55 protein-coding genes and 1 riboswitch (1 of these 56 cut by a window edge) are annotated in these 54,866 nt (G+C 72.1%); of the genes, 28 read left to right on the forward strand and 27 right to left on the reverse strand.

The window, feature by feature from the left end; genetic code table 11:
• The 5 genes from K7B10_RS14980 to K7B10_RS15000 all read right to left on the reverse strand — a co-directional run.
• Nucleotides 1–1,385, reverse strand: a 1,385-nt coding sequence (locus K7B10_RS14980) for an FxsB family cyclophane-forming radical SAM/SPASM peptide maturase (RefSeq protein ID WP_229336539.1), incomplete at its 3' end; no start/stop codon positions are given.
• Nucleotides 1,386–1,524: 139 nt separating this feature from the next.
• Nucleotides 1,525–1,722: an FxSxx-COOH cyclophane-containing RiPP peptide gene (gene fxsA / locus K7B10_RS14985; protein ID WP_229336540.1), complete on the reverse strand. Its 198-nt coding sequence runs from the start codon at nucleotides 1,720–1,722 to the stop codon at nucleotides 1,525–1,527.
• A 60-nt stretch (nucleotides 1,723–1,782) separates the two neighbouring features.
• The gene (locus tag K7B10_RS14990) at nucleotides 1,783–5,001 is read right to left on the reverse strand and encodes an SAV_2336 N-terminal domain-related protein (protein ID WP_229336541.1); all 3,219 of its coding nucleotides are present in this window, start codon (nucleotides 4,999–5,001) and stop codon (nucleotides 1,783–1,785) included.
• A gap of 6 nt (nucleotides 5,002–5,007) precedes the next feature.
• Nucleotides 5,008–6,072: an AAA family ATPase gene (locus K7B10_RS14995; RefSeq protein ID WP_229336542.1), complete on the reverse strand. Its 1,065-nt coding sequence runs from the start codon at nucleotides 6,070–6,072 to the stop codon at nucleotides 5,008–5,010.
• 25 nt (nucleotides 6,073–6,097) lie between these two features.
• Nucleotides 6,098–8,182 carry a VMAP-C domain-containing protein gene (locus K7B10_RS15000; RefSeq protein WP_229336543.1) on the reverse strand — a complete coding sequence of 695 codons (2,085 nt, stop codon included), beginning with the start codon at nucleotides 8,180–8,182 and terminating at the stop codon, nucleotides 6,098–6,100.
• 133 nt (nucleotides 8,183–8,315) lie between these two features.
• On the opposite strand from K7B10_RS15000, the gene K7B10_RS15005 reads away from it, so the two are divergent.
• Nucleotides 8,316–8,501, forward strand: coding sequence for a DUF6104 family protein (locus tag K7B10_RS15005; RefSeq protein WP_010061466.1), 186 nt, complete (start codon nucleotides 8,316–8,318; stop codon nucleotides 8,499–8,501).
• An 80-nt stretch (nucleotides 8,502–8,581) separates the two neighbouring features.
• Here the strand turns inward: K7B10_RS15005 and sodN are convergent, their stop codons facing one another.
• Nucleotides 8,582–8,977 (reverse strand): superoxide dismutase, Ni, encoded by a 396-nt coding sequence (gene sodN / locus K7B10_RS15010; protein WP_008741558.1) that lies wholly within the window; start codon nucleotides 8,975–8,977, stop codon nucleotides 8,582–8,584.
• A 182-nt stretch (nucleotides 8,978–9,159) separates the two neighbouring features.
• Here sodN and sodX point away from each other — a divergent pair, with 182 nt between their 5' ends.
• The gene (sodX, locus tag K7B10_RS15015) at nucleotides 9,160–9,579 is read left to right on the forward strand and encodes a nickel-type superoxide dismutase maturation protease (protein ID WP_229336544.1); all 420 of its coding nucleotides are present in this window, start codon (nucleotides 9,160–9,162) and stop codon (nucleotides 9,577–9,579) included.
• On the opposite strand, the gene K7B10_RS15020 is transcribed toward sodX, so the two are convergent.
• Nucleotides 9,483–10,112, reverse strand: coding sequence for a CGNR zinc finger domain-containing protein (locus K7B10_RS15020; protein WP_229336545.1), 630 nt, complete (start codon nucleotides 10,110–10,112; stop codon nucleotides 9,483–9,485). The two genes, sodX and K7B10_RS15020, sit on opposite strands and share 97 nt — an antisense overlap.
• An 82-nt stretch (nucleotides 10,113–10,194) precedes the next feature.
• Here K7B10_RS15020 and K7B10_RS15025 point away from each other — a divergent pair, with 82 nt between their 5' ends.
• Nucleotides 10,195–10,950 (forward strand): class I SAM-dependent methyltransferase, encoded by a 756-nt coding sequence (locus K7B10_RS15025; RefSeq protein WP_229336546.1) that lies wholly within the window; start codon nucleotides 10,195–10,197, stop codon nucleotides 10,948–10,950.
• A 102-nt stretch (nucleotides 10,951–11,052) separates the two neighbouring features.
• On the opposite strand, the gene K7B10_RS15030 is transcribed toward K7B10_RS15025, so the two are convergent.
• The 3 genes from K7B10_RS15030 to K7B10_RS15040 are packed head-to-tail and all read right to left on the reverse strand — an operon-like array spanning nucleotide 11,053 to nucleotide 13,773.
• Nucleotides 11,053–11,820, reverse strand: a complete 768-nt coding sequence (locus K7B10_RS15030) for an amino acid ABC transporter ATP-binding protein (RefSeq protein ID WP_308284581.1) — start codon at nucleotides 11,818–11,820, stop codon at nucleotides 11,053–11,055.
• The gene (locus tag K7B10_RS15035) at nucleotides 11,817–12,767 is read right to left on the reverse strand and encodes an amino acid ABC transporter permease (RefSeq protein WP_099889531.1); all 951 of its coding nucleotides are present in this window, start codon (nucleotides 12,765–12,767) and stop codon (nucleotides 11,817–11,819) included. Before K7B10_RS15035 ends, K7B10_RS15030 begins: the two co-directional genes overlap by 4 nt.
• A gap of 46 nt (nucleotides 12,768–12,813) precedes the next feature.
• On the reverse strand, nucleotides 12,814–13,773 hold the full coding sequence (locus K7B10_RS15040; protein WP_229336547.1) for an ABC transporter substrate-binding protein: 960 nt from the start codon (nucleotides 13,771–13,773) through the stop codon (nucleotides 12,814–12,816).
• Nucleotides 13,774–14,296: 523 nt separating this feature from the next.
• Here K7B10_RS15040 and K7B10_RS15045 point away from each other — a divergent pair.
• From K7B10_RS15045 to K7B10_RS15060, 4 genes are all read left to right on the forward strand, one after another.
• Nucleotides 14,297–15,499, forward strand: coding sequence for an NAD(P)-dependent malic enzyme (locus tag K7B10_RS15045; RefSeq protein WP_030859296.1), 1,203 nt, complete (start codon nucleotides 14,297–14,299; stop codon nucleotides 15,497–15,499).
• A gap of 453 nt (nucleotides 15,500–15,952) precedes the next feature.
• Entirely contained in the window at nucleotides 15,953–16,915 is a 963-nt protein-coding gene (locus K7B10_RS15050; RefSeq protein WP_229336548.1) for a zinc-binding dehydrogenase, read from the forward strand.
• A 58-nt stretch (nucleotides 16,916–16,973) separates the two neighbouring features.
• Entirely contained in the window at nucleotides 16,974–17,183 is a 210-nt protein-coding gene (locus tag K7B10_RS15055; RefSeq protein WP_008741547.1) for a helix-turn-helix domain-containing protein, read from the forward strand.
• Nucleotides 17,183–17,746, forward strand: coding sequence for a Clp protease N-terminal domain-containing protein (locus K7B10_RS15060; RefSeq protein WP_229336549.1), 564 nt, complete (start codon nucleotides 17,183–17,185; stop codon nucleotides 17,744–17,746). The genes K7B10_RS15055 and K7B10_RS15060 overlap by 1 nt, the downstream gene beginning before the upstream one ends.
• Nucleotides 17,747–17,781: 35 nt before the next feature.
• Here K7B10_RS15060 and K7B10_RS15065 read toward each other — a convergent pair whose 3' ends face one another.
• The 3 genes from K7B10_RS15065 to K7B10_RS15075 all read right to left on the reverse strand — a co-directional run bounded on the left by K7B10_RS15065 (nucleotide 17,782) and on the right by K7B10_RS15075 (nucleotide 20,754).
• Nucleotides 17,782–18,711 carry a PadR family transcriptional regulator gene (locus K7B10_RS15065; RefSeq protein ID WP_229336550.1) on the reverse strand — a complete coding sequence of 310 codons (930 nt, stop codon included), beginning with the start codon at nucleotides 18,709–18,711 and terminating at the stop codon, nucleotides 17,782–17,784.
• A gap of 1 nt (nucleotide 18,712) precedes the next feature.
• Complete coding sequence (locus tag K7B10_RS15070) at nucleotides 18,713–19,642, reverse strand: DUF4097 family beta strand repeat-containing protein (protein ID WP_229336551.1); 930 nt, start codon at nucleotides 19,640–19,642, stop codon at nucleotides 18,713–18,715.
• 179 nt (nucleotides 19,643–19,821) lie between these two features.
• A complete protein-coding gene (locus K7B10_RS15075) occupies nucleotides 19,822–20,754 on the reverse strand; it encodes a LysR family transcriptional regulator (protein WP_030859308.1) in 933 nt (310 codons plus the stop codon).
• A gap of 207 nt (nucleotides 20,755–20,961) precedes the next feature.
• On the opposite strand from K7B10_RS15075, the gene snpA reads away from it, so the two are divergent.
• Entirely contained in the window at nucleotides 20,962–21,633 is a 672-nt protein-coding gene (snpA, locus tag K7B10_RS15080; RefSeq protein WP_229336552.1) for a snapalysin, read from the forward strand.
• Here snpA and K7B10_RS15085 read toward each other — a convergent pair whose 3' ends face one another.
• The 5 genes from K7B10_RS15085 to K7B10_RS15105 form a co-directional block, all read right to left on the reverse strand.
• Nucleotides 21,634–21,870 carry a hypothetical protein gene (locus tag K7B10_RS15085; RefSeq protein ID WP_229336553.1) on the reverse strand — a complete coding sequence of 79 codons (237 nt, stop codon included), beginning with the start codon at nucleotides 21,868–21,870 and terminating at the stop codon, nucleotides 21,634–21,636.
• A 38-nt stretch (nucleotides 21,871–21,908) separates the two neighbouring features.
• Nucleotides 21,909–22,493 (reverse strand): dihydrofolate reductase family protein, encoded by a 585-nt coding sequence (locus tag K7B10_RS15090; protein ID WP_229336554.1) that lies wholly within the window; start codon nucleotides 22,491–22,493, stop codon nucleotides 21,909–21,911.
• Nucleotides 22,494–22,578: 85 nt separating this feature from the next.
• Nucleotides 22,579–23,193 (reverse strand): GNAT family N-acetyltransferase, encoded by a 615-nt coding sequence (locus tag K7B10_RS15095; RefSeq protein WP_229336555.1) that lies wholly within the window; start codon nucleotides 23,191–23,193, stop codon nucleotides 22,579–22,581.
• 152 nt (nucleotides 23,194–23,345) lie between these two features.
• On the reverse strand, nucleotides 23,346–24,401 hold the full coding sequence (locus tag K7B10_RS15100; RefSeq protein WP_229336556.1) for a family 2 encapsulin nanocompartment cargo protein polyprenyl transferase: 1,056 nt from the start codon (nucleotides 24,399–24,401) through the stop codon (nucleotides 23,346–23,348).
• 48 nt (nucleotides 24,402–24,449) lie between these two features.
• Nucleotides 24,450–25,856: a family 2B encapsulin nanocompartment shell protein gene (locus tag K7B10_RS15105; protein ID WP_229336557.1), complete on the reverse strand. Its 1,407-nt coding sequence runs from the start codon at nucleotides 25,854–25,856 to the stop codon at nucleotides 24,450–24,452.
• Nucleotides 25,857–26,112: 256 nt separating this feature from the next.
• Here K7B10_RS15105 and K7B10_RS15110 point away from each other — a divergent pair, with 256 nt between their 5' ends.
• The 5 genes from K7B10_RS15110 (at nucleotide 26,113) to K7B10_RS15130 (ending at nucleotide 30,138) form a co-directional block, all read left to right on the forward strand.
• Nucleotides 26,113–26,568 carry an RrF2 family transcriptional regulator gene (locus K7B10_RS15110; RefSeq protein ID WP_229336558.1) on the forward strand — a complete coding sequence of 152 codons (456 nt, stop codon included), beginning with the start codon at nucleotides 26,113–26,115 and terminating at the stop codon, nucleotides 26,566–26,568.
• A gap of 163 nt (nucleotides 26,569–26,731) precedes the next feature.
• Nucleotides 26,732–27,967, forward strand: a complete 1,236-nt coding sequence (locus K7B10_RS15115) for a globin domain-containing protein (protein WP_229336559.1) — start codon at nucleotides 26,732–26,734, stop codon at nucleotides 27,965–27,967.
• A 151-nt stretch (nucleotides 27,968–28,118) separates the two neighbouring features.
• Nucleotides 28,119–28,709, forward strand: coding sequence for an N-acetylmuramoyl-L-alanine amidase (locus K7B10_RS15120; RefSeq protein ID WP_229336560.1), 591 nt, complete (start codon nucleotides 28,119–28,121; stop codon nucleotides 28,707–28,709).
• 68 nt (nucleotides 28,710–28,777) lie between these two features.
• A complete protein-coding gene (locus K7B10_RS15125; RefSeq protein WP_308284582.1) occupies nucleotides 28,778–29,233 on the forward strand; it encodes a GNAT family N-acetyltransferase in 456 nt (151 codons plus the stop codon).
• Nucleotides 29,230–30,138 carry a 1-aminocyclopropane-1-carboxylate deaminase/D-cysteine desulfhydrase gene (locus K7B10_RS15130; RefSeq protein ID WP_229336562.1) on the forward strand — a complete coding sequence of 303 codons (909 nt, stop codon included), beginning with the start codon at nucleotides 29,230–29,232 and terminating at the stop codon, nucleotides 30,136–30,138. The genes K7B10_RS15125 and K7B10_RS15130 overlap by 4 nt, the downstream gene beginning before the upstream one ends.
• 65 nt (nucleotides 30,139–30,203) lie before the next feature.
• On the opposite strand, the gene K7B10_RS15135 is transcribed toward K7B10_RS15130, so the two are convergent.
• Nucleotides 30,204–31,781: a Na+/H+ antiporter gene (locus K7B10_RS15135; protein WP_229336563.1), complete on the reverse strand. Its 1,578-nt coding sequence runs from the start codon at nucleotides 31,779–31,781 to the stop codon at nucleotides 30,204–30,206.
• Nucleotides 31,782–31,857: 76 nt separating this feature from the next.
• Here K7B10_RS15135 and K7B10_RS15140 point away from each other — a divergent pair, with 76 nt between their 5' ends.
• From K7B10_RS15140 to K7B10_RS15150, 3 genes are all read left to right on the forward strand, one after another.
• Nucleotides 31,858–32,118 (forward strand): UBP-type zinc finger domain-containing protein, encoded by a 261-nt coding sequence (locus K7B10_RS15140; RefSeq protein ID WP_229336564.1) that lies wholly within the window; start codon nucleotides 31,858–31,860, stop codon nucleotides 32,116–32,118.
• Between the two features lie 204 nt (nucleotides 32,119–32,322).
• Entirely contained in the window at nucleotides 32,323–32,736 is a 414-nt protein-coding gene (locus tag K7B10_RS15145) for an ATP-binding protein (RefSeq protein WP_229336565.1), read from the forward strand.
• On the forward strand, nucleotides 32,733–33,791 hold the full coding sequence (locus tag K7B10_RS15150) for an RNA polymerase sigma factor SigF (RefSeq protein WP_229336566.1): 1,059 nt from the start codon (nucleotides 32,733–32,735) through the stop codon (nucleotides 33,789–33,791). The genes K7B10_RS15145 and K7B10_RS15150 overlap by 4 nt, the downstream gene beginning before the upstream one ends.
• A 13-nt stretch (nucleotides 33,792–33,804) precedes the next feature.
• On the opposite strand, the gene K7B10_RS15155 is transcribed toward K7B10_RS15150, so the two are convergent.
• Nucleotides 33,805–34,242, reverse strand: coding sequence for a hypothetical protein (locus K7B10_RS15155; RefSeq protein WP_229336567.1), 438 nt, complete (start codon nucleotides 34,240–34,242; stop codon nucleotides 33,805–33,807).
• Between the two features lie 84 nt (nucleotides 34,243–34,326).
• Between K7B10_RS15155 and K7B10_RS15160 the strand changes: the two genes are divergently transcribed.
• Entirely contained in the window at nucleotides 34,327–35,292 is a 966-nt protein-coding gene (locus K7B10_RS15160; protein ID WP_030859344.1) for a diacylglycerol/lipid kinase family protein, read from the forward strand.
• A gap of 322 nt (nucleotides 35,293–35,614) precedes the next feature.
• Nucleotides 35,615–35,872: a WhiB family transcriptional regulator gene (locus K7B10_RS15165; RefSeq protein ID WP_004937597.1), complete on the forward strand. Its 258-nt coding sequence runs from the start codon at nucleotides 35,615–35,617 to the stop codon at nucleotides 35,870–35,872.
• Nucleotides 35,873–36,031: 159 nt separating this feature from the next.
• On the opposite strand, the gene K7B10_RS15170 is transcribed toward K7B10_RS15165, so the two are convergent.
• Nucleotides 36,032–37,501, reverse strand: a complete 1,470-nt coding sequence (locus K7B10_RS15170; protein ID WP_229345070.1) for a sensor histidine kinase — start codon at nucleotides 37,499–37,501, stop codon at nucleotides 36,032–36,034.
• A 393-nt stretch (nucleotides 37,502–37,894) separates the two neighbouring features.
• Nucleotides 37,895–38,488, reverse strand: a complete 594-nt coding sequence (locus K7B10_RS15175) for a TetR/AcrR family transcriptional regulator (protein ID WP_229336568.1) — start codon at nucleotides 38,486–38,488, stop codon at nucleotides 37,895–37,897.
• An 85-nt stretch (nucleotides 38,489–38,573) separates the two neighbouring features.
• Here K7B10_RS15175 and K7B10_RS15180 point away from each other — a divergent pair, with 85 nt between their 5' ends.
• Both K7B10_RS15180 and nagB read left to right on the forward strand, forming a co-directional pair.
• A complete protein-coding gene (locus K7B10_RS15180) occupies nucleotides 38,574–39,335 on the forward strand; it encodes an SDR family NAD(P)-dependent oxidoreductase (RefSeq protein ID WP_229336569.1) in 762 nt (253 codons plus the stop codon).
• A gap of 229 nt (nucleotides 39,336–39,564) precedes the next feature.
• Nucleotides 39,565–40,350, forward strand: coding sequence for a glucosamine-6-phosphate deaminase (nagB, locus tag K7B10_RS15185; RefSeq protein WP_229336570.1), 786 nt, complete (start codon nucleotides 39,565–39,567; stop codon nucleotides 40,348–40,350).
• Between the two features lie 194 nt (nucleotides 40,351–40,544).
• Here the strand turns inward: nagB and K7B10_RS15190 are convergent, their stop codons facing one another.
• From K7B10_RS15190 to K7B10_RS15205, 4 genes are all read right to left on the reverse strand, one after another.
• Entirely contained in the window at nucleotides 40,545–42,035 is a 1,491-nt protein-coding gene (locus K7B10_RS15190; protein WP_229336571.1) for a glycoside hydrolase family 3 protein, read from the reverse strand.
• Between the two features lie 6 nt (nucleotides 42,036–42,041).
• Nucleotides 42,042–42,878, reverse strand: a complete 837-nt coding sequence (locus K7B10_RS15195) for a carbohydrate ABC transporter permease (RefSeq protein ID WP_229345072.1) — start codon at nucleotides 42,876–42,878, stop codon at nucleotides 42,042–42,044.
• Nucleotides 42,879–42,940: 62 nt separating this feature from the next.
• The gene (locus K7B10_RS15200; RefSeq protein ID WP_229336572.1) at nucleotides 42,941–43,957 is read right to left on the reverse strand and encodes a carbohydrate ABC transporter permease; all 1,017 of its coding nucleotides are present in this window, start codon (nucleotides 43,955–43,957) and stop codon (nucleotides 42,941–42,943) included.
• Nucleotides 43,958–44,061: 104 nt separating this feature from the next.
• The gene (locus K7B10_RS15205; protein ID WP_229336573.1) at nucleotides 44,062–45,348 is read right to left on the reverse strand and encodes an extracellular solute-binding protein; all 1,287 of its coding nucleotides are present in this window, start codon (nucleotides 45,346–45,348) and stop codon (nucleotides 44,062–44,064) included.
• A gap of 286 nt (nucleotides 45,349–45,634) precedes the next feature.
• Here K7B10_RS15205 and K7B10_RS15210 point away from each other — a divergent pair, with 286 nt between their 5' ends.
• From K7B10_RS15210 to K7B10_RS15220, 3 genes are all read left to right on the forward strand, one after another.
• Nucleotides 45,635–46,399 carry a GntR family transcriptional regulator gene (locus K7B10_RS15210; RefSeq protein ID WP_030153577.1) on the forward strand — a complete coding sequence of 255 codons (765 nt, stop codon included), beginning with the start codon at nucleotides 45,635–45,637 and terminating at the stop codon, nucleotides 46,397–46,399.
• Nucleotides 46,400–46,507: 108 nt separating this feature from the next.
• Complete coding sequence (locus K7B10_RS15215) at nucleotides 46,508–48,763, forward strand: carbon starvation CstA family protein (protein WP_267501398.1); 2,256 nt, start codon at nucleotides 46,508–46,510, stop codon at nucleotides 48,761–48,763.
• Complete coding sequence (locus K7B10_RS15220) at nucleotides 48,760–48,957, forward strand: CstA-like transporter-associated (seleno)protein (protein WP_229336575.1); 198 nt, start codon at nucleotides 48,760–48,762, stop codon at nucleotides 48,955–48,957. Before K7B10_RS15215 ends, K7B10_RS15220 begins: the two co-directional genes overlap by 4 nt.
• Nucleotides 48,958–49,011: 54 nt before the next feature.
• Here the strand turns inward: K7B10_RS15220 and K7B10_RS15225 are convergent, their stop codons facing one another.
• The gene (locus tag K7B10_RS15225) at nucleotides 49,012–49,596 is read right to left on the reverse strand and encodes a Uma2 family endonuclease (RefSeq protein ID WP_229336576.1); all 585 of its coding nucleotides are present in this window, start codon (nucleotides 49,594–49,596) and stop codon (nucleotides 49,012–49,014) included.
• 78 nt (nucleotides 49,597–49,674) lie between these two features.
• Between K7B10_RS15225 and K7B10_RS15230 the strand changes: the two genes are divergently transcribed.
• The 5 genes from K7B10_RS15230 to K7B10_RS15250 all read left to right on the forward strand — a co-directional run.
• Nucleotides 49,675–50,175: a GNAT family N-acetyltransferase gene (locus K7B10_RS15230; RefSeq protein ID WP_229336577.1), complete on the forward strand. Its 501-nt coding sequence runs from the start codon at nucleotides 49,675–49,677 to the stop codon at nucleotides 50,173–50,175.
• 51 nt (nucleotides 50,176–50,226) lie between these two features.
• A riboswitch (cobalamin riboswitch) is annotated at nucleotides 50,227–50,350 on the forward strand.
• A 140-nt stretch (nucleotides 50,351–50,490) separates the two neighbouring features.
• A complete protein-coding gene (locus K7B10_RS15235; protein WP_372481414.1) occupies nucleotides 50,491–52,899 on the forward strand; it encodes a ribonucleoside-diphosphate reductase subunit alpha in 2,409 nt (802 codons plus the stop codon).
• Nucleotides 52,899–53,915 carry a ribonucleotide-diphosphate reductase subunit beta gene (locus tag K7B10_RS15240; RefSeq protein ID WP_030859367.1) on the forward strand — a complete coding sequence of 339 codons (1,017 nt, stop codon included), beginning with the start codon at nucleotides 52,899–52,901 and terminating at the stop codon, nucleotides 53,913–53,915. The genes K7B10_RS15235 and K7B10_RS15240 overlap by 1 nt, the downstream gene beginning before the upstream one ends.
• A gap of 86 nt (nucleotides 53,916–54,001) precedes the next feature.
• Nucleotides 54,002–54,718: an AraC family transcriptional regulator gene (locus tag K7B10_RS15245; RefSeq protein WP_229336578.1), complete on the forward strand. Its 717-nt coding sequence runs from the start codon at nucleotides 54,002–54,004 to the stop codon at nucleotides 54,716–54,718.
• A 47-nt stretch (nucleotides 54,719–54,765) separates the two neighbouring features.
• A protein-coding gene (locus tag K7B10_RS15250) for a DUF3703 domain-containing protein (protein WP_229336579.1) crosses the window boundary here: on the forward strand, nucleotides 54,766–54,866 show its 5' portion. Its footprint extends 286 nt past the window's final position; the window shows 101 of its 387 coding nt (coding positions 1–101); its start codon is at nucleotides 54,766–54,768; its stop codon lies beyond the right edge, outside the window.

Here is a 54,866-nt window from a genome sequence, read left to right on the forward strand (position 1 = left end):
CGGCCGGCGGGCGGCGGGCCGGGCAGGCCGGCGCCCGGGCCGGTGGCCCGCGGCTGTCCCGGCGCAGGCTCGGGTCGGCGGCGGCCCGGCGGGGCGTCGGGCTGCCGGGGAGCCGGCCGGGGGTCGGGCCGTTCCGGGGGCGCGGGCCGGGCGGCGGCCCGGTGGAGCGCCGACGCGATGTGGCGGATGAGGACCTGGAGGTCGGCGCAGTAGACGGAGGGCCGTCGGAAGCCCTCGCCGGCGCGGTAGCGGTGCGGGTAGTGGCCGCCCCCGCAGACCTCGACGAGCTCGCAGGCCCGGCAGCCGTCGGCGAGGGCCTCCCGCCCGAGCTGGCGGGCGACGAGACCGGGGTGGTCGAGGAACGCGTCGAAGCCGTGGCTCGCCACGGTCATCCCGGTGGCGGCGGCGCCTTCGTAGGCGGATTTCAGCGAGTCGGCCTGCTCGATGCCGCCGTCGGTCTCGATCACGGCGGTGGCGGCGGGTGCGAGGCCGAGGGTCTCGGTGGCGGCGGGCAGTCCGAGCAGCAGGGCGATGATCTCCTCGAAGATCCGGATCCGGGTCCGCAGCTCCGCCTCGTGCCACCAGCGCTCGAAGACGGCGACGAGCCAGTCGGCGTACGGGGTGCGGGGCGGGTCGTGGCCGGGCGGCGGGGTGTTCCAGTTGGCCAGCGGCAGCAGCAGCCCGATGACCGGCGGGGCGAAGGCGAGCAGCGACTCGTACGTCTCCACCGGGTCCTGGGCGAGGTCGACGACGCACAGCACCCCGGCGTAGCTCTCGGGGTGCCGGGCGAGCAGGCGCAGGCCGCGGGCGGCGGCGGCGAACCCGGGGCGTCCGGTGCGGTCCACGCGGCGGGTGTTGTGCGCGGGCAGCCCCCCGTCGAGGCTGACCCCGACGCGGATCCCGGCGGCGGCGAGCGCGCCGAGCCGGCCCCGGGTGAGCAGGGTGCCGTTGGTCTGGACGGTGGCGGTGACCCGGGTCCGCGGCGAGGTCCGGGCGAGGGCGGCCCGTACGGCCTCGACGGGGGCGGCCAGTTCGGCGGGGGCGGTGAGCAGGGGTTCGCCTCCGTGCAGGACGAGGTCGACGCGGGCAAGGTCGTGGGCGGCGGCGTGCTCGGCGATGCGGGCGGCGGCGCGGGCGGCGGTGGCCCGGGACATGGCGGCGGGCTGGACGCGCCAGCCCTGGTCGGCCATCTCGTACACGTAGCAGTAGGTGCAGGCGAGGTTGCAGCGGCTGCGGGTCTTGAGGACGAACTGCCGTACCGGGTGCGGCCGGTGGCCCGCGGCGCGGAGCGCGGGCACGTCGAGCCGGGCGTACGGCCACGGCGCGTGGACCAGGTGGTTCCGTAAGGAGGGCAGCCCGGCGTCGCTCGTGTCGGTCTGACTCATCGCCTGTACCTCCCGCGCCGCGGACGGTCCATCCCTGCCCGGCGGACGGCACCGGCTAACGGCGGAAACGGGACAACCGTGCGTGCACTGCGTGGCCTTGGGACTGCGGTGCGTGAGGGTTCGCGGGTCACCGGTGCGGTCAGGCGACTCCCGAGTCGAAGGCGTTGAGGATCTCGGCGGGGTGGGTGACCCGCTCCACCATGCCCTCGATGACCCGGGCCAGCACGGGGTGGTCGATCCCGCGCAGCGCGGCCAGATCGAACCCGGAGAGGTCCGGTAACCGCCCCGGACAGGCGGAGCCGCCCGCCGTCTGCGCTTCCTGCTCCCGAGTCGCCATGGGCTGCCCGTCCCCCCGTTGAGTCGCGATGTCCGATGCTCCACTACCCGGTTGCCCGGGTTACAGCCCCGCCTCCAGGGTGCGGACCCGGGATCCCAGCGCCGCCCTCCGCTCCGCGGCCGCCGGACCCAGCCGGTTCCACAGCTCCAGCGCGGAGCGGTACGCGTCCAGCGCCGCCCGGGGCCGGGCCAGGCGCTCCAGTACCTCCCCGCGCAACTCCTGTACCCGTGCCCCCAGTTCCACCGCCACGTCCCGCCGCTCCTCGCGGTCGGCGGCGAGCGCGGAGCGCCAGGCCCGCCGGTAGGAGTCCGCCGCCCGGTCGAGGCGGTCCAGCGCCCGGGTGTGCGCGTGGATCTCCTGCTGGACGTCCCCGTGCTCGCGCCACGCGCGGGCCTGCTCCAGCGGGCCGCGGCTCTGCCGGACGGCCAGTTCCAGCAGGTACTCCGCCTCCCTCAGGTCGACCACGTCCCCCTCGTAGGCGTGCCGCAGCCGCAGCCCCTCCGCGAGCCGCACCAGGCGCTGCGCGGAGCGCGGGTCGGACTGCGGGACCGCCGTCCGGCTGTCGCGCAGCACCCGTACGGCCGTCGAGGTGAACCGCCGGCCGTCGGCGGCCCGCGCCCGGTCCAGCAGTGCGTCGCCCCACTCGGGCAGCAGCTCCGCGTAGGCCTCCGCGTCGCGCGGGATCAGCCTGCGGGCCCTGCCGTACGCCTCGGCCGCGTCCTCCAGGGCCGCCGGATCCGCGTCCCGCGCGTACCGGGCCCGGTGCACCCGCGCCAGGCACACCAGGGCGGCCAGCCGCAGCTCCGGGTCGCCGGTGGCCTCGGCCAGGGCCAGGTCCAGCTGTCCGGCCGCCTCCTCCAGCCGCCCCGGCAGGTGGCGCAGGGCCGCGGCCAGGTCCACCCGTACGCGGGCGGCCGCCGCTCCCGCGGGCCCGGCGGACTGCTGCGCGGCGGCCAGCCCGGCTTCCAGGTGCTCGGCGGCCCGGACGGCCAGCGCCGTGCGCTCCGCCGGGTCGGGGGTGCGGGGCAGCAGGGCGAGCAGGACCCGGCCGAGGGCGGGCCGCACCGCCGGGTCGGAGGCGGGGGCTCCGGTCACCGCCTCCAGCGCGGAGCGCGCTTCGTGCAGTGCGCCCGTGTCCTCGCGGAGCTCGCCGAGGCGGACCAGGGCCTGCGCCCGCCGGACCACGCAGTCCAGGCGCAGCCGCGGGTCCAGCGCCGGGTCGGGGTCGCCGCCGACGGCCGCGAACTCCCGTTCCGCCGCGGCCAGCAGCTCGGGGTCCGGCTCGGCCTCCAGGGCCCGCTCGTACAGGATCCGGCCGAGCAGGGCCCGGGCGGGCGGGGTACCGAGGCCGGCCACGGACCGCTCGGCCTCGGCGAGCAGCTCGGGGTCCCGCTGTCCGGCCCACAGCCGCAGCAGGACGGTGGCCAGCTCGCACTCGGCCTCGCCGGGCGCGTCCTCGGGTCCGGCGGGCACGGCGATCGCCCGGCGCAGCACGGCGACGGCCTCGTAGAGCCCGCGCGGGCCGGCGTCGCCGCCTTGGCGGTCCTGCGCGGCGAGCCGGTCGCGGGCCGTGCGCACCGCCCAGGCCCGCCCGGGCGGGGGTGCGACGGGCTCCGGGACGCCCGGTTCCCCGGCGGGCGGCCCGGGCAGGTAGCGCCGTACGACGCGGGCCGAGACCTCGGCGAAGGCCTGCGGGAGCCGCCCGGCGGGGACCCGCTCCTCGCCGCCCTCCTCGGCCACCGGGGCGCCGGTGAGCTGGGAGACGGCCAGGGCGGGGAAGTTCCGCACGCCCCGCCCGAAGTGCGCGAGCACGTACTCGGAGCAGTGCTTGAGCACGAGCGCCGCCTCGTCCCGGCCGAGCGGCCCGAGCAGCACGTCCTGGACGCCGGGCACGAACTCGTACCACTGCCCTGCGGCCCGCCCGCGCCGCAGCAGCCCGCTGAGCAGCACCTCGGCCAGGTCCGAGGGCTCCGAGTCCGGCAGCATCGTGCGCTGTACGAGGGCCATCACGGGCAGGGTCAGCGGCGCCGCCGACAGGTACACGGCGAGCTGGACGGCGCGGGGCGAGGCGGAGGCGCGGAAGCGGCGCACCAGCTCGCGCGGCGGGCGGACGGCGTGCGGCGGCGGCAGGGGCGCGGCGGGGTGGTCGGCGAGCACCCGGCCCACCTCGGCGGGGACGGGACCGGTGCCGAGCCCGGCGACGAGGCGGGCCCAGGAGCCGAGCGCGATGGCGCTGGGCGGCAGGACGGGGACGGTCAGCCCACCGGTGTACCGCCCGTGGCGGACCGGCCGGTCGGGCCGGAACCGCAGCTTCCCGGAGCCGCCCTCGGCGCGGGTCAGGGCGCCCCGCTCGGTCGGCAGCCAGCTGCGGCTCCACAATCGCTGCGGCAGCGGCTGGACGACCACGCAGGGGGTGCACTCGGCCCAGCGGTGCAGCAGCCGCTGGGCCTCGCCCTCGCGCCAGAGCGGGCCGGCGCAGTCGGAGACGACCATGGTCAGCGCCCGTCCGGTGGGGTCGCGCAGCTGGTCCCCGGAGCGCAGCCGGGTGCCGGGGCCGGGCCCGCGCCCGACGGCGGCCCGGCCGTCGCCGAGCCGGTGCAGGTAGTGCACCTGGACGTCGCGGAAGGCGCCGAGCCGCTCACAGACGGACCGCAGTTCCTCGAACATGTCGTGCCAGACGGCCATCGACGGGGAGGCGTCCATGACCAGCCGTACGGTCGCCTCGCGCCGGCTGTCCGGCCGCAGTACGGGGATGACCAGCCCGAGCGCTCGGGCGCTGGCCTCGGCGGTGGCCGGTTCGTCGAGCACCAGCCGGGTGGGCGGGCCGGGCGGGCGGTGCCGCTGGAGGGCGCGCAGGGCCCGCTGGATCTCAAGGATCCGGGGCAGCGCGGCCGCGCCGGGGACCCGTACGGGCACTCCGGCGCCGGCCGGGAGTTCCGCCGCCTCCTCCTCGACGGCCCCCAGTACCCGGGAGGCGTAGAGCCGTACCGGGTCCTCCGGCTCGGGCTCGGGCGGCACGGGTTCCTCCCCGGCCGGCGTCGCCGCGCCCGCGGGGCGCGTCCGCCGGGGCGGGGCCGTGCGGTCCGGGTCGGGGGCGGCGGGGACGGCCGGACCGATCCGCCCGGCCAGCCACAGCGCGTCGGCGAGCTCCTCGGCGGTGGGGTCGAGCCCGGCGGCGCGCAGCAGCCCGGTGAGGTCGCGCAGGGCGGCGGGGACGGGCGCCGGGTCGGAGCAACGTGTGCCCGCGGAGGCGGGAAGGGCGGGCCACTCGGGATGCACGGGCGCTCACCTCGGGCGGTCGAGGCGCTGGATGAGCAGGTCGGCGAGGTCCTCCCGGGTCGGCGGGGCGGCGTAGTGGGTGAGGTAGATGGCGTTCAGCAGCTGGTCGGCGGCGACGAGTTCGGACTGGGAGCGGCTGAGGAACTCCCGGATCAGGTCGGCCCCGAGCTGGGCGGCCTCCTCACCGAGGTGCGCGCGGACCATGGTGGCGAGCCGCTTCTCGCCGGGCTGGCCGAGCTTGAGCTGGATGCAGCGGCGCAGCAGGGCGGCCGGGAAGTCCCGTTCGCCGTTGCTGGTCAGGATGATGAAGGGGAAGGCCCGGCAGCGCACTCGGCCGCCCCGGACGGTGACCTTCGCCCCGTCGTCGGTGAGCACCTGCACCTCGGGTTCGGTGTCGGCGACGCGTTCGAGTTCGGGGAGGGCGAACTCGCCCTCCTCCAGGACGTTCAGGAGGTCGTTGGGCAGGTCGATGTCGCTCTTGTCGAGCTCGTCGATGAGCAGGACCCGGGGCCGTCCGGTGGGCAGCAGGGCCGTTCCGAGGGGGCCGAGGCGGATGTACTTGCCGATGCCGGGGGACGTGCCGGCCGCCGGGCCCGCGCCGGGTTCCGTGCGGGGGCCCGCGCCCGGGGAGCCGCCCGGCAGACGGCCGCTCGCGGCGATCTGCACGTCCTGGAGCCGGGCGATGGCGTCGTAGCGGTAGAGGCCCTCCTGGAGCACGGTCCGCGAGACCACGGGCCAGCGCAGCACCCGGCCGAGTTTCAGCTCGTGGGCGACGGCGTGCGCGAGGGTGGACTTCCCGGTTCCCGGGTAGCCGGTCACCAGCAGCGGCCGCCGCAGGTAGAGGGCCGCGTTGATGGCCTCCAGCTCCTCCGGTTCGGGCCGGTGCAGTTCGGCGGCCTGCCGGTGCGCGCCGAGGCGGCGTGCGACGTTCCCGTCGGCCGTGTCCGCCGGTCCGCCGGGCTCGCCGACGGGGCCGCCGTCGAAGTCCCGCCACGGCGGCGGATCGGGCAGGGCCTCGATCCCGTCGTGGGGTTCGCCGACCCCCCGGTAGATGAGCCATTCCTCGTTCACGCCTGCTCCCTCCCCCTCCCGCCCGTCACAGGTCGCCCTGCAGCGGCTCGTCTTCGGGCAGCGCGCGCGCCGGGTCCTCCCATACGAGGGCCATCCCGTCCGCCCAGTACGCGTCGGGGTCCGCCCCGTGCGCGCGTGCCCGCAGTGCCTGGAGCCGGACCGGCAGCGGCGCTCCCCGCGCCGCCTCCGTCAGCTCCTCGCGCAGCCCGCGGTGGAACGGCGCGCAGTCGGCCGCCGGGTCGTCGGGGGGGCGCCGGGTGACGGCCACTCCGTATCCGGCGTCGCGGACCCCGTACAGGGAGCCGCGGGTGGGCTCCGCGTCGGCGGCCCGGCAGTGCACGGGCACGGTGTTGTCCGGCAGTGCGTCGAGCCATTCCGGCGCCGGGGTCCTGGGGCGGCCGCGGTCGCAGTCGGCCCGCTCGTCGGCCAGCGGGCCGGCCTGGACGCGGGTCCAGCGGTCGGCCCGGCGGTGGTCGGCCTCGTCGTCGGTCGGGATCGCCCCGCCGGTCCCGGCCGGGTAGCGGAAGACCACGGGCCGCTGGACGCCCAGCGGGGTGCGGCCGGCCACCGTCCAGGTGTCCACGGGCAGGCCGAACAGCTCGGGCGCCACGGCGACTTCGAGGAGGGCCGCCGCGTCGTGGGTGTCGCAGCGCCGGAAGGCCTCGGCGAGCGGGACCCGCAGCGCTTCGGCGAGACCGGCCCGGGTGGCCCGTACGCCCGAGTCCACCGGGGTGAGCCGGCCCGGGTGGGCGGGCCCGTAGAGCACCGAGACGCGCCAGTCGTAGACGTCCTCCCAGCCGTGCGCCCACGCCTCCAGCAGCACCGAGGGGCCCTGGGGCAGGGCGCCGGACGGCCTGGTGTGGCCGTGCGGGTGCCGGTCGGCCCGGGCGCGGCGGCGCCGGTCGCGCTGGGCGAGGCCCCGTTCGTGGCGCTCGCCCAGCTCCCGCCGCAGGGGCCGCCACAGCCGCTCGGCGGTGGCCCGTACCCAGTCCCACAGCTCTTCGTCGGCGCCCGGGGAGGGCGGCTCCCGGTGGTCGGCGACGCTGACGTCGGTCGCGTACCGCAGCATCGCGGCGGCCTCGCCGGAGCCGCCCGGCGGATCGTGCAGCATGCCGAGTCCGTCGCGCCAGCTGAGCGGGGCCGGCAGGCCCGGGTCGGGCTCCTCGCCGCGGGCCGCCTCGACGAGGGCCCGTACGTCCTCGGAGGAGCGCGGCGGGGGCAGTTCGGCCAGCAGCCCGCACAGGGTGGTGCGCTCGGCGGCGGTGAGCCGCCTGCGGCCCTCGTGCGGGAGCTCGCGCGCCGGGAGCTCGTCGTGCACGTCGGTCCAGGTGCTGCGGCTGCCCCGGTCGCTCAGGTGCTGGTCGTAGTGGTACAGGTCGTGGGCCTGCATGACGCGGCGGTAGAGCCCGACCTGGCCGGTGGCGGCCAGCGGCAGGGTCCGTAACTGGACGACGGAGACGGCGAGTCCGCCGCCGCCGTTGTGGCGGCGGGCCTTGACCACGCCGACGACCTCGCCGCGGGCCAGGTCCACGACCGGGCCGCCTGACATGCCGGGCTCGATCTCGTCGTCGTCGCCGAGGCGCAGGGCGGCGCCGGCGGCGGCGGTGCCGCGCAGCCGGGTGGTGCGGCCGGTGATCTCGGGGGCGCCGAGGTCCTCGGTGCAGCCGAAGTAGGCGACCTCGTCGAGGCGCGGTCTGCCGCGGTCGGTGAGCCGTACGCAGGCGTGCGTGATCGGGGCGAGGACGCGGACCAGCGCCAGGTCGGGCAGGTCCCACAGGGCCCGGCGGGCGGGGCGGCGCTCCTCCAGCCGCTCGGGCAGGACGCACTCGACGCGGCCGGTGACGGTGCCGGTGGTGCCGTAGGCGCCGGAGGAGAAGGTGATGCCGAGCTCACGCCCCACGAGACGCACCGCTGCACCCCCTTCACCGACGACGTGCGCGCACGTCAGGACCCAGCCCGGGGCGATGAAGAAGCCACTCCCCCAGGTGGGACCGGTCCCATGGGGTGCATACCCGTCCGGGGCCGCGTGGACGCGCACGGTGGCCGCCTGGACGAGGGGTTCGAGGAGCTCGAAGGCGCGCGCGGTGCCGCCCGTGCGCCCGTCCGGCATCCCCTGCCCCCTCAGGTGTGGAGGCCGTCCAGGCTAGCGCCGGGTGCCACAGGAGGGGAGGTCTCGCCGGGTATGCGGATTATCCTGGCGGGAAACGTCCCCTGCACACCTTCATCACGGCACGGAGCCCGACTTGTACTTCACCGATCGCGGCATCGAGGAGCTGGAGAAGCGGCGCGGCGAGGAGGAGGTCACCTTCGAGTGGCTCGCCGAGCAGCTGCGCACCTTCGTCGACCTGAACCCGGACTTCGAGGTCCCGGTGGAACGCCTGGCCACCTGGCTGGCCCGCCTGGACGACGAGGACGACGAGGACGAGTAGGTCCACCGGCAGCTCAGGCACGGCGAAGGGGCCCGACCGTCACCGGTCGGGCCCCTTCGCCGTGGGGAGCAAGGCCTGGATCAGGCGGCCTTGGTCTCCCAGAAGATGCGGTCGATCTCGGCGATGAGCTCGAGCGCCTTCTGGCCGGTCGCCGGGTCGTTCGACGCCTTGGCGGCCGAGAGGGCCTTCAGGGTGTCGTTGACCAGGGTGTGCAGCTGCGGGTACTTCTCGAAGTGCGGGGGCTTGAAGTAGTCGCTCCACAGCACCGAGACGTGGTGCTTGGCGAGCTCGGCGCGCTGCTCCTTGATGGTGATGGCGCGCGCGCGGAAGTCGGCGTCCTCGTTGGCCTGGTACTTCTCCTGGACGGCCTTGACGGACTCGGCCTCGATGCGGGCCTGGGCAGGGTCGTACACGCCGCACGGAAGATCGCAGTGGGCGGAGACCTTCGCCTTGGGGGCGAAGAGGCGGGAAAGCATGGAGTTTGTCCTCCTCGTGATCGTCTTCTCAAGGGGGAGGTTACTCCGTGGCACAGGGGATTTCGCGAGCGGCCCCGTGGGCTTAGGACAAAAGTCCAGGGTGGCGTCCGGACCGGTGAGCGAATGTACGGGAGGCTGCGGCAGCATGCGCAGTGAGGCGAGAGCGGGCGAGGAGGTCGCGCATGGCGGAGAGAAGGCACTCGCGGATGGCGTTCGAGGTACTGGAGGTGGCGGGGCCCTCGATGGTGCCGACGCTGCTGCACGGGGACCGGCTGGTGGTCCGCTACGGGGCGGCCGTGCGTCCGGGTGACGTGGTGGTGCTGCGCCACCCGTTCCAGCAGGACCTGCTCGTGGTCAAGCGGGCGGTGGAGCGGCGGCCGGGCGGCTGGTGGGTGCTCGGGGACAACCCGTACAACGAGACCGGCGACAGCACCGACTACGGGACGGTGCCCGAGGAGCTGGTGCTGGCGACGGCGGTGCTGCGCTTCCGGCCCCGCGCGGCGGATCAGAGTTCGCTGAGGGCGCGGCTGTCCTGGGCGGTGTCGGCGCTGCGGCCGCTGTGGCCGGACGCCTCGGCTTCCAGGCGCTTGCGGGCCCGGTAGGCGGCCACGTTGGCCCGGGTGGCGCAGCGGTCGGAGCAGTAGCGCCGGGAGCGGTTGGTGGAGGTGTCGAGGTAGGCGTTGCGGCAGGGCGCGGCCTGGCACAGGCCGAGGCGGTCGGGACCGTGCTCGGTGAGGTGGAAGGCCAGGCCGAAGGACGCGATCGCCGCGTAGCCGGCGGAGGCGTTCGAGGGGTGGTCGGCGAGGTGGATGTGCCAGTTGGGGCGTCCCTCGTCGTCGAGGTACTCGTGGCCGGAGACCTGCGGGCTGACCGGGAACTCCATGAGCAGGGAGTTCAGCAGGTCGACCGCGAGGCCGTGGTCGCCGCCGTCGGCGGCTTCGAAGACGGCGCGCAGCCTGCCGCGGACGTTGCGGAAGCGGGTGACGTCGGTCTCGGTGACGCGGCGGGCCATCTGCGCGCTGGCGCCGAACAGCTCCCGGACGGCGTCCACCGAGGTCAGCGAGTCCTTGTTGCGGGCCGGCTCCTCGGTGTTGACCAGGCGCACGGCATAGTCCGAGTAATGGGCCAGTTCCACTTGTAGTCCTTACGGCTGCGGTTTAGGGTCTCGAAGTAACGGCCGAGACTTATTCGAGGGTATTACGACTGGAGGGTGAGCGATGGCGGAGACCACGACCGACTGGCAGGCCTGGCAGGAGAGCTGGGACCGGCAGCAGGAGTGGTACATGCCCGACCGCGAGGAGCGGTTCCGGGTGATGCTGGACATGGTCGAGGCACTGGTGGGACCCACCCCCCGGGTGCTGGATCTGGCGTGCGGTACGGGAAGTATTACGGACCGCGTCTTCAGGCGGTTCCCGGAATCCACCAGTACGGGCGTCGATCTCGACCCGGCCCTGTTGACCATCGCACGCGGCCACTTCGACGGCGACAGCCGCGTCACGTTCGTCACCGCGGACCTCAAGGACCCCGACTGGACCTCGGCGCTCCCGTACGACACGTACGACGCCGTCCTGACGGCCACCGCCCTGCACTGGCTGCACTCACCCCGGCTCGCCGTGCTGTACGGGCAGCTCGCCCCGCTGCTGCGCGAGGGCGGGGTCTTCATGAACGCCGACCACATGCCCGACGCGGCGACCCCCCGCCTCAACGCCGCCGAGCGCGCCCACCGCCACGCCGCGATGGACCGGGCCCGCGCCGCCGGCGCGCTGGACTGGGCCGACTGGTGGGCCCTGGCGGCCGCCGACCCGGTGCTCGCCGAGCCGACGAAGCGCCGCTACGAGATCTACGGCGAGCACGCCGACGGGGACACCCCCGACGACGCCTGGCACGTGCGGACCCTGCGCGAGGCGGGCTTCGCGGAGGCCCGGACGGTCTGGCGCTCGCCCTCGGACGCGCTGGTCCTGGGTCTGAAGTAGTGCCCTGGTAGGAAAGTGAGAACTTTCCACCCTGCAGGACATGCGAGAGGGGCGGTACGGGATTCCCGTACCGCCCCTTACGTCCGTTCGGCGCGCCTGCGGCTACAGCACCTTGGAAAGGAACGCCTTCGTCCGGTCGTGCTGCGGGTTGCCGAGCACCTCGCGGGGGTGGCCGGACTCGACGACGACGCCGCCGTCCATGAAGACGAGGTTGTCGCCGACCTCGCGGGCGAAGCCCATCTCGTGGGTCACCACGATCATGGTCATGCCCGATTCGGCCAGGTCCCGCATGACGTCGAGGACGTCGCCGACGAGCTCCGGGTCGAGCGCCGAGGTGGGCTCGTCGAAGAGCATCAGCTTCGGCTCCATGGCCAGCGCGCGGGCGATCGCCACGCGCTGCTGCTGCCCGCCGGAGAGCTGGGAGGGGTAGTTCCCGCCCTTGTCGCCCAGGCCCACGCGGTCCAGGAGGCGCACCGCGCGCTCGCGCGCCACGGCCTTGCTCTCGCCCTTGACCATGACGGGGGCTTCCATGACGTTCTCGATGGCCGTCATGTGCGGGAAGAGGTTGAAGCGCTGGAAGACCATGCCGATCTCGCGGCGCTGGGCCGCGACCTCGCTGTCCTTCAGCTCGTAGAGCTTGTCGCCCTTCTGCTTGTACCCGACCAGCTGGCCGTCCACCGAGAGCCGCCCGGAGTTGATGCGCTCCAGGTGGTTGATGCACCGCAGGAAGGTCGACTTGCCGGAGCCGGACGGGCCGACCAGGCAGAAGACCTCGCGCGGGGCGACCTCGAGGTCGATGCCGCGCAGGATGTGGGCGGCGCCGTACGACTTGTGGACGCCCTCGGCCTTGACCATCGGCTGAGTGGTCATCGCGCGACCTCCGTACGGCGGAACATGTTCAGGTTGGCCTTCAGACGCTGGAACGGCGTCGGCGGCAGGTTCCGCGTGGAACCACGGGCGAAGCGGCGCTCCAGGTAGTACTGGCCGACGCTGAACACACTGGTCAGAGCCAGGTACCAGAAGGAGGCCACGAACAGCATCTCCATGATGGCACCGGCCGTGTTGCCGATGTTCGACGAGGCCCGCAGGAGTTCCGTGTACTGCACCGCCGAGACCAGGGAGGAGGTCTTCAGCATGTTGATGAACTCGTTGCCGGTCGGCGGGATGATCACGCGCATCGCCTGCGGGAGCACGATCCGGCGCATGGTCTTCGTCTGCGGCATGCCGAGCGCGTGGGCGGCCTCGGTCTGGCCCTCGTCGACCGACTGGATGCCGGCCCGGACGATCTCCGCCATGTACGCGCCCTCGTTCAGGCCGAGGCCCAGGAGGGCCACCATGAACGGGGTCATGACGTCGACGGTCTCGTTCTTGTAGATCGGACCGAGGTTGATGTACTGGAAGATCAGCGACAGGTTGAACCACACCAGCAGCTGCACGTACACCGGGGTACCGCGGAAGAACCAGATGTAGAGCCAGGAGACGGCGCCGGTCACCGGGTTCTTGGAGAGCCGCATCACCGCGAAGACGATGCCGAGCACGAGGCCCAGCGCCATGGCGGAGACGCTGATGATCACGGTGTTGCCGAGACCGCTCAGGACCGCCGGGTCGAACAGCTTGTCGCCGACCGTCGCCCAGATGACGTTGCCGTTGGCGAACGCGTAGACGAGCCAGGCGAGCAGCGCCACGACCACGACACCGCTGACCCAGCGGCCGTAGTGCCGTACCGGAATTGCCTTGATGGCCTCGTACGGGAGGCCCGAGGCGCCGGGTCCGGCCGGCGGGTTCTCGGCCGGACCCTTTTCGATCTTGTCAGTCACAATGACTGCCCTTCAGTGGAGCGTGGAGCGAGGGACTTCGCCGGACTTACTGACCTGCGTTGACCGTCGCGGACTTGACGGCGCTGTCCTGCACGTTCCACTTCTCCAGCGCCTTGGCGTAGGAGCCGTCCTTGATGATGGCGTCGAGGGCCTGCTTGAGGGCGTCGCGGAGCTGGGTGTTCTCCTTGCTCACGCCGATGCCGAAGAGGCCGACGTCGCTCTGCTGGCCGGCGACCTCGAAGTCGTTGCCGCCACCGGAGGTCTTCACCGTGTAGGCGGCGACCGGGTAGTCGTTCAGGTCGGCGACGGCACCGCCGGCCTTGACGCGGGTCTGCGCCTCGGCGTCGGTGTCGAAGGCCTGGATGGTGAGCTTCTTGTCGCCGCACTTCTCGGCCTGGGCCTTGAAGGTGTCCTCGTAGATCGTGCCGCGCTGGACGGCCACGGTCTTGCCGCAGAGGTCGTCCATCGACTTGATGCCCTCGGGGTTGCCCTTCTTGACGAGGAGCGAGAGGCCGGAGGAGAAGTAGTCGACGAAGTCGATCCCCTTGCCGATCTTCTGGCCCTTGTCGTCCAGGCCCTCCTGGCGCTTCTTGTTGTCGGTGATCGACGACATGATCGCGTCTTCGCGGCCGGTGTAGATCGAGGTGATCAGACCGTCGAAGGTGCCGGCGGTGAACTGCATCTTCACGCCGAGCTGCTTGCCGAGCGCCTCGGCGATGTCGGGGTCGACACCGACGATCTTGCCGCCCTCGACGAATTCCATCGGGGCGTAGGCGGAGTCCGTGCCGACCTTGATGACACCGGCGTCCTGGATCTTCTTCGGCAGGGCCGAGAAGAGCGGGGCGGAGCTGTCCTTCGACGTACCGCCGGAGGGGGTCGACGAGGCGCCCTTCTCCGTCTGGTCGCCGCAGCCGGTGAGGATCAGGGCGCCGGCGACCGCGATCGCGCCGACCGCGGCGATCCGGGACCGGGCGGCGGTCGTACGACGGGTGGTGCTTGCGGTCATGAGCTGGTTCCTCCGGCTGGCTGGTGGAGCATCCGAGAACGGTCGGGCACGCACCTTCGAGTGTCGCGACCTCGTGTGATTACGGCATCTTGCCATTCGGACTGACGCATTCAGGCAGTTCGTCAGGTCAAAATCGGATAACGGGTGGGCCGGGGTACCCAACAGGACTGCGGAATGCGGGGTTCGCGGCCGCAGGAACCGCTGCGACCTGGCCTTTTTGACGGAGTATTTGCGGTCCGTCTCGTCCATTGGACAGAGACGTTTGGACCTTTCGCCGAAAACAGGACAAGAGGTCTACAGTCGAGCAGGAATCGACTCGTCTGGGTGAGCGTTCTTCGGGTACAACGGATCCTTACACCCCTCATCCGGGGCTCAGGGCGCGCGTGCGGCGCGCCCGCGCGTACGAACCTCCCCTTCGCGGAGACGGGCCAACCGTCGATGCGGAGTACGGACGCGGTGCCCGCCCACCCCTTAACCAGGTGTGGTCACCCTCAACGATTCAAAGACTTAAGGGGCCAAGAAAGTGGCAGCGGAGATCGTCAATCCTCGCAGCGACAGCGCGACGGACAACAACCCGGACGCGGTGTTCGCACTGCACCGGGGCGGCAAGATGGCCATCCAGGCCACGGTGCCGGTCCAGAACAAGGACGACCTGTCCCTCGCGTACACGCCCGGCGTGGCGAAGGTCTGCAGCGCCATCGCGGAGCAGCCCGAGCTGGTGAACGAGTACACCTGGAAGTCGAACGTGGTCGCCGTCGTCACCGACGGTACGGCCGTGCTCGGACTCGGTGACATCGGTCCCGAGGCCTCCCTCCCCGTGATGGAGGGCAAGGCCATCCTGTTCAAGCAGTTCGGCGGTGTGGACGCGGTGCCGATCGCGCTCGCGACCAAGGACGCCGACGAGATCGTCGAGACGGTCATCCGTCTGGCGCCGTCCTTCGGCGGGGTGAACCTGGAGGACATCTCCGCCCCCCGCTGCTTCGAGATCGAGCGCCGGCTCCAGGAAGCCCTGGACATCCCGATCTTCCACGACGACCAGCACGGCACGGCGATCGTGACCCTGGCCGCCCTGCGCAACGCCGCGAAGCTCACCGGGCGCACGCTCGGCGACCTGCGCGCCGTGATCTCGGGTGCGGGCGCGGCGGGCATCGCCATCGCCAAGATCCTCGTGGACGCGGGCATCGGCGACGTCTGCGTCACCGACCGCAAGGGCGTCGTCTCCGCGGACCGCTCCGACCTGACGGACGTCAAGGCGGAGATCGCCGCCCTGACGAACAAGACCGGCCAGACCGGCTCCCTGGAAGCGGCCCTGAACGGCGCGGACGTCTTCATCGGCGTCTCCGGCGGCACCGTGCCGGAGGAGGCGGTGGCCTCGATGGCGAAGAACGCCTTCGTCTTCGCCATGGCCAACCCGAACCCCGAGGTCCACCCGGACGTCGCGCACAAGTACGCGGCGGTCGTGGCCACGGGCCGTTCGGACTTCCCGAACCAGATCAACAACGTGCTGGCGTTCCCGGGCATCTTCGCGGGCGCCCTGAAGGTCCGCGCCAGCCGGATCACCGAGGGCATGAAGATCGCCGCCGCCGACGCCATCGCCGGTGTCGTGGGTGACGAGCTCGCCGCCGACTACGTGATCCCGTCGCCGTTCGACGCGCGCGTCGCCGAGGCCGTCGCGGCCGCGGTCGCGGCGGCGGCCAAGGCCGACGGCGTGGCCCGCCTGGCCTGACCCGCGGCGGTACGAAGAGGGGCCCGGCCGGATCTGCATCCGGCCGGGCCCCTCTTCTTGTTCGGCACACCCTCCCCGCCCCCGAACCGGGAGGGGATGCTCCGCCTCAGCGCCTCGACGGAGCTGACGCTTCGTCAATGAGAATGCGGCCACAAGGTGGCGGGCTCATGACGAGCCGGGCGGCATGGCGTGAATATTACCGCCCCCGGAGGCTTGATCCTGACGTTCCACTTCCCCACCCCAACCACACAAGACCGCACGTGGCAGGGTTAGTTGAGGGGGCAACGAAAGATTCCGTTCGACTTCCGGACAGTCCATTACGGACGCCCGGGAGGCCCCGTACGGTTCCCGCCGGCGGCCACCGATCCGCACGGGTGTCCGTGCGACGAAGGCCTCACCGGCTCGGCCCCGACAGGTCTGGCCCGACGGGCTACCGAGCGGTAGCGTCGCGGCATGTTCGCTGCCTACGCCGCCCGAATCGACCGTGACCAGCCGCTGAGCGGCCTCGTGCTGGGCGAGCGCCCGGCCCCCGAGGTGCGCCCCGGCTGGGTGACCGTGAACGTCAAGGCCGCCTCCCTCAACCACCACGACCTGTGGTCGCTGCGCGGGGTCGGCCTCGGCGAGGGCAAACTCCCGATGATCCTCGGCTGCGACGCCGCGGGCATCGACCAGGACGGCAACGAGGTCGTCCTGCACTCCGTGATCGGCCAGAGCGGCCACGGGGTCGGCCCCGACGAGCCGCGCTCGATCCTGACCGAGCGGTACCAGGGCACGTTCGCCGAGCAGGTGACCGTCCCCGCCTGGAACGTCCTGCGCAAGCCCGCCGAGCTGTCCTTCGAGGAGGCCGCCTGCCTGCCGACGGCATGGCTGACGGCGTACCGGATGCTGTTCACCAACGCGGGCGTGCGCCCCGGCGACTCGGTACTGGTGCAGGGTGCGGGCGGCGGGGTCGCGACCGCCGCGATCGTCCTCGGCAAGGCGGCCGGCCTGCGGGTCTTCGCCACCAGCCGGGACGAGGCCAAGCGCAAGCGGGCGGTGGAGCTGGGCGCGGTGGAGGCGTACGAGCCGGGCGCCCGGCTCCCGCAGCGGGTGGACGCGGTGATCGAGACGGTCGGTGCGGCCACCTGGTCCCACTCGGTCAAATCGCTGCGCCCCGGTGGCACCCTGGTCATTTCGGGCGCCACGAGCGGGGACCGGCCGGCGCACGCCGAGCTGACGCGGATCTTCTTCCTGGAGCTCAAGGTGGTCGGCTCGACGATGGGGTCGAAGGACGAGCTGGAGGACCTGCTGGCGTTCTGCGCGGCGACCGGGGTGCGGCCGGTGATCGACGAGGTGCTGCCGCTGGACCGGGCACGGGAGGGCTTCGAGAAGCTCGAGGCGGGTGACCTGTTCGGGAAGATCGTCCTGACGGTGTAGCCGCCGGGTCGTCAACAACGGTTGACACCCTCATACCCGTCAACCTACATTGACAGGCATGACAGAAGCGACCGATCTCGCCGAGCGGGCCGGTGACCGCGATCCGCGGGTGGGCCTGCGCGCCGTGGCCGCCCTCCGCAGGCTGCTGGAGCAGCTGGAGGCCGTACAGGTGCGCAGCGCCCGCGCGCAGGGCTGGTCCTGGCAGGAGATCGCGGCCGAGCTGGGCGTCAGCCGGCAGGCCGTACACAAGAAGCACGGGAGGGTCTGATGTTCGAACGCTTCACGCAGGACGCCAGGGACACCGTGGTGGGCGCCGTGGCCGAAGCCCGGAAGGCGGGGTCCACGAACGTGACCGAGGAACACCTGCTCCTGGCCCTGCTGGACCGCGGTGCGCTGGACCCGCTGGGCGTGGACCGCGCCGCGGTGGCGGCGGACCTCGCCGCGGCCCGCCGCCGGGGCGGCATGTCCCGGGCGGACGAGGAGGCCCTCGCGGGTCTCGGCATCGACCTGAGCGCGATCCTCTCCCGGGTCGAGGAGGTCCACGGGGAGGGCGTACTGGCCGCCGCGACCCCGCGGCGGCGCACCCTGGGCTCTTCGCTCCGCTCGGCGCTGGGCCGCACGGAGCCGGTGGGCCGGCACGTCCCCTTCACGCAGGGCGCGAAGAAGGTCCTGGAGCAGTCCCTGCGCATCGCGCTGGGCCGCCATGAGCGCCACATCGCCACCCTGCACCTGCTGCTGGCCCTGCTCTCGCGCCCGGGCACGGCCGCCGAGGTCCTGGCGGACCACGGCGTCACCTACGCGGTGGCCGAGGCGGGCCCGGCCGCCGCCTGATTCGCGACCTATCGCGACGGGCGGGCGCCGCGGGCCTACCGCTTCGGCCGGAGCGTCTCGGCGATGCGGTCCGCGGCCGCCGCGAGGTGGGCGCGGGCCTCGGCCAGCCTGGCCGGGGTGACGCCGTGGTCGCGGGCCGCGTCCCGGATGTCGTCGCGGAAGCGGTCGAGCAGCCGGTCCAGGTCACGGGCCGGGTCGCCGGTGGGGGTGAGGTCCTCGGCCCAGTGCGGGTCGGCGGCAGCGGTATCGGCGGCGGCACCGGTGGGGGCGGCGGCACCGGTGGCGGCACCCGCGGCGCCGGGCCTGGCCGTGGTGGCGGTGCCACCGAGCCAGCTGCCGGCCAGATTGCCCAGCATCCCGCCGGACTTCGCGAACTGCTCCTGGAACTGGCTCGCGATCCGCAGGACCTCCTCGCGCGCCCGCTCCTGTGCCTCCTTGGCCTGGCGGCGGGCCGCTTGCGCCTCCTCTCGGGCCCGGCGGCTCTCGTCCTTCGCCCGGCGCGCCTGCTCCTTCCACTCCTGCCTGGCCTTGCGCAGCTCCTCCTTGGCCGCCGCCCAGGACGCGTCCTCGACGGGGGCCGCGGACGCGGAGGCCGCGGCCCGCATCTCGCGCCGCAGGGCGCCCGCCGCGCCCCGTACGTCGTCACGGATCTCGGCGGCCAGCTCGGAGACCGAGTCCCGGATCTCCAGCTCCAGGTCGGCGAGCTCACCTCCGCGGTCGGCCAGTTCGGCACGGCCCGCGTCGGTGATGGAGTACACCTTGCGCCCGCCTTCGGTGGCGTACGTGACCAGGCCCTCGGCCTCCAGCTTGGCCAGCCGGGGGTACACCGTGCCCGCGGAGGGCGCGTACAGGCCCTGGAAGCGCTCCTCCAGCAGGCGGATCACCTCGTACCCGTGCCGCGGGGCCTCGTCCAGCAGCTTGAGCAGGTAGAGGCGGAGGCGGCCGTGGGCGAAGACGGGCGGCATGTCAGAGCACCTTCTTGTCGAGCACGAGGGGCGTGGCGGAGCCTTCGTCGCCCGCCGCGTCGGCGGCCGGGCGGCGCAGCAGGGCGATGGAACCCGAGACGGTGGTCGCCCGCAGGGTGCCGGTGCCCGCGCCGAGGGTGCCGGCGATCCGCTTGGCGGCGAAGTGGCCGGAGACGAGGAGGTCCTCGAAGGCGTTGGAGACGCCGCCGGTGGCCGTGTTGGCCTCCACCCGCGCGTCGGCGGGGTGCGGGAGGCGGATCGCGACCTGCCCGGACACGGAGTTCAGGGAGATGTCGACGGGGCGCGGGGCGGCCGGGTCGAGGGCGAGGTCGATGAGCATGTCGCCGCTGACCGAGTCGGCCCGTACGCTGCCGCCCGCGCCGTCGACGACGGTCAGGCCGCCGGACACGGAGTGGAAGCCGAGCTCGCCGGTGAGGGACTGGGCCTCGACGCCGCCGGAGACGGTGTTCGCGCTGACCTTGCCGGCCAGGCCGACCAGGGTGACGTCGCCGGAGACCCCGGTGACGTCGGTGCCGGCGGCGATGCCGGAGACGACGGCGGCGGCGCCGACGGCCGCGACCTGCACGTGGGTGGCGGCGGGGACGGTCAGGGTGACGGTCGCGCTGCGCTCCCAGGCCTTGCGGCCGTCGGCGGAACGGGACCAGGCCTTCCAGGGCTTGGCCTCGATCCACTGCTTGAAGCCCTGGGAGCCGTTCCAGGGGAGGTCTTCGTAGGAGACGGTCAGGGTGCCGCCCTCCTGCACGACGTACAGCGGCGGCCCGTCGACCGCGGCCACCTCCAGCCGGGCCGGCCCGTCGTCGGCGACGACGTTCACCGTGCCGCCCACGACACGGACGCGGAGCTCGGTCACCGGCTCCTCGAAGGTGAGCTTCTGCGGTTCGGCGACCGACCACGTCTTCTGCTCTGCCATGGTGCTGATCCTCCTCGGCGTACGGACACGGCACGCAACATATCGCGTCTTCTGGAGAACACGATATATCGCGGATCGTCGAAGTCAAGCGCCCGTGCCTCTTCCGCGGACCGTCATCGCACGGGGGCAGCCCTCGGCACCCCCGCGCCCGGAGGGCCGACGGGGGTTGACCTTCGCGGCTACGCCGCGAGGAGGGGGCTTTCGTGGTGGTGGAGCCAGGCGCGGTACGGAGGGGTGCGGAGGGCCGCTTCGCGATAGGCGGCTCGGAGGTCCTCGAAGACCTCGGCATGGGCGCCCGGGCGGGTGGCCAGCAGGAGCCGGACGGCCAGGGGGTCGCCGGAGAGCGGGCGGATCGCCATGTCGTCGCGCGGCCCCGACGTCGGCTGGCAGGGGGCCACCGCCTCGCCGGAGACGATCAGCGAGGTCGCGGTGTGGTAGTCGGCGTGCAGTACGGGCGGGTCCAGCCCGGCCCCGGCGAACACCCGGCGCAGGCCGTCCCATTCACCGTCCACGGAGGGGTCGACCGTCCACCGGTCGGCCGCCAGGTCCTGTAACTCCACCACCGGCCGGCGCGCCGCCGGATGGTCCCGGGACATCGACACGAACTGCGGCTCCCGCTCCATCAGCGTCCGCAGCTCCAGCCCGGCCGGCACCCGCAGCGGGCAGCCCTCCACCTCGTGGACGAACGCCACGTCCAGCTGCCCCGAAGCAACCATCCGCAGCAGGGCGTTGGCGGAGACGTCCACCACCAGCGAGGTCTCCGTGTCCGGCATCCGGCGGTGGATCCGGCGCAGCCACCCCGGTATCGCACGGCTGGCGGTGGAGCCGATGTTCAGCCGCGGCCCGCGGGCCAGCGCCCTCGCCTCCGCGACGAGCGCGGCCATCTCGGCCAGCAGCGGACGGGCCCGGCCGAGGACGGTGCGGCCGAACGGGGTGGGTCTGCAGCCGGTGCGCTCACGCAGGAACAGCTCGCCGTCCAGGGCGCGTTCGATGCGGCGCAGCTGGGTCGTCAGGGAGGGCTGGCTCACGCCGAGCTGCCGCGCGGCTTTGTGCAGACTGCCGGCGTCGGCAATGGCGCACAGCGCGCGCAGGTGCCTCACCTCGAGCTCCATGACCCGAGGGTAGGCCGGTCCCAGGTGACCGCACCAGCCACTGATACCCCATCGAATCCCGCCATTCTCACGGAAGTTGACCTTCCGAAATCTTCCCGATAGGGCGGCGCTATCGGTGGCTGACATCATCCGCCGACCGCCCCCGCTCCCGCAGACTCCGGTACCGAACGACCCACCCCCCGCACCGGATGAGTAGGAGCCCCCCACATGCGCCACTCCCGTACGTCCCGAAAGGCCGTCCTGGCCGCCTCCGTCGGCCTCGGCTTCGCCGCCGCACTCGGCGCCGTCCCCACCGCCAGCGCCGCCCCCGCTCCCGCACCCGTCGGCAACGCCGCGACCTTCTCGGCGTACGAGCGCTCGCAGGAGAACCAGGACGCGAACCGCGCCTTCTTCGAGGCCGTGCAGCGCTCGGTCGCCGAGCAGCGCGCCGCGAACCCGGGCGCCCTCGCGGTGACCGTCACCTACAACACGCGCAACGCGCCCAGCTTCCGCAGCCAGATAGCCAGCTCCACCCAGATATGGAACAGCTCGGTCTCGAACGTGAAGCTCCAGGAGGTCTCCTCCGGCGGGAACTTCTCGTACTACGAGGGCAACGACTCGCGCGGTTCGTACGCGAGCACGGACGGCCACGGCCGGGGCTACATCTTCCTCGACTACCGGCAGAACCAGCAGTACAACTCCACCCGGGTGACCGCGCACGAGACCGGACACGTGCTGGGACTGCCGGACCACTACTCGGGCCCCTGCTCCGAGCTGATGTCGGGCGGCGGCCCCGGCACCTCCTGCCAGAACCCGTACCCGAACAGCACGGAGCGCTCCCGCGTGAACCAGCTGTGGGTCAACGGGCTGGCGGCATCGGGCCTGGGCACGAAGGGCTAGCTAGAGCTCGGGGAGCTTCCCCACCTCGGCTGCGTACTCCGGGCAGTCCGGGTTCCTGCAGGGACCCGGAACCCACTCCGGGATGAAGATCCCGAGCGCCTTGCGCCGCCGTACGAGGGTGTCGACGGAGCGACCGCAGGTCGGGCACGCGAGCTGATCGTGCCCGGCCTGCGGGGCCACCACCTCGTGCGGCTGCGGGTGGCGCCGATCCTGCTGTTGGTGCTGTTCACCGGCCATACCTCCACGGTAGGCCGGTTCCGCGCGTTCGGCGGGTTTCAGCGCTTCACTGCGTACGAGCCGACGGTCTGGCCGCCGCCGAAGGCGCGGAATCCGGTCAGCTCGAGGGGGCGCACGCCGAAACCGGCGCGGGACATCGGCATGCCGGTGCCGGCGAAGAACGGGTAGGTCTTCACGACGAACTCGTCGATCTCGTCGATCAGCTGCGTCGCGAGGTCCGCCCCGCCGCACAGCCAGATGCCGAGCCCGTCGCGGGCCTTCAGCTCCCGCACCCGGGCCACGAGATCACCGCTGATCAGCCGCACCTGCGGGTCCGGAGAGGCGGTCAGCGAGCGCGAGACCACGTACTGCTCGCGGACGTGGCCGTAGGGGCTGGTCATGCCCTCCTTGAGGCCCGGCTCGTAGGTCCTGCGGCCCATCAGGACCGCGTCGAAGCGCTTCGGCGGGGCCTCGGAGAGTCCGAGGTGGGCGCGTCCGGCGGCGGCGATGGTCTCGGGGTACTCCTCCGCCAGGTACCCGACGAACTCCGGGTCCAGGGAGCCGTAGAAGAAGTCGCCGTCACCGTCCGGGGCCCCGATGAAGCCGTCGACGGTCGTGGCGACGAAGTACGTGAGCGTGCGCAAGCGGGATCTCTTTCACTGGACGGCGCCACGGGTCCCATGACACGTCGATCAAAGTACTGCGCATGCAGTGGTCACGCAAGGGCCGTTACGCCGTCGCCGTCCCCTGCGGCTTGCGCCACATCGGCCACATCAGCGGACCCTCCGGCAGCCGCACCGCCTCGCCCGTGAACTCCCAGCCGAGCCGCTCGTACAGCCCCTTGCTGCGCTCGCTGCTCGCCTCCAGGTACATCGGCACGCCCTCGCGGTCGCAGCGCTCCAGGACCGGCCGCATCAGCTCGGTCCCGAGCCCCTCGCCCTGGCGGCCCGGGGCCACCGCGATCATCAGCAGGTACTCGTGCTCCTCGGCCGTCGGGTGGACCTCGCCCGTCAGCCGGCCGACCAGCTCGCACCGCTCGTTGTCGGGGTCGGCGGCCTCCCGCATCCTCGCCGGGACGTCGTCCTCGGCGGCGTCCCCCTCCGGCTCCCCCGCCGGGACCCGCAGCCACAGGGCGGCCGCCGAACCGTCGGCCGCGTAGTCGATCCGGCCCTCGGCCAGCGCCACGTCCACGAAGACGCCCAGGAACCTGCCGTGCACCGCCGCCCGGTGCTCGGGGTCCGGGAAGACCCAGCTGCTCACCGGGTCGGCGCGGAAGGCCTCGTCGAGGAGGCGGGCCACCGCGTCCCGGTCCGACTGGTCCGCCTGACGTATCTCCAGCGCCACTGGTCACACCCTTCGCTCACGTTTCAACTACCGCGAGCGATCCTAGAGTTGGCCCGAAGCGGCGGAAAGCCTCGTTCCGGCACCATGCGGTGCCGGAACGAGGCTTGCGCACGCCCCTCCCCCCGCCCACCCTCCCCCCGCCTGCTACGCGCTCACCGCGTACGCCGCGTCACGAACTCCGCCAACGCCAGCAGTCCGCCCGCCGCCCCGAGGTCCGGCACGGCCCGGGACAGCAGCTGCACCGCCCGGCCCATCCGGTCCGCGGCATGGGCCTGCGCCCAGTCGCGGCCGCCGGCCCGGTCCACCGCGTCGGCGGCCGCGCGTACGTCGTCCCCCGTCATGGGTCCCGCGTACAGCGCCGCCAGCTGCTCGCCGGCCGCGGTGCCCGAGGTGAGGGCGGCCACGACCGGGAGCGACTTCTTTCGGGCGATCAGGTCCGCCCCGGCGGGCTTGCCGGTGTGCCCCGGATCGCCCCAGATGCCGATCAGGTCGTCGATCAGCTGGAAGGCCAGTCCGGCCTCCCGGCCGAAGGCGTCCATCGCGTCGACCTCGTCCGGCCCGGCGCCCGCGTACAGCGCGCCGAGCGCGCAGGCGCAGCCCAGCAGGGCACCGGTCTTGGCCGTCGCCATGGTCAGGCACTCGTCGAGCGAGACGTACGGCCTCTGCTCGAACGCGCAGTCCGCCTGCTGACCGGCGCACAGCTCGATGACGCAGGCCGCGAGCCGCCCCGAGGCCGCCGCCGAGGCGGGGTGCGGATCCTCAGCCAGCAGCCTGAGCGCGAGCGCCATCATGGCGTCGCCGGTGATGATCGCGTCGGGTATCCCGAACACGGTCCAGGCGGTGGGCCTGCCCCGGCGCTTCCTGTCCTTGTCGATGACGTCGTCGTGCAGCAGCGTGAAGTTGTGCGCGAGCTCCACGGCCACCGCCGCCCGCACGACCCCCTCGGCCTCCTTGTCGTCCCGGCCGCCCGGCAGCGCCCGGGCCGCGGCGAGCACGAGGGCGGGCCGGATGGCCTTGCCCGCGTTGCCCGCGGCGGGGGTGCCGTCCGCCTGCTCCCAGCCGAAGTGGTACATCGCCACGCGCTTCATCGAGCCGGGCAGGCTCTCGACCGTGCGGCGCAGTTCCGGATTGACCGTCTCCCTCGTCCGCTCCAGCAGGGCCGCGGCCTCGTGGCCCTCGCCGGTCGTCATCGCCTCAGTGGTGCCCATGGCGTGTCCCCGCTTCCCGATCCCCGTGTGTCGTGCCCGGCCGGCCGCTCAGCGCCAGCGGGCGATCTCGACGTTCTCCAGGATGCCGAGCGCGTCCGGCACCAGCACCGCGGCGGAGAAGTACGCGGTGACCAGGTACGAGATGATCGCCTGCTCGCTGATGCCCATGAAGCGCACCGACATGCTCGGCTCGATCTCGTCCGGGATGCCGGGCTGGTGCAGGCCGATGACTCCGGCCTCGTCCTCGCCGGTGCGCATGCAGAGGATGGACGTCGTCCGCGCGTCGCTGATCGGGATCTTGTTGCACGGGAAGATCGGCACGCCCCGCCAGGTCGTCATCCGGGTGCCGGCGACGTCGATCGTCTCGGGGACCAGTCCGCGCTTGTTGCACTCGCGGCCGAAGGCGGCGATGGCCTTGGGGTGGGCGAGGAACAGGTCGGAACCGCGCCGCATGCTGAGCAGCTGGTCCATGTCGTCGGGGCCGGGGCCGCCGTCGTGCGGCTGGATGCGCTGGTCGTACTCGGCGTTGTGGAGCAGGCCGAACTCCGGGTTGTTGAGCATCTCGTGCTCCTGGCGCTCGCGCAGCGCCTCGACCGTGAGCCGCAACTGCTGCTCGGTCTGGTTCATCGGCTGGTTGTAGAGGTCGGCGACGCGCGTGTGCACCCGCAGGACCGTTTGTGCAATGGAGAGTTCGTACTCGCGCGGCCGGGCCTCGTAGTCCACGAAGGTGCCGGGGAGGACGGCCTCGCCGTGGTGGCCGGCCGACAGGTCGATCGCGGCCTCGCCGTACTGGTTGGCGCGCTGGGCGGGCAGGGAGCGCTGGGCCTCCACGTGCGCGCGCAGGGAGTCGACGCGGTCGGTGAGCAGCCGGAAGTCCTGGCGGGACAGCACGAGCGCGGTGCCGGAGGTGACGGCGCGCGCGGTGTACTCCCAGATCGCCTCCTCGTCGACGAGGGAGTCCTCGCCGAAGTAGGCGCCGTCGGCGACGGTCCGCAGGACGGCGTCGTCCCCGTACGGGCCGGGGCCGATCTGCTCGACGCGGCCGTGCGCCAGCAGGAACACGTTGTCGGAGGCGCTGCCGAAGGAGGTCAGCTCCTGGCCTGCCTCGAAGTCGATCTGCCGGCACCGCTGGGCGAGCTCGGTGAGCACGTCCAGGTCCTCGTAGGTGCGCAGCAGCGGGAGTTCGCCGAGCTCGGCCGGGATGACCTGGACCTGGGTCCCGGTCTTGACGAACTCCACGCGTCCGTCGCCGACCGAGTAGCTCAGCCGCCTGTTCACCCGGTACGTGCCGCCCTGTACGGACACCCACGGGAGCATCTTCAGGAGCCACCGGGAGGTGATCTCCTGCATCTGCGGCGCGGACTTGGTCGTGGTTGCCAAGTTCCGCGCGGCCGAGGTCGCAAGACTCCTCTGCGGCGCCTGGGCCTCGGATTCGGAACCTGCCTGGACCGACATGTGTATCCCTTTCGATCACTCCATGGATCTGCGGGATGCAGCCTTCCAGTACGGAACGTGGTGGGACCATTACACAAAAGGGTGGGACTACTCCGTCCGGGTGTGGGCACTCTTTGGAGTTCATCTCCTGCACATGAGGCCTCTTTCATCCCACCGGTTCCGGCCAACCCCGCATTCCGGGGCGGACCGGGACCGGGGGGGCCGCCGTGGGCGACTTTAATTTGCATGGCAGATGCGAGTTTTCTAGAGTGGGCTCATGCGGCTGACCCGATTCACCGACCTGGCGCTGCGCGTCCTGATGCGCCTCGCCGTCACGGACGCGGAGCTCCCGACCACCCGTGACGTGGCGGCGACCATGGAGGTCCCGTACACGCACACGGCGAAGGTGGTCGCCCGGCTGCAGCACCTCGGCCTGGTCGAGGCGCGGCGCGGCCGCGGTGGCGGGCTCGCCCTGACCGCCGCCGGGCGGGCGGCCTCCGTGGGCGGTGTCGTGCGCGAACTGGAGGGCGCGGGGGACGTCGTGGACTGCGACGGCGCCACCCCCTGCCCGCTGCGCGGGGCCTGTGTCCTGCGCGGGGCGCTGCGCCGGGCCCAGGAGGCCTTCTTCGCCGCACTGGACCCGCTGACGGTGGACGACCTCGTCGCGGCGCCGACCGGCCCGCTGCTGCTGGGCATCGCGGGCGGCCCGCCGGGGCGGCCCGCGAGCCCCTGAGCCCCGGCGCCGGCTGGCCGGTTCCCGCCACCTGACATCAACGGCCCGAACGGGTGTACCCGGGCGGATCCGCACCCAAAAATAAGCATCCCAGATACCTATTAGCCGCTCGGCCGCCGCCGACAACCCACCCGAAGATCCGAAGCATCGAAGAGGAGCCCCCATGCTGTCCGAGAAGTCGACCGAGACCGTACGCGCCACCCTGCCCGCCGTCGGCGCGGCCATCGGCGACATCGCGGACCTCTTCTACACGAAGCTGTTCGCGGCCCACCCCGAGCTGCTCCGCGACCTGTTCAACCGCGGCAACCAGAACGCGGGCCTGCAGAAGCAGGCCCTCGCCGGCTCCATCGCCGCCTTCGCCACCCACCTCGTCGCCCGCCCGGACACCCGCCCCGACGTGATGCTGCAGCGGATCGCGCACAAGCACGCCTCCCTCGGCGTCACCCGCGAGCAGTACCCGGTGGTCCACCGCCACCTCTTCGCGGCGATCGCCGAGGTCCTCGGCGAGGCCGTCACCCCGGAGGTGGCCGAGGCCTGGGACGAGGTCTACTGGCTGATGGCCAACGCCCTGATCGCCATCGAGGAGCGGCTCTACGCCGAGCAGCAGGTCCTCGCCGGCGACGTCTGGCGCGCCTGGACGGTGGCCGCCCGCGTCGAGGAGACCGCGGACTGCGCCACCTTCCACCTCGCCCCGGCGGACGGCTCCCCGGCCCCTTCCTTCAAGCCGGGCCAGTACGTCTCGGTCCAGGTCGAACTGGCCGACGGGTCCCGGCAGATACGCCAGTACAGCCTCTCCAGCGCACCCGGCTCCCCCGTCCGCTCGATCACCGTCAAGCGGGTCCACGGCGAGGGCCCAGACGGCGAGGTCTCGAACCACCTCCACGCCCGGACCGCGACCGGGGACACCCTGCGGGTCTCGGCCCCGTACGGCGACTTCGTCCTGCGGGACTCCACCGCGCCGGTCCTGCTCGCCTCGGCCGGGATCGGCTGCACCCCGATGCTGTCGATGCTGGAGCACCTCGCCGACACCGGCCACGCCGCCCCCGTGACCGTCCTGCACGCAGACCGCTCCCCCGCCGACCACGCACTGCGGGCCGACCACCGGGCCCTGACGCACAAGCTCGCCGACGCCTCGGCCCGCTTCTGGTACGAGGCCGCCGCCGAGCCGGGCGACGGCGAGGGCCGCCTCGACCTGGCGGACGTACCGCTGGCCCCGGGCACGACGGCGTACCTGTGCGGGCCGCTCCCCTTCATGCGGGCCGTGCGCGAACAGCTGCTCGCCAAGGGCGTCCCGGCCTCGGACATCCACTACGAGGTGTTCGGCCCGGACCTGTGGCTGGCCTCGGCCGAGGCCTCCGCACCGACCTCCGGACCGGCCTCGGGATCGGCCTCCGCATAACCCCGTGACGGGTGGGCCGGTCGGGACGAGTGTCCGGATCGGCTCGCTCGCCGTACGAAAACACTAGCCCGGAGGGGCTGCCTCCACTACACCGGAGAGCAACGAGGTGGACACGCAAGGTGACCATCGCGCACCCGGAGAGGAGGCGGCCATGTCCGCACCCATGTCCGCGGACCGGTTCATCGGCGCACTGCGGAACGAGGGCCTGACCGTCGTCGAGGTCGGCGCCTGGCGCACCCACAACCGCAATCACAAGGGCCCGTGGGGCCCGGTGAACGGGGTGATGATCCACCACACCGTCACGCACGGCACGAAGTTCACCGTCGAGCTCTGCCGCGACGGGGACGAGGACCTCCCCGGCCCGCTCTGCCACGGCGTGATCACCAAGGACGGCCGGGTCCACCTGGTCGGCTACGGCCGCGCCAACCACGCCGGGGCGGGCGACTCCGACGTCCTGGCGGCGGTGATCGCGGAGAAGCGGCTCCCTCCGGACCGCCGCGCGAACACCGACGGCAACCGGCACTTCTACGGCTTCGAGTGCGAGAACCTCGGCGACGGCCACGACCCCTGGCCGGAGGTCCAGCTGGACGCCATGGCCCGTGCGGCGGCGGCCCTGTGCCGGGTCCACGGCTGGACCGAACGCTCGGTGATCGGCCACCTGGAGTGGCAGCCCGGCAAGATCGACCCGAAGGGCTTCACGATGGACGCGTTCCGCGCCCGGGTGGGAGAGCGCCTCAAATAAGAGGGTTGACGCCGGGAAGATCCACGGGCTTCCCTGATCCGATGACCGATGATCTACGAATCGAACGGGTGGCTGACGAAGCGTCCCTGCAGGACTGGCGCCACGTCCACAACCTGATCGTTCCCCCGGACGCCCTCACCCTGGACGAGGTGCGCGAGCGGGCCGGGCGCCACCTCCTGGACGTCGCGTACGCGGGGGACGTGCTCGTCGGCTGCACGACCGTGCGGCGGCCCACGGCCGACGCCCCGTCGGTGGCCACCGTGATCGCCCGGATCCTGCCCGCCCACCGCGGGCAGGGCTTCGGCTCCGCGCTCTACGCCCACGGCCTCGCCGAGGCGCGTGCCCTCGTCCCGGCCCCCGCCACGATCGAGACGATCGTCCTGGCCTCCAACGCATCCGGCCTGCGCTTCGCGCAGTCGCGCGGCTTCACGGAATCCGACCGCTACACCCTCGGCGGCGCGACGGTCCCGTACGTCCACCTCCGCCTCCCGGCCGGCGGCGCGGGGCGGACAATGGGTGGGTGAACCACTCCCCTGACCTCGGCTCGATCCTGCGGCCCCGGCCGGCTTCGCCGGTCGTGGAGGTGGAGGACGAGCGGTTCGGGCGGTACGGGGTGCGGTTGCTGGCGAAGCGCGACGACCTGGTCCATCCCGAGCTGCCCGGGAACAAGTGGCGCAAGCTCGCGCCGAATCTGCGGGCCGCCGTCGAGGGCGGCTTCCCCGGGCTCGCCACGTTCGGCGGGGCGTACTCCAACCATCTGCGGGCCACCGCGGCCGCCGGGCGGCTGCTGGGGATGGCGACCGTCGGGATCGTCCGGGGCGACGAACTCGCGGGGCGGCCGCTCAACGACTCGCTCGCGCGGTGCGCGGCGGACGGGATGCGGCTCCACTTCGTCACGCGTGCGGAGTACCGGCGCAAGGCCGAGTCCGAAGTGCTGGGGCGGATGCTGGCGGAGGCCGGGGCGGGGTCCTCGTACGTCGTCCCCGAGGGCGGGAGCAATGCGCTCGCGCTGGAGGGGTGCGCGGAGCTGGGGCGCGAGCTGCGGGGCGTGTCGGACGTGGTCGCCGTGGCCTGCGGTACGGGCGGCACGCTGGCCGGGCTCGCGGCGGGACTGGGGCCGGGGCAGCGGGCGCTGGGCGTGCCCGTACTGGCGGGTGGGTTCCTGGGGGCGGAGATACGTTCCCTCCAGGAGGCGGCCTTCGGCGGACCGGCCGGGGCGTGGAGCCTGGCGGAGGGGTTCCACCACGGCGGCTACGCCCGCGTACCCGCACGGCTGGAGGCGTTCGCCGCGGATTTCGGGGAGCGGCACGGATTCCCCGTCGAGCGCGTCTACGTGGCCAAACTGCTGTGGGCCCTGGCGGCGCTCGCGGAATCGGGCGCCTTCCCCCCGGGCACGACCCTGACGGCCGTCGTCACCGGCCGCCCATAACGGTCGTCCGTCAGCGGCCGCCCATGACGGTCGGTGCGTCCGCCCCGTCCCCCCGCACGCGCGAGTCAGGCCGCTTCCTCGCGGTAGGCCGCCGCCTCCTCCAGGTCCAGTCTGCGCAGGAGGCTGCGGAGCATTTCGTCGTCGATGCGGCGGTCGTCACGGAGGTGCACGAAGACCTCGCGTTCGGCCGCGATCATCTCCCGGGCCAGGCGGCGGTAGACGTCGTCCGCCGATTCACCCGTGACCGGGTTGACCTCGCCCAGCCGCTCCCAGACCGCGTTGCGGCGGCGCTCCATGACCGTGCGCAGCCGCTCCGCAAGCGGCGGCGGCAGCGCGTTCTCCGGTTCCGCCAGCAGCTCCGCCAGCCGGTCCTCCGCCGAGCGCGAGGCCTCGTTCTGGGCCTGGGCCTCCGCCAGGGTCTCCGCCTGCGCGTCCCGCTGCGGCAGCCGCAGCAGCCGGATCAGCGGCGGCAGCGTCAGCCCCTGCACCACGAGCGTGCCGATCACCGTCGTGAAGGTCAGGAAGAGGATCAGGTTCCGGTGCGGCACGCTGATCGGCACCGAGAAGGCGATCGCCAGCGAGACCACCCCGCGCATCCCCGCCCAGCCGACGACCACCGGCGACTTCCAGCTGATGTCCGGCTCCCGTGTCCGGATCCGCTCCGACAGCCGCGGCACGAACGTCGCCGGGAACACCCACACGAAGCGGGCCACCACCACCGCCACGAACACCACCAGCGCGTACCAGGCCGCGTCCCAGCCCTCGTACTCGGCGAGCCCCTTGAGGACCACCGGCAGCTGGAGGCCGATCAGGGCGAAGACCACCGACTCCAGGATGAAGGCGACCATCCGCCACACCGCCTCCTCCTGGAGCCGGGTCGCGAAGTCGACCTGCCAGTTCCGGTGCCCCAGGTACAGGGCGACCACGACCACGGCGAGCACGCCCGAGGCGTGCACCCGCTCGGCCGCCGCGTACGCCACGAACGGGATCAGCAGCGACAGGGTGTTCTGCAGCAGCGGCTCCCGCAGCCGCTTGCGCAGGTGGTGGATCGGCACCATCAGCACCAGGCCGACGCCGACGCCGCCCACCGAGGCCAGCAGGAACTCCGCGATCCCGCCCGCCCAGCCGGCGCTCGCCCCGACCGCCGCCGCCAGCGCGACCTTGTACGCGGTGATCGCGGTGGCGTCGTTCACCAGGGACTCGCCCTGCAGGATGGTCGTGATCCGGTTCGGCAGCCCCAGCTTGCGGGCGATCGCCGTCGCCGCCACCGCGTCGGGCGGCGCGATCACCGCGCCCAGCACCAGCGCCACCGGCAGCGAGAGCGCCGGCACCGCCAGGTACGCCACGTACCCGACGGCGACCGTCGCGAAGAGCACGTACCCGACCGACAGCAGCGCCACGGGCCGGATGTTCGCGCGCAGGTCCAGGTACGAGCTGTCCACCGCGGCCGTGTACAGCAGCGGCGGGAGCAGCAGCGGCAGCACGATGTGCGGGTCCAGGGCGTACGAGGGTACGCCCGGGACGTACGCGGCCATCAGACCGGCGGCGACCAGCAGCAGGGGCGCGGGTACCCGGGTCCACCGGGCGGCCCCGGCAACGACCGCGCTGCCCGCCACCAGCGCCACCAGCGGCAATACCTCCATCGAAGATCCATCCTCGCTCGTCGTCGCTGACCGGCATGTCGTCCTGAGGCGCCCGCACGTCAGTACGCTGGCCATCATGAGCGAGTGCACCCACGTTGCCGAACTGCCGCGCCCCGAGCCCGTCCCGAGTGCCCTGACATGCTCCGAATGTCTGGTGCTGGGCAGCCACCCGGTGCAGTTGCGGATGTGCCTGGAGTGCGGGTACGTGGCATGCTGCGATTCCTCCCCGCACCGGCATGCCACCGCGCACCACCAGAGCACCGGCCATCCGGTCATGCGGAGCTTCGAGCCGGGCGAGACCTGGCGGTGGTGTTATCCCGACGGTTCGATCGTCTGAGGCGGGGTAGGTCAACCCTCCGCCGGTTCCCCTGATTTGGGCCCGCAGACCCCTAGCCACTGTGCGTACCCGAGGGCATACCATCAGTCACCGGCCGTAGGCGGGGGTACCTGGAACGGGCCCCATGAGGGGTGCCGCGACACGATCGCCCGGATCGCGATAGCGTCACCGGCGAACAGAGCTCGTACCACCTTGGAGGTGAGGGTGTCCCAGATCGCAGGCGAGCCCGGGACCCAGGACTTCGTGGAAGTCCGGCTGCCCGCTGCGGGTGCCTACCTGTCGGTGCTGCGAACGGCCACGGCCGGTCTCGCGGCACGTTTGGACTTCACCCTCGACGAGATCGAGGACCTCCGCATCGCGGTGGACGAGGCCTGCGCGATCCTGCTTCAACAGGCCGTGCCGGGCTCCGTCCTCAGCTGCGTGTTCCGGTTGGTCGACGACTCGCTGGAGGTGACGGTCTCCGCACCGACCACGGACGGACGTGCGCCCGAGCGCGACACGTTCGCCTGGACCGTCCTGTCGGCGCTGGCCGGCAAGGTCGAGTCCACGGTCGAGGCGGACCGGACGGTGAGCATCAGCCTCTACAAACAGCGCGGCGCGGGTCCAGGCCCGGCGTGAGCGGCGGGGAGATCCCGGTGCGGGGCGGGGATCGGCCCCGGGTACTGCACGAGGTCGACGGCGGCATCCCGGAGCAGCAGCACGCCCGGCCGCACCCGGCTGACGCGGATGCGGAATACGGCTTTTTGGACTCGGCGGAGCGACGGGCGGGCCCTATGAGCGAGAACCAGCACGAAGAACCACACGTCTCACAACCACCCGGGGTCGCTGCCACGACCCCGGACACGGAACCGGAACCGGTGGGGGGACAGCCGGAGGCGGACACGCCACTGCCGCCTGCGCCCCCGGTGCTGCCCGATCCGCGCGACCGCAGCGGCGCGCGGGCCCTGTTCATCGAGCTGCGGGCGCTGCCCGACGGCTCGGTGGAGAAGGCGGAGCTGCGCAACCGGCTCGTGCGGATGCACCTGCCGCTGGTCGAGCACCTCGCCCGGCGGTTCCGCAACCGCGGTGAGCCGCTGGACGACCTGACCCAGGTCGCCACCATCGGCCTGATCAAGTCGGTGGACCGCTTCGACCCGGACCGCGGGGTCGAGTTCTCCACGTACGCGACGCCCACCGTGGTCGGCGAGATCAAGCGGCACTTCCGCGACAAGGGCTGGGCCGTACGCGTGCCGCGGCGCCTGCAGGAGCTGCGGCTCTCGCTGACCACGGCCACGGCGGAGCTGTCCCAGCAGCACGGCCGCTCCCCCACCGTGCACGAGCTCGCGGAACGGCTCGGGATCTCCGAGGAGGAGGTGCTGGAGGGACTGGAATCGGCCAATGCCTACAGCACGCTCTCCCTCGACGTCCCGGACACCGACGACGAGTCGCCGGCGGTGGCGGACACGCTGGGCGCGGAGGACGAGGCGCTGGAGGGCGTCGAGTACCGGGAGTCGCTCAAGCCGCTCCTGGAGGGGCTGCCCCCGCGGGAGAAGCGGATCCTGCTGCTGCGGTTCTTCGGCAACATGACCCAGTCGCAGATCGCACAGGAGGTCGGCATCTCCCAGATGCACGTCTCCCGGCTGCTGGCCCGCACCCTGGCCCAGCTGCGCGAGAAGCTCCTCGTCGAGGAGTAGGAACGGAAACGGGCTATCGGGTCTGCTCGCCGGGCCCGATTCCCAGCGCCTCGGTCGCCGTCGGGTTCACCAGCAGGGCCGAGACGGCCACCGCGGCCACGGCCAGCGCCACGGCGGCGGCGATCATCGCCCCGCCCGTGGAGTACAGGGTCCAGGCCACCGGCAGCGCCATCAGCTGGGTGATCAGCGCGGGCCCGCGGCTCCAGCGCCGGCCCAGCCGCAGCCCGCGGGCCGCGACCAGCGGCAGCGCGGCGAGCAGGAACAGCGTGATCCCGCCGGTCTCGGCCTGCTGCGGGGAGTCGGGGTCGCCGGCGATGCCCACGAACAGCATGTACGCGCCGAGGCCGGCCAGGGCCAGCCCCTCCAGCGCGGTCAGCGCGGCGGCGGCGGTGAGCCGCCGGGGCAGCGGGGCGGTCGGCTGGGCCGGGGCGGGGGTGGGCTTCGTACTCACCCCAGCAGGGTAGCCGCGCCCCCTCGGTCCCGTACGGGACGGGCAGTATGGGCGGCGTCCGTACGGGTCGGTAGGCTGGCGGTCATGCGTGCACTTCTCGTGGCCAATCCAGCAGCAACGACCACCAGTGCGCGCACGCGCGACGTCCTCACCCACGCCCTGGCCAGCGAGATGAAGCTGGAGGCGGTGACCACCGAGTACCGGGGGCACGCCCGGGACCTGGGCCGCAGGGCGGCCGAGCACGGCATCGACCTCGTGGTGGCGCTCGGCGGGGACGGCACCGTCAACGAGGTGGTCAACGGACTGCTGCACAACGGGCCGGACCCGGAACGGCTGCCGCGGCTGGCGGTGGTCCCCGGCGGCTCGACCAACGTGTTCGCCCGCGCGCTCGGACTGCCCAACGACGCGGTCGAGGCGACCGGCGCCCTGCTCGACGCGCTGCGGGAGCAGCGCGAGCGGACGGTGGGGCTCGGGCTGGCGGCCGGCACTCCGGGCACGGAGGACGAGTCGGTTCCGGCGCGCTGGTTCACCTTCTGCGCGGGCTTCGGTTTCGACGCGGGGGTGGTGGGCCGGGTCGAGCAGCAGCGGGAGCGCGGCAAGCGTTCGACGCACGCCCTGTATGTACGACAGCTGATGCGCCAGTTCTGGGAGGAGCCGAACCGGCGCCACGGCGCGGTGACGCTGGAGCGTCCCGGCGCGGATCCCGTGACGGATCTGGTGCTGTCGATAGTCTGCAACACCTCGCCGTGGACGTATCTGGGCAATCGCCCGATTTACGCCTCCCCGGAGGCGTCGTTCGATACTGCGCTTGACGTATTGGCACTCAACCGTTTGTCAACTCCGACCGTCGCCCGCTACGCGACACAGCTCCTGACCTCGACTCCTGAGCGCGGCCCGCGCGGCAAGCACGCGGTGTCTCTGCACGATCTGACGGACTTCACCTTGCATTCGAAGGTTCCCCTTCCGTTCCAGATGGACGGAGACCACCTCGGTCTGCGCACCAGCGTTCGGTTCACAGGCGTACGCCGGGCACTGCGTGTGATTGTGTGAGTGGAAGGGCCTAAAGTCCTTTCACTCGAACGTTTACACGCCGGTCCACCCTCACGATGTAGGGCTGTGACCTAGTAGACACCGACGAATCAAAAAAAACTTTCCGGAAGGGGTTGTATCCCCGTCCGAGGTTTGCGAATCTCTTCATGGCGATCGGGACAGCCCGCAGAACCCGGCACCCACACAGACCGCCAGAACCCCTCCACGAGTCCCTGACTGACCTTCCAGGAAACTGGCCGGTCGCCCTTCCCTCACGGGGGGATTCGTGAAAGCGTTCACATTCACAAGCAACCTGCCCGCAATACAAGGAGATGGAGCAGCCATGGACTGGCGTCACAACGCCGTTTGCCGCGAGGAAGACCCGGAACTCTTCTTCCCCATCGGCAACACCGGTCCTGCGCTGCTGCAGATCGAGGAAGCCAAGGCCGTCTGCCGCCGCTGCCCCGTCATGGAGCAGTGCCTGCAGTGGGCGCTCGAGTCCGGTCAGGACTCCGGCGTCTGGGGCGGTCTCAGCGAGGACGAGCGCCGCGCGATGAAGCGCCGCGCCGCTCGCAATCGGGCGCGCAACGCCACCGCCTGACGTCGACTTTCGAGCCTCGAGCCGCAGCGCGTAGCAACACCACACCAGCGCTCAGCAACGTGCTCTTGAGCCCCGGACCGAGAAGTCTTCGGTCCGGGGCTCAGTGCTGTCCGGGGTGAATCCGCCCCGGTACCGTCACGTTGAGTGACGGAACGTTCGTCACTTCTGCGGGCTGGCCGGGATGTCCAGGACGACCTTGGTGCCGCGCGGTTCGGCCCGGACCATGTCGAACGTGCCGCCGAGTTCGCCCTCGACCAGGGTCCGGACGATCTGGAGTCCGAGGTTCCCGGCGCGCTGCGGGTCGAAGCCCTCGGGCAGACCCGAGCCGTCGTCGAGCACGGTGATCAGCAGCCGGCCGTCCGCGCGGCCGGAGCCGGTGCGGATCGCGGACACCTCGACCCGGCCGCCCTCCCCCTGGGTGAAGGCGTGCTCCAGGGCGTTCTGGAGGATCTCGGTCAGCACCATCGACAGCGGAGTGGCGACCTCCGCGTCCAGGATTCCGAACCTGCCGGTGCGCCGGCACTCCACCTTGCCCGGCGAGATCTCCGCGACCATCGCGATCACGCGGTCGGCGATCTCGTCGAACTCGACGCGCTCGTCCAGGTTCTGAGAGAGCGTCTCGTGCACGATCGCGATCGAACCGACCCGGCGCACGGCCTCGTTGAGCGCCTCACGGCCACCCTCGGAATCCATCCGGCGGGCCTGCAGCCGCAGGAGCGCCGCCACGGTCTGGAGGTTGTTCTTCACCCGGTGGTGGATCTCCCGGATGGTCGCATCCTTGGTGATCAATTCGCGTTCGCGACGGCGCAGTTCCGTCACGTCCCGGCACAGGACGAGGGAGCCGATCCGTACGCCCTTGGGCTTGAGCGGGATGGCGCGCAGCTGGATGACCCCGCCGTTGCCCTCGACCTCGGTCTCGCGCGGGGCCCAGCCGCTGGCGAGCTTGACGATCGCCTCGTCCACGGGGCCGCGGGTGGGTGCGAGTTCGGAGGTGGTGGTGCCCAGGTGCTGGCCGACGAGGTCGGCGGCGAGGCCGAGCCGGTGGTACGCGGACAGCGCGTTCGGGGAGGCGTAGGTGACCACGCCGTCGGCGTCGAGCCGCATCAGGCCGTCCCCCGCTCGCGGGGAGGCGTCCATGTCGACCTGCTGGCCGGGGAACGGGAAGGAGCCGGCCGCGATCATCTGGGCCAGGTCGGAGGCGGACTGGAGGTAGGTGAGCTCCAGCCGGCTCGGTGTACGCACAGTGAGCAGGTTGGTGTTCCGGGCGATCACCCCGAGCACCCGGCCTTCGCGGCGCACCGGGATGGACTCGACGCGGACGGGCACCTCCTCGCGCCACTCCGGGTCGCCCTCGCGCACGATCCGGCCCTCGTCGAGCGCGGCGTCGAGCAGCGGGCGCCGCCCGCGCGGAACCAGGTGGCCGACCATGTCGTCCTGGTACGAGGTGGGGCCGGTGTTGGGGCGCATCTGCGCGACCGAGACGTACCGGGTGCCGTCGAGGGTCGGGACCCACAGCACGAGGTCCGCGAAGGACAGGTCGGAGAGCAGCTGCCACTCCGAGACCAGCAGGTGGAGCCACTCCAGGTCGGTTTCACTGAGAGCGGTGTGCTGGCGTACGAGGTCGTTCATGGAGGGCACGGGCCGAGCGTACCCCGGGTATGGGCCATGACTTTCCCCACCGCGACTACTCAGGAGTATCCAGGAGGCACTCCGGCCGCGTACTGTTGGATGAAGTGACGGGATCCTGGAGCCCGCCATTGGATGGACAGAACAGATTGGTCTAGTCCACAATTGCCTTATGCTTCCGCCCTCCCCGCACAGGAGGACGGATCGAGGTAAGCCGCGCGCTCTGCCCTGACCGCGCTGGCACCTCCCACCGGCCGCCGGGAACCGCACACCCGCCGGCCGTAAGTACTCCGGGCTACGGTGCCGGACGGGTTGAGGGTCCCGACCCGGCACCGTGGCCCAGAGGAATGCGACTCCCGCGGCGCGATTCCCGGGGCCTTTCCCCGCCCGCCGGACCTACCGCGGCCAGGCCCCCATCGCCAGTTCCGCCACGGCTTCCAGTTCTTCCCGGCTCGCGCCGTCGCGCGACTGCTGGGACATCCCGATCAGCACCGCCAGCGCGTAGCGGGCCAGCGCCTGGGCGTCCGTGCCGGCGGGCAGCGCCCCGGTGGCGACATCGGCCCGGATCCTGCGCTCGAACATCTCCAGGTTGGCGTCGCGGCGCTCGCGCAGGGCCTGCGCGACCTCCTGCGAGGTGGTGTTGACGGCCGCGCTGATCACCAGACAGCCCGGCGGGTGGGCCGGGTCGGTGTAGATCTGCGCGGCCTCGCGCAGGACGCGGCGCAGCCCCGCCCCGGCGGTGGGCTCCTCGGCCAGGGCCGCGCGGGCGAAATCGGTGTACCGGCCGCCGTAGACCACCACGACCTCGTCGAAGAGCTTGCGCTTGTCGCCGAAGGCGGCGTACAGGCTGGGCGCGCCGATGCCGAGCGACGCGGTCAGGTCGGAGATCGAGGTCGCCTCGTAGCCGCGCTCCCAGAAGGCCAGCATCGCCTTGTCGAGGGCGGCGTCGCGGTCGAAGGAGCGCGGCCTGCCGCGCTGTCCGGTCACCATGCGCCGATTCTATAGCGGGCGTTATGGAATCTGGTACGGTCCCTTTCTGTAGCGACCACTAGCGAATGCTGAAGGGGGGCGCGTCATGGGCGTGCTCAAGGGGAAGACGGCACTGGTCACGGGCGGCAGCCGGGGGATCGGGCGGGCGGTGGCCCAGCGGCTCGCCAGGGACGGGGCGCTGGTCGCCGTGCACTACGGGCGCAACGAGGCGGCGGCGAAGGAGACGGTCGCCGCGATCGGGGCGGCGGGCGGCCGGGCGTTCGCGATCGGGGCCGAGCTCGGGGTGCCGGGCGACGCGCGGGCGCTGTGGGCCGCGTACGGGGAGCACCCGCTGCACACCGACGGGGTCGACATCCTGGTGAACAACGCGGGCGCCGCCACCTTCGCCGGGCTCGCGGACACCGACGAGGAGACGTACGACCGCGTCCACGCGCTCAACGCGAAGGCGCCCTTCTTCGTGATCAAGCACGGCCTGGAGCGGCTGCGGGACGGGGGCCGCATCGTGAACGTGACCGGCACCCCGGAGATCGCCCTGCCGGCGATCCTGGCCACCATCACCGCCAAGGGCGCGGTGAACGCGCTGACCCGCTCGCTCGCCGCCGAACTGGCCCCGCGCGGGATCACCGTGAACTCGGTGGGCCCGGGCATCACGGACACCGAGCTCAGCGCCGGCTGGCTGGAGGACCCCGCGGCGCGGGCGCACGCGGCCTCCCGCTCCGTCTTCGGGCGGGTGGGCACGGCGGAGGAGGTGGCCGACGTGGTGGCCTTCCTGGCCTCGGCGGACGCCCGCTGGGTGACGGGCCAGCACTTGGACGCGACGGGCGGCCTGCAGCTGTCGCTGCTCTGAGCGCCGCCCGTCCGGCCCCGGGGTGTCCGCGAGGCGGCGCCGTCCACCCGGAGGGCGGGGAGGCCCGGGCCGGACCGGGCTGCGGGTCCCGGCGGTGAGGCCGACGATGGAAGTGGAGGGCGGGGGCGGACGGAAGCGAACGGGAGTGGGCACGGACCGGCCACAGGCGCCCCGCCTCTGCTAGATTGGTCTATACCACACCGTCCCACTCCAGATCGGCAGGCCCCGCGTGGAAGTTGTCATCGTCCCCGACGCCAAGGCAGGCGGCGAGCTCATCGCGGAGGCCATGGCCGCCCTGGTCCGCCGCAAGCCCGACGCCCTGCTCGGCGTGGCGACCGGCTCCACCCCGCTGCCCGTCTACGAGGCCCTGGCCGCGAAGGTCAGGGGCGGCGAGGTCGACGCCTCCCGGGCGCGGATCTGCCAGCTCGACGAGTACGTCGGCCTGCCGGCCGGGCACCCGGAGTCCTACCGCGCGGTCGTGCTGCGCGAGGTCGTGGAGCCCCTGGGCCTGTCCGAGGCCTCGTTCATGGGCCCGGACGGCTCCGCCGAGGACATCGTGGCCGCGTGCGAGGCGTACGACCGCGCACTGGCCGAGGCGGGCGGGGTCGACCTGCAGCTGCTCGGCATCGGCACGGACGGGCACATCGGCTTCAACGAGCCGTGCTCCTCGCTGGCGTCGCGCACCCGGATCAAGACGCTGACGGAGCAGACGCGCGTCGACAACGCGCGGTTCTTCGACGACGACATGGAGCAGGTGCCGCACCACGTCATCACGCAGGGGATCGGGACGATCCTCGACGCCCGGCACCTGGTGCTGCTCGCGACCGGCGAGGGCAAGGCGGAAGCCGTCGCACAGACCGTCGAGGGCCCGCTGTCCGCGCTGGTCCCGGCCTCGGCGCTGCAGCTGCACGGCCATGCCACGGTCGTCGTGGACGAGGCGGCGGCGTCGAAGCTGAAGCTCGCGGACTACTTCCGGCACACCTACGCCAACAAGCCCGCGTGGCAGGGGCTTTAGGCGGCACCTTCCCACGCGTACGAAGGGCCGGGCTCCCCGAGGGGGCCCGGCCCTTGCGCGTCCGTACAGCCGCCGGGGCCCCCACAGACCCCGCGAACCGCACGCAGCCCGTACGGGGCCCGGGTGTGCCCGTGCCCCCGGGACAGGGTGTCCTGGGGGCACGGGACAGGGCGGACCGGGAGCTCCGGGGCTGGTCAGACCCCGGCGATCAGCTCCGCCGCCGCCCTGCCGCAGACCCGCGAGGCACCGTGCGTCGCGATGTGCAGCGCCCCGCGGGGCTCGGCACGCGGTACGCCCATCTCGACGACGACGGTCTGCGGGCGGGTCTCGACCAGCGCCTCCAGGGCCGCCGCCATCCACGGGTGCCGGTGCGCGTCGCGGACCACCAGCACGACGGTGCGCTCCCCCGCCGCCGCGAGCACGTCGGCGGCCGTGGCCCCCTCGGGGAACACCCCCGAGACGGTTCCCGGTACCAGCGCGGCCAGTTCGGCCGCCACGCCCCACGGGGTCTCGTCGCCCACCGCGATGTTCGCCACGGGTGCGAGCGTGGCGACGTACGGGGCGGTCACGGGCCCGGCGGTGCCCGTGACGACCAGCGCGCGGCGGGCCGCCGCCAAGCCGATGCCGGGCGCGCTCCCCTCCTGCGGCGCGCCCGGCGCGGCGGCGGCCCGGACCTGCCGGGTCCATGAGGCCAGCGCCCGCACCCGGGCGGCGGCGTCGGCGAGCCGCTCCGCCGGGAGCGCGCCCTCCCGTACGGCCGCGACCAGGGCGTCGCGCAGCCGCAGCACGGTGGCCTCGTCGGCGAGCCCGCCGCCGACGCAGATCGCGTCGGCGCCCGCCGCGATGGCGAGGACCGAGCCGCGCTCGATGCCGTACGTCCCGGCGATGGCGTTCATCTCCATGCCGTCGGTGACGATCAGACCCTCGTAGCCGAGCTCCTTGCGCAGCAGCCCGGTCAGGATCTGCGGGCTGAGCGTGGCCGGGCGGGTCGGGTCCAGGGCGGGCACCAGGATGTGCGCGCTCATCACGGCCTTCGTGCCGGCCTCGATGGCCGCCTTGAACGGGACCAGTTCACGGGCGACCAGCGTGTCCAGGTCCACGTCGATGCGCGGCAGCGCGTGGTGCGAGTCGACGTTGGTGTCGCCGTGGCCCGGGAAGTGCTTGGTGCAGGCGGCGACTCCGGCGGCCTGCAGGCCCTCGACGTACGCGGCGGTGTGCCGGGCGGCGAGGCGGGTGTCCGCGCCGAAGGACCGTACGCCGATGACCGGGTTGTCCGGGTTGGAGTTGACGTCGGCGGACGGCGCCCAGTTGAGGTTGACCCCGCACTCGGCGAGGCGGCGGCCCAGCTCGCGGGCCACGTCCCGGGTGAGGCCGGTGTCGTCGACGGCGCCGAGGGCCAGGTTGCCGGGGAAGGACGAACCGCCCCGGACCTCCAGGCGGGTGACGTCGCCGCCCTCCTCGTCGATGGCGACCAGGACGTCGTCGCGCTCGGCGCGCAGCTGCGCGGTGAGCGCGGCGAGCTGCTCGGGCGAGGCGATGTTGCGGCCGAACAGGCCGACGGCGGTGAGCCCTTCGCCCACCTGGCGGAGCAGCCACGCGGGGGCGGTGGTGCCTTCGAAGCCGGGCTGGAGGACCGCGAGGGCGTCGCGGGTCAAGGTGTCGGCGCCGTGCGCAAGGAGGGTCATGCGGCGTTATCCCTTCACTGCGCCGGCGGTCATGCCGCCGACGGCCTTGCGCTGGAGGAAGACGAAGATCACCAGGACCGGGACGGCGAACAGCGAGGAGGCGGCCATGGTCGCGCCCCAGTCGTTGCCGAAGGCGGTCTGGAACTGGGTCAGCCACAGGGGCAGGGTCTGCGCGGTCTTGTCCTTGTTGAGGATCAGGACCATCGCGAACTCGTTCCAGGCGGTGATGAAGCCGAAGAGCGAGGTGGACATCAGGCCGGGGGCGAGCAGCGGGAAGATCACCTTGCGGAAGGCCTGGCCGCGGGTGCAGCCGTCGATCTGGGCGGCCTCCTCCAGCGTCACCGGGACGGCGGCGATGAAGCCGCGCAGGGTCCAGATGGTGAAGGGCAGGACCATCACGAAGTAGATCGCGGTCAGCAGCGGGAGGCTGTTCAGCATCTCGGCGTCGCGGGCGATCATGTACATCGCGATGACCATGACCTCCCAGGGGGCCATCTGCGCCATCATCACGCCGAGTACGAGGCCCTTGCGGCCCTTGAACTTCATGCGGGCGATGGCGAAGCTCGCGGCGAGGGCCACGGCCAGGGCCAGCACGACGGCGCCGACGGTGACGAGCAGGCTGTTCGTCACGTACGTCCAGAACAGCTCGACGCCCGTGGCCTTGGTGAAGTTGTCCAGCGTCGGGGTGAAGACGAAGACGGGGTCCTTGGAGAGGATCTGCCCGGACGGCTTGAGCGCCGAGGAGAACATCCAGTAGACGGGGAAGACGAAGACCACGGCCACGACGAGCGCGCCCAGGTTCTTCGCCACCGTGGCGGGGCGCAGCGGGCGGCGCTTGCGCAGCTGCCGGGCGGGCTTCGCGGGCTTCGGCGCGGCGGGTGCGGGCTTCGGGGCGGTGGTGGTGCTCACTGCTCCTCCTCCTGCTTCAGGATCAGGCGGAAGTAGAAGGACATGACGATCACGAGCATCACGATCGTCAGGACGGAGATCGCCGCGGCGAGCGCGTAGTGGCCCTGGCTCTGGCCCTCGACGAAGGCGAAGACGGGCAGGGTCTCGGAGGCGCGGTCGGGGCCGCCGCGGTTCATCGCGTACACCTGGGTGAAGGCCTTGAAGACCCAGATCACCTCGAGGAAGGTGGTGACGGTGAAGAACGGCTTCAGGTTCGGGAAGACGACCTGCCAGAAGGTCTGCCAGCCGTTCGCGCCGTCCATCCGCGCGGCCTCGTACAGCTCGCCGCTGACGGTGGTCAGGCCGGCGTACATGTTGAGGGCGACGAAGGGGACGGAGCCCCACACCACCAGGACCGTGACGATCACCAGGGTGGAGAAGCCGGACTCGAACCAGTTGTGCTGCTCGTAGCCGGTGAAGCCGAGGGTGCGCATGACCCAGTTCATGACGCCGAACTGCTCGTCGAACAGCCACTGGAAGACGGTGACGGACGCGACGATCGGCATGGCCCAGGCCATCACCAGGGCCATCGACAGGACCAGGCGCATCCACTTGCCCAGGCGGTTCAGCAGGATGCCGACGAGGCTGCCGATCAGCATGATCAGCGCGACGTTGGCCGCGGTGAAGGCGAAGGTGCGCACGACGACGGTCCAGAAGTGCGCGTCGCCCAGCAGCTGGGTGTAGTTCTCGACCCCGTTGAAGGGTGCCTTCCGCTGGATGAACTCGATCTTGTCGACCTTCTGGAACGACAGGATCACGTTCTTGATCAGCGGGTACAGCAGCAGCGTGGCCAGGCTGAGGACCGCGGGTCCGATCAGGAGGTACGGCAGCCAGCCGGCGGGAAGCGGCTTTCTGCCCCGGCGCGGAGCCGACGGGCCGGCCCCCTTGGTCATGGGCGGCGTCTGCTGCCCTCCGGCGGACTTCGGTGGTGCGTCCTGTGGAGCGGTCACCGCTCCCTGGGAGTGCACGGTCATGTCTTGGTTACCTCGGCTGCGGTCGGGCGTCGCACAGGTCTGTCAATGCGCGACCGGGGGTGCGGCGGGCGCGTGGGCGCCGGCCGCACCCCCGGTGCTACGTGCTACTTGTTGATGCGGTTCGCGATTTCCTTGTCCGCGTCCGCGCCCGCCTTGGCGGCGTCCTCACCCTTCAGGACCTTGGTCATGAACTCCTTGAGCGGGTTGGGCTCGGTCTCGACGTTCGCCCAGCCCGGGGTGACCGGGGTGATGCGGCCGTTGACGCCGCCCTTGCCCATGGCCTCGGCGAAGGAGCCCGCGGCCGGGGTGAAGTTCGCGCCGGCCTGGTTCGGGAGCAGCGCGCCCTTGGTCTCGGCGGCGTACTTCGTCATCTGGTCCTTGCCTGCGGCCAGGGCCAGCCACTCCTTGGCGAGCTCCTTGTTCTTGGAGCGCTCGGCGACGGCGAGGTTCGAGCCGCCGAGGAAGACGGTGCCCGGCTTGTCGGCCGTCTTGCCCGGGATCGGGAAGTAGCCGAAGTCGGCTTCCTTGCCCGCGTCCTTCAGGGCCTTCTCCGCACCGCCGGCCTCCCAGCCGAGACCGATCCAGGAGGAGACGCCGCCCTTGGGAACGACGTCGGTGGACTGCTGCGGGGTGGCCTCGTCCTTGTCCTTGGGGGCGGTGGAGTACGACTGGAGCTTCTTGTAGAACTCCATCGCGGACGCGGCCTGGGGGGTGCCGAGGCCGCCCTTCCACTTGCCGCCGTCCTTGACGGCGAGGTCGCCGCCCTCGTCCCAGATGAAGCCGGCGAGGACGTACCAGCTCTGGCCGGGGAGGTAGATCGGCTGCGAGGCGGGGTCCGCGGCCTTCAGCTTCTCGAGGCCGGCGATCCACTCGTCGCGGGTGGTCGGCGGGGTGACGCCGGCCTTGGCGTAGGCCTTCTTGTCGTACACGACGACGCGGTTGGCCGCGTACCAGGGGGCGGAGTAGAGCTTGCCGTCGTACTCGGCCGAGGCGAGCATGCTCTTCTGCCAGGCGTCGGCGCCGAGCTTGGCCTTGTCCTTGGTCAGGTCGGCGAGGCCGCCGGTGACGGCGTAGCCCGCGGTCTGGGTGTTGCCGAGCTCCAGGACGTCCGGCGGGGTGTTCTCGGAGAGGGCGGTGGTGACCTTCTCCTGGATCCCCTTCCACTGCTGCTCTTCGACCTTTACCGTGACACCCGGGTGCTTGGCCGAGAACTCGGCGTTGACGGCGTCGATCCAAGCCTTCGGGGCGGAGCCGTCCATCACCCAGACGGTGATCTCCTTGGCGCCGCCGGCGTCGGTCTTGCCCTTGTCGTCGCCGTCGTTGCCACCGCACGCCGCGAGGCCGATCACCATGCCCGCGACTCCGACCGCCGCGATGAGCTTGCGCTTCACGCCACCCTCCTCAGGGATGCTCTGCACTTCCCTCGCCCGCCGCGGTGACGTACCAAGTACTGCCCGTGGGGCCGGGATCTGATCCATATTGGTTTAGACCAGTAACCGGAGCTTGGCCTAGACCTTTAGGGGTGTCAAGGGTCTAATGAGCGGGTGATCGGTCCGTTACCGGACCGACACCTGGGGGAGGGAGGAGGCCTGTCCTCCCACCCGTGTCACGATGTGACCGCACATATCGGAGGAGCCGGTGACGGCAGCGAAACTGGAGTCGGGAAGGCGGGCGGCGATGTCCACCGAAGGGGCGACCACCGAGCCGGAAGGCGGGGCAGCCACTCGCACGGCGCGGGTGCCCAAGTACTACCGACTCAAGCGGCACTTGCTCGACATGACCGAGACGCTGCCCCCGGGCACGCCGGTGCCGCCGGAGCGTACGCTCGCGGCCGAATTCGACACCTCCCGGACCACCGTGCGCCAGGCTCTCCAGGAGCTCGTCGTCGAGGGGCGGCTGGAGCGCATCCAGGGCAAGGGCACCTTCGTCGCGAAACCGAAGGTCTCCCAGCCCCTCCAACTGTCCTCGTACACGGAGGACATGCGGGCCCAGGGCCTGGAGCCCACCTCCCAACTCCTGGACATCGGCTACGTGACGGCCGACGACACCCTGGCCGGACTCCTCAAGATCGCCACGGGCGGCCGGGTGCTGCGCATCGAGCGGCTGCGCCTCGCGAGCGGCGAGCCGATGGCCATCGAGACCACCCACCTGTCGGCCAAGCGCTTCCCCGCGCTGCGCCGGTCCCTGGCGAAGTACACCTCCCTCTACACGGCGCTGGCCGAGGTGTACGACGTACGGCTCGCGGAGGCCGAGGAGACGATCGAGACCTCCCTGGCCACCCCGCGCGAGGCGGGCCTGCTGGGCACCGACGTCGGCCTGCCGATGCTGATGCTCTCCCGCCACTCCCTCGACGCCGACGGCGAACCGGTCGAGTGGGTCCGCTCGGTGTACCGCGGCGATCGTTACAAGTTCGTCGCCCGACTCCAGCGCCCCGCCGTCTGATTCGTAGTTGACTCTCGTTCCGCTATGCGGACGGGGGCTTACGTTCACCGGGCGGGCCCCCGTAGATTCCCTGCGCTTACGCAGATGATCAACGAGGGGACGAGGATCATGCCGGAACCGGAAGCAACAGGTACAGAACGGAACGCGGCGAGTCCGGACACGGCGGCGGACTCGCCTTCCGCGCCGCGGAACCCGGCGGCGTCGGGGGGCGTGAGCCCGAAGTCCGTCGCCGTCTGGGTCCTCGTCGCCCTCATCGGGGCCCTCGGCTGGGGCATCCTCGCCCTCTCGCGCGGTGAGGAGATCTCGGCCGCCTGGCTGCTCGCCGCCGCCCTGGGCTCGTACGCCATCGGCTACCGCTTCTACGCGCGCTTCATCTCCGACCGGGTCCTGAAGGTCGACAAGACGCGGGCCACCCCGGCCGAACGCCTTGACAACGGTGTCGACTTCCACCCCACCGACCGCCGCGTACTGTTCGGCCACCACTTCGCCGCCGTCGCCGGCGCCGGCCCGCTGGTCGGCCCCGTGCTCGCCGCGCAGATGGGCTACCTGCCGGGCACCATCTGGATCGTCGCGGGCGTCATCTTCGCGGGCGCCGTCCAGGACATGGTCACCCTCTTCTTCTCCACCCGCCGCGACGGCCGCTCGCTCGGCCAGATGGCGCGGGACGAGATCGGCCCGGTCGGCGGAGCCGCCGCCCTGGTCGCCGTGTTCGCCATCATGATCATCCTGCTGGCCGTGCTCGCCCTGGTCATCGTCAACGCCCTGGCGCACTCCCCCTGGGGCGTCTTCTCCATCGGCATGACCATCCCGATCGCCCTCTTCATGGGCTTCTACCTGCGCGTGCTGCGGCCCGGCCGGGTCACCGAGATCTCCGTCATCGGCGTCGCGCTGCTGCTGCTCGCCATCGTCGCGGGCGGCTGGGTCGCCGACTCCTCGCTGGCGAGCACCTTCACGCTGGAGAAGGAGACGCTGGTCCTGTGGATGGTGGCGTACGGGTTCATCGCCTCGGTGCTGCCGGTGTGGATGCTCCTCGCGCCCCGCGACTACCTCTCCACCTTCATGAAGGTGGGCACCATCGCGCTGCTCGCCGTGGGCGTGGTCGTCGCCATGCCCACCCTGAAGATGCCCGCGGTCACCGATTTCGCCGCCCGCGGGGACGGGCCGGTGTTCGCCGGGTCGATGTTCCCGTTCGTCTTCATCACCATCGCCTGCGGGGCGCTGTCCGGGTTCCACGCGCTGGTCTCCTCCGGCACGACCCCCAAGATGATCCAGAAGGAGACCCAGGTCCGGGTCATCGGCTACGGCGCGATGCTGACCGAGTCCTTCGTCGCCGTCATGGCGATCATCGCGGCCTGCATCATCGAGCCCGGCCTGTTCTTCGCGGTCAACTCCCCCGCCGGTGTGGTCGGCACCACGGTCGAGACCGCGTCGCAGGCCGTGACGAACTTCGGCTTCGCCATCTCGCCGGAGTTCCTCGCACAGGCCGCGAAGGACGTGGAGGAGGCCAGCCTGCTGTCCCGCACGGGCGGCGCGCCCACGTTCGCACTCGGAATGTCGGAGATCTTCTCGTCCGTGGTCGGCGGCTCCGGGATGAAGGCGTTCTGGTACCACTTCGCGATCATGTTCGAGGCCCTGTTCATCCTGACCACCCTCGACGCGGGCACCCGGGTCGGCCGGTTCATGCTCCAGGACACCCTCGGCAACGTGCACAAGTCCTTCAAGGACGTCAGCTGGAAGCCGGGTGTGTGGCTGGCGAGCGCGGTGGTCGTCGGCGGCTGGGGCTACTTCCTGTGGGTCGGCATCAAGGACCCGCTGGGCGGCATCAACCAGCTGTTCCCGCTGTTCGGGATCGCGAACCAGCTCCTCGCCGCGGTGGCGCTGGCCGTCTGCACCACGCTGCTGGTCAAGTCCGGGCGGCTCAAGTGGGCCTGGGTGACCGGCGTCCCGCTGGCCTGGGACGTGGCCGTCACGCTGACCGCGAGCTGGCAGAAGGTGTTCTCCGACGACGTGAAGGTCGGTTTCTTCGCTCAGCGCGACAAGTACCAGACCGGGATCGACGCCGGGAAGGTCCTGCCACCCGCGAAGAACATGGGCGAGATGCACACGATCGTCACGAACGCCACGGTCGACGGCGTCCTGTCGGCGCTGTTCGCGGTCCTGATCGTCATCGTGCTGCTGGACGCGGCCCGGACCTGCCTGAAGGCCGCCGGCAACCCGGAGGCGGTCAGGCTGTCCGAGGTCCCGTGGACCGAGTCGAAGATCATCGCCCCGGCCGGGCTCATCGCGACGCCCGAGGAGCGGGCGGAGCTCGCCGCCGCCGGCCTGGACTCGGGCGGCGGCCGCGTGAAGGAGCCGGTGGCGTGAGCGGGGTCCGCGCGGCGCTGGCGAAGGCGCGGTTCTTCGTACGGGAGTTCTCGGGCGAGGCGGCGTACGACCGCTACGTCGCCCACGCCCGTACGCACGACCCGGACGCGCGGGTCATGACCCGCCGCGCCTTCGAACGCGCCCGTACGGACTCCCGCGAGGCGGACCCCCGCGAGGGCTTCCGCTGCTGCTGAGCCGTTTGTGGCCGAACGGCCCCGACCCGGATGCCGGCGGGGCCTTCGGCGCTCTCAGTGCACCCACTCCTTGAGGGGCTCGGTGGCCAGGGTGATGCCGACCGGTTCGGGAATCTCGATGTCCTTGCCGAAGGGGACTGTGCGGACGCTCTCGTATCGACTGCCGTCCGGCTCACTGTGGACGGTGACCTCGCACTTCTCACGATCGATCAGCAAGTACACCGGAATGCCGGTCTCCGCGTAGCCGCGGGGCTTCTCGTGTCGGTCGCGGGCATCCGTGTCGGTGTCGTACGACGTGACCTCCACGACCATCAGCACGGGGTCGGGCTCGGCCCATTCCCCGTGTCCTGCGAGGGAAGCGGTCAACACGAGGACGCCATCGGGTCGAGCACGGCCGTTGCGGTACCGCTGGACCTTGATCCCCTGCTCGGCGTAGAACCACAGGTCCGGCCGCGACTGCATGCACATGCGTGACAGCCACACGATGATCGTCCCGTGGTCCCCGTCCGGCACCGCCTTGACCCCCAGCTTCCCGTTGATGAACTCGAACCGCAGCCCCTCGACCTCTCTGGCGGCTATCCGTGCCACGGTCTCGAACTCTTCGGTCAGCATCTGGGGCCGGTCTGTCATCACGGTCATGCCTCGCTCGCCTTCCTCGACGGTGCTGTCTTCGACGATAGCGCCGGGCACCGACAACCGTCCGGCACACTCGACCGCATGGACATCGTGATCAGGGAAGCGCTGGCGGCGGAGTACGGGACGCTCGGGGAGATCACCGCGCAGGCCTACCTCGGGGACGGGTTCCTGACGTTCGGCGAGGACGATCCCTACCTCGCGCGGCTGCGCGACGTGGCCGGGCGTGCCGCCGACGGGGTGATACTCGTCGCCGCGACGGGCGACGGGCGGCTCCTCGGCGGGGTGGCCTTCGCCGCGCCCGGGAGCCCGCTGTGCGACATCGCCGGACCCGGCGAGGCCGAGTTCCGGATGCTGGCCGTCGCCCCGGAGGGCCGCGGGCGGGGCGCCGGGGAGGCTCTGGTGCGGGCCTGCGCGGACCGCGCCCGGGCCGTCGAGGGCGTGCGGCGCCTCGTGCTGTCCACCACGGACGACATGGTCGGTGCCCACCGGATCTACGAAAGGCTCGGCTTCGTGCGCACGCCCGAGCGGGACTGGGAGCCCCTCCCCGGCCTCCCTCTGCGCACGTACGGTCTCGAACTGTAGCCACGCCGACACAACATCTAGGGGGTCGCGCATGACGCGGCCCCCACATGTATGCTCGTCCTCGCTGTCGTCGCAGGGGAATCCGGTGCGAATCCGGAACTGTCCCGCAACGGTATGAAGTACACCGATTGGTGTCACCGCAAGTCCGATGACCTGCCGACAGTGCGCCCGGCTCGACCGAACCGGGTGTCGATACGTCCGGGCCTCGCGGTTGGGCCGGTGGACGCCGCTCGGTGCTGCCCCGTCATGCCCGCGCGCGCCCGCTCGAACCCGCACCGCAGGTGTTCCGGAGCCGAGCGAGGGAGAGCTCCCCCCGTGACCATCGCGCCTTCCGCACCGCGCGCCGAGTCCGACCCGTCCGACACCGGAATCGAGACCGGGGGACCTGGGGCCGCACTGCTGCGTACCCTCACCGAGCTGACGGCCGACCTCCCCGACACCGACCCGGGCCGGGTCGCCGCCTCCGCGCTCCGCGGGCGCAGCGCCGCCGCCGACGAGGCCGAACTGCGCGCCCTGGCCACGGAGGCCGCCGCCGGTCTGATCTCCGAGGACCCGGCGTACTCCCGGCTCGCCGCCCGGCTGCTGACGCTGGCCGTCGCCGAGGAAGCCGCGGGCCAGGGGGCCACCTCCTTCTCCGCCTCCGTCGCGGTGGGCCACCGCGAGGGCCTGATCGCGGACCGCACCGCCGAGTTCGTGGCGCTGCACGCGAGCCGCCTGGACGCGCTGGTCGACCACACGCTGGCCGAGGGCGCCGACGACCGCTTCGGCTTCTTCGGTCTGCGCACCCTGCACAGCCGCTACCTGCTGCGCCACCCGATCACCCGCCAGGTGATCGAGACCCCGCAGCACTTCATGCTCCGCGTGGCCTGCGGCCTCGCGGAGAACGACAGCGTCCAGGCCGTCGAGGAAGTGGCCTCGCTCTACCGGCTGATGAGCCGCCTCGACTACCTGCCGTCCTCCCCCACGCTCTTCAACTCCGGCACCCGGCACCCGCAGATGTCCTCCTGCTACCTGCTGGACTCCCCGCTGGACGAGCTCGACTCGATCTACGACCGCTACCACCAGGTCGCGCGCCTGTCGAAGCACGCCGGCGGCATCGGTCTCTCGTACTCGCGCATCCGCGCCCGCGGTTCGCTGATCCGCGGTACGAACGGCCACTCCAACGGCATCGTGCCGTTCCTGAAGACCCTCGACGCCTCCGTCGCCGCCGTGAACCAGGGCGGCCGCCGCAAGGGCGCCGCCGCGGTCTACCTGGAGACCTGGCACGCGGACATCGAGGAGTTCCTGGAGCTCCGCGACAACACGGGCGAGGACCAGCGCCGTACGCACAACCTGAACCTGGCGCACTGGGTACCGGACGAGTTCATGCGCCGCGTGAACTCGGACGCCGACTGGTCGCTGTTCTCCCCGGCCGACGTGCCCGAGCTGGTCGACCTGTGGGGCGACGAGTTCGACGCCGCCTACCGCAAGGCCGAGGCGGACGGCCTCGCCCGCAAGACCATGCCCGCCCGCGACCTGTACGGCCGGATGATGCGCACCCTCGCGCAGACCGGCCAGGGCTGGATGACCTTCAAGGACGCCTCCAACCGCACGGCGAACCAGACCGCCGAGCCGGGCACCGTCGTCCACTCCTCGAACCTGTGCACCGAGATCATCGAGGTCACCAACGACGGCGAGACCGCCGTCTGCAACCTGGGCTCGGTCAACCTGGGCGCGTTCGTCCTCACCGAGACGGGTGACATCGACTGGGAGCGGCTGGACGAGACCGTCCGTACGGCCGTCACCTTCCTCGACCGCGTGGTCGACATCAACTTCTACCCGACCGAGCAGGCCGGCCGCTCCAACGCCCGCTGGCGTCCGGTGGGCCTGGGCGCGATGGGCCTGCAGGACGTCTTCTTCAAGCTGAAGCTGCCGTTCGACTCCCCCGAGGCGAAGGCGCTGTCCACCAAGCTCTCCGAGCGCATCATGCTGGCCGCGTACGAGGCCTCCTGCGACCTCGCCGAGCGCAGCGGGCCGCTCCCGGCCTGGGAGCAGACCCGTACCGCCCGCGGTGTACTGCACCCGGACCACTACGACGTCGAGCTGAACTGGCCCGAGCGCTGGGACGCGCTGCGCGCCCGCGTCGCGAAGAGCGGCATGCGCAACTCGCTGCTGCTGGCCATCGCGCCGACGGCGACGATCGCCTCGATCGCCGGCGTGTACGAGTGCATCGAGCCGCAGGTCTCCAACCTCTTCAAGCGCGAGACGCTGAGCGGTGAGTTCCTCCAGGTCAACGGCTACCTGGTGGAGGAGCTGAAGAAGCTCGGCGTGTGGGACGCCCAGACCCGCGAGGCGCTGCGCGACTCGTCCGGCTCCGTCCAGGGCTTCGGCTGGATCCCGGCCGAGGTGCGCGAGCTGTACCGCACGGCGTGGGAGATCCCGCAGCGCGGTCTGATCGACATGGCGGCGGCCCGTACGCCGTTCCTCGACCAGTCGCAGTCGCTGAACCTGTTCCTGGAGACGCCGACCATCGGGAAGCTGTCCTCGATGTACGCGTACGCCTGGAAGCAGGGCCTGAAGACCACGTACTACCTGCGCTCGCGCCCGGCGACGAAGATCGCCCGCGCCGCCCAGGCGGCCACCCCCGCAGCGCTCCCCCTGGCCGACGCCGCCGCCGAGGCCGCGGCCGCGGAAGCGCTGGCCTGCTCCCTTGAGAACCCCGAGTCCTGCGAGGCCTGCCAGTAATGAGCTCCACCGACAAGAAGAACCTCTTGGACCCGGGCTTCGAGCTCACGCTGCGCCCCATGCGCTACCCGGACTTCTACGAGCGCTACCGGGACGCGATCAAGAACACCTGGACCGTCGAGGAGGTCGACCTCCACTCGGACGTCGCCGACCTGGCGAAGCTGACGCCGGCCGAGCAGCACATGATCGGCCGTCTGGTCGCGTTCTTCGCGACGGGTGACTCGATCGTCTCGAACAACCTGGTGCTGACGCTCTACAAGCACATCAACTCCCCGGAGGCGCGCCTGTACCTGTCGCGCCAGCTGTTCGAGGAGGCCGTGCACGTCCAGTTCTATCTGACGCTGCTCGACACCTACCTGCCCGACCCGGACGACCGCGCGGCCGCTTTCGACGCCGTCGAGGAGATCCCGTCGATCCGCGAGAAGGCGCAGTTCTGCTTCAAGTGGATCAACGAGGTCGAGAAGCTGGACCGGCTGGAGACGCAGGCCGACCGCCGCCGCTTCCTGCTGAACCTGATCTGCTTCGCGGCGTGCATCGAGGGCCTGTTCTTCTACGGCGCCTTCGCGTACGTGTACTGGTTCCGCTCGCGCGGTCTGCTGCACGGTCTCGCCACCGGCACCAACTGGGTGTTCCGCGACGAGACGATGCACATGAACTTCGCGTTCGAGGTCGTGGACACCGTCCGCAAGGAGGAGCCGGAGCTCTTCGACGACGCCCTCCAGCAGCAGGTCACGGACATGCTGAAGGAGGCCGTGGAGGCCGAGCTCCAGTTCGGCCGCGACCTGTGCGGTGACGGCCTGCCGGGCATGAACACCGAGTCGATGCGCGAGTACCTGGAGTGCGTCGCGGACCAGCGCCTGGTCCGCCTCGGCTTCCCGCCGGTGTACGGCTCGCAGAACCCGTTCTCCTTCATGGAGCTGCAGGGCGTGCAGGAGCTGACGAACTTCTTCGAGCGCCGCCCGTCGGCCTACCAGGTCGCGGTCGAGGGCACGGTGGACCTGGACGAGGACTTCTGAGTCCTCCGCTCCGGCGGCTTGATAGCGTCCCCGCCCATGGGGAGAACGACTCGGGTGACCGAGGTCCTGGGCGGGGGCGCTTCGCCATGTCCGTGACCGGGTGGGCCGGGCGGGTCCGGCTGCGGCCCGGAGGCCTGCTGTACGGGGGCGCCGTCGGGCCCGCGACCGCGCACGCGCACCACTCCGTGCAGGTCATCGCCGCGCTCGACGGGGAGGGCCTGCTGCTGGCCGGCCCGGACGGGCAGCCCTTCCGGTGCCGGGCGTTCGTGGTTCCCTCCGGGGTGCGCCACGCCGTGCTGGCCGGCACCGCGCGGGGGGTGGTGCTGCACTACGACCCGCTGTCCTCGGCCGGGCGCGGGCTCGCGGCGCTGGCGGGGGACGCGGGAGGCCTCGTACCGGCCGCGGCGGCCCTGCCCGCCGACCCCTTCGAGGCGGCCTGCGCGCTGGACTCCCTGCTCCCCGGCGGGCCGGTGCCGGAGGCGGCGGCGCACCCGGGGCTGGCCCGGGTGCTGGCCTGGCTGCCCGGGCGGGACGGCGTACGGCTGTCCCAGGCGGCCGAGGTGGCGTGCCTGTCGGAGAGCCGCCTCGCGCACTTGTTCCGGGCGGAGCTGGGGCTGCCGTTCCGCCCGTACGTGCTGTGGCTGCGGCTGATGCGGGCCGCCGAACTCGCCTCCCGCGGGCACTCCCTGACGGACGCGGCGCACGGCGCGGGCTTCGCCGACGGGGCCCACCTCAGCCGGGTGTGGCGGCGGATGTTCGGGATCCCGCCGTCGGGCTTCACCCGCACCAGCCAGTGGATGTAGCAGGTTCGTTCAAGCGCCCGCGGGGCCTTGGGCCGCACCGTGGACGCATGCGAAACACGATGAGGAAATGCGTCGCCGCCTGCACCGGGAAGACCATGCCGGCGGCCGTGCGCGCGGCCTTCGAGGCCGAGCTGCTGCGGGCCCGCGA

The sequence above is a fragment of the Streptomyces flavotricini genome, assembly GCF_020639365.1.
GTDB lineage: Bacteria > Actinomycetota > Actinomycetes > Streptomycetales > Streptomycetaceae > Streptomyces > Streptomyces flavotricini.

Excerpts from the sequence above, each read along its gene's own strand:
- fxsA (WP_229336540.1), bottom strand. The coding sequence starts at position 1,722 with ATGGCGACTCGGGAGCAGGAAGCGCAGACGGCGGGCGGCTCCGCCTGT.
- K7B10_RS15000 (WP_229336543.1), bottom strand. The coding sequence starts at position 8,182 with ATGCCGGACGGGCGCACGGGCGGCACCGCGCGCGCCTTCGAGCTCCTC.
- sodN (WP_008741558.1), bottom strand. The coding sequence starts at position 8,977 with ATGCTTTCCCGCCTCTTCGCCCCCAAGGCGAAGGTCTCCGCCCACTGC.
- sodX (WP_229336544.1), top strand. The coding sequence starts at position 9,160 with ATGGCGGAGAGAAGGCACTCGCGGATGGCGTTCGAGGTACTGGAGGTG.
- K7B10_RS15025 (WP_229336546.1), top strand. The coding sequence starts at position 10,195 with ATGGCGGAGACCACGACCGACTGGCAGGCCTGGCAGGAGAGCTGGGAC.
- K7B10_RS15030 (WP_308284581.1), bottom strand. The coding sequence starts at position 11,820 with ATGACCACTCAGCCGATGGTCAAGGCCGAGGGCGTCCACAAGTCGTAC.
- K7B10_RS15040 (WP_229336547.1), bottom strand. The coding sequence starts at position 13,773 with ATGACCGCAAGCACCACCCGTCGTACGACCGCCGCCCGGTCCCGGATC.
- K7B10_RS15050 (WP_229336548.1), top strand. The coding sequence starts at position 15,953 with ATGTTCGCTGCCTACGCCGCCCGAATCGACCGTGACCAGCCGCTGAGC.
- K7B10_RS15055 (WP_008741547.1), top strand. The coding sequence starts at position 16,974 with ATGACAGAAGCGACCGATCTCGCCGAGCGGGCCGGTGACCGCGATCCG.
- K7B10_RS15060 (WP_229336549.1), top strand. The coding sequence starts at position 17,183 with ATGTTCGAACGCTTCACGCAGGACGCCAGGGACACCGTGGTGGGCGCC.
- K7B10_RS15065 (WP_229336550.1), bottom strand. The coding sequence starts at position 18,711 with ATGCCGCCCGTCTTCGCCCACGGCCGCCTCCGCCTCTACCTGCTCAAG.
- K7B10_RS15070 (WP_229336551.1), bottom strand. The coding sequence starts at position 19,642 with ATGGCAGAGCAGAAGACGTGGTCGGTCGCCGAACCGCAGAAGCTCACC.
- K7B10_RS15075 (WP_030859308.1), bottom strand. The coding sequence starts at position 20,754 with ATGGAGCTCGAGGTGAGGCACCTGCGCGCGCTGTGCGCCATTGCCGAC.
- snpA (WP_229336552.1), top strand. The coding sequence starts at position 20,962 with ATGCGCCACTCCCGTACGTCCCGAAAGGCCGTCCTGGCCGCCTCCGTC.
- K7B10_RS15085 (WP_229336553.1), bottom strand. The coding sequence starts at position 21,870 with ATGGCCGGTGAACAGCACCAACAGCAGGATCGGCGCCACCCGCAGCCG.
- K7B10_RS15100 (WP_229336556.1), bottom strand. The coding sequence starts at position 24,401 with ATGGGCACCACTGAGGCGATGACGACCGGCGAGGGCCACGAGGCCGCG.
- K7B10_RS15105 (WP_229336557.1), bottom strand. The coding sequence starts at position 25,856 with ATGTCGGTCCAGGCAGGTTCCGAATCCGAGGCCCAGGCGCCGCAGAGG.
- K7B10_RS15110 (WP_229336558.1), top strand. The coding sequence starts at position 26,113 with ATGCGGCTGACCCGATTCACCGACCTGGCGCTGCGCGTCCTGATGCGC.
- K7B10_RS15115 (WP_229336559.1), top strand. The coding sequence starts at position 26,732 with ATGCTGTCCGAGAAGTCGACCGAGACCGTACGCGCCACCCTGCCCGCC.
- K7B10_RS15120 (WP_229336560.1), top strand. The coding sequence starts at position 28,119 with ATGTCCGCACCCATGTCCGCGGACCGGTTCATCGGCGCACTGCGGAAC.
- K7B10_RS15135 (WP_229336563.1), bottom strand. The coding sequence starts at position 31,781 with ATGGAGGTATTGCCGCTGGTGGCGCTGGTGGCGGGCAGCGCGGTCGTT.
- K7B10_RS15140 (WP_229336564.1), top strand. The coding sequence starts at position 31,858 with ATGAGCGAGTGCACCCACGTTGCCGAACTGCCGCGCCCCGAGCCCGTC.
- K7B10_RS15160 (WP_030859344.1), top strand. The coding sequence starts at position 34,327 with ATGCGTGCACTTCTCGTGGCCAATCCAGCAGCAACGACCACCAGTGCG.
- K7B10_RS15165 (WP_004937597.1), top strand. The coding sequence starts at position 35,615 with ATGGACTGGCGTCACAACGCCGTTTGCCGCGAGGAAGACCCGGAACTC.
- K7B10_RS15170 (WP_229345070.1), bottom strand. The coding sequence starts at position 37,501 with ATGAACGACCTCGTACGCCAGCACACCGCTCTCAGTGAAACCGACCTG.
- K7B10_RS15175 (WP_229336568.1), bottom strand. The coding sequence starts at position 38,488 with ATGGTGACCGGACAGCGCGGCAGGCCGCGCTCCTTCGACCGCGACGCC.
- K7B10_RS15180 (WP_229336569.1), top strand. The coding sequence starts at position 38,574 with ATGGGCGTGCTCAAGGGGAAGACGGCACTGGTCACGGGCGGCAGCCGG.
- K7B10_RS15190 (WP_229336571.1), bottom strand. The coding sequence starts at position 42,035 with ATGACCCTCCTTGCGCACGGCGCCGACACCTTGACCCGCGACGCCCTC.
- K7B10_RS15200 (WP_229336572.1), bottom strand. The coding sequence starts at position 43,957 with ATGACCGTGCACTCCCAGGGAGCGGTGACCGCTCCACAGGACGCACCA.
- K7B10_RS15210 (WP_030153577.1), top strand. The coding sequence starts at position 45,635 with ATGTCCACCGAAGGGGCGACCACCGAGCCGGAAGGCGGGGCAGCCACT.
- K7B10_RS15215 (WP_267501398.1), top strand. The coding sequence starts at position 46,508 with ATGCCGGAACCGGAAGCAACAGGTACAGAACGGAACGCGGCGAGTCCG.
- K7B10_RS15225 (WP_229336576.1), bottom strand. The coding sequence starts at position 49,596 with ATGACCGTGATGACAGACCGGCCCCAGATGCTGACCGAAGAGTTCGAG.
- K7B10_RS15230 (WP_229336577.1), top strand. The coding sequence starts at position 49,675 with ATGGACATCGTGATCAGGGAAGCGCTGGCGGCGGAGTACGGGACGCTC.
- K7B10_RS15240 (WP_030859367.1), top strand. The coding sequence starts at position 52,899 with ATGAGCTCCACCGACAAGAAGAACCTCTTGGACCCGGGCTTCGAGCTC.
- K7B10_RS15245 (WP_229336578.1), top strand. The coding sequence starts at position 54,002 with ATGTCCGTGACCGGGTGGGCCGGGCGGGTCCGGCTGCGGCCCGGAGGC.